The organism is Bradyrhizobium sp. AUGA SZCCT0222 (genome assembly GCF_018130205.1).
GTDB lineage: Bacteria > Pseudomonadota > Alphaproteobacteria > Rhizobiales > Xanthobacteraceae > Bradyrhizobium.
In genome coordinates this window covers 223,877-280,910 of sequence record NZ_JAFCLX010000003.1, presented here as the reverse complement: position 1 = coordinate 280,910, position 57,034 = coordinate 223,877, and the positions used below count along the sequence as shown (strand labels likewise).

Here is a 57,034-nt window from a genome sequence, read left to right as displayed (position 1 = left end):
AAAGGCTGCACCGCGCGCCAGCCGGCCTCGACGCTGTCGGCGCGCTGAAACAGGATGTTGTCGCCGATCATACAGTCGTAGATCAGGGTCTCATAGCCGGTCGATGGCTCGGCCTTGAAGTAATCCTTGTAGCGAAACTTCATCTCGACGCCGTCGATATTGATGGTCGGGCCCGGCACCTTGGTGTTGAACTGCAGCGCGATGCCTTCGGTCGGTTCGGTCGAGATGATCAGGTAATTCTGCGAGAGCCGGTCCACCGGCGTGTCGCGGAACATCGCGAACGGCGCCTGCTTGAACTTGATGGCGATCTCGGTGCGCTTGATGCCGAGCGCCTTGCCGGTGCGCAGATAAAAGGGAACGCCGGCCCAGCGCCAATTGTCGATGGTCAGCTTCAGCGCGGCATAGGTTTCCGTGGTGCTGGCGGGCTTGACGTCTTTCGTCCTGCGATAGTCCTCGATCTCGGTGTCGCCGACCATGCCGGCGCGATATTGCCCGCGAACCGAATTTTGCAGCGCCTCCTGCTCGCTCTGGGTCTGGATCGCGGCCAGCACGTCGGCCTTCTCCGAACGCACCGAATGGGCGTCGAATTTCGATGGCGGCTCCATCGCGACCAGCGACAGCAGTTGAAACAGATGGTTCGGCACCATGTCGCGCAACGCGCCGGTGGCGTCATAGAAGCTGCCACGATGACCGACGCCGAGCCTTTCATCGACCGTGATCTGGATGTGGTCGATGTGATTGCGGTTCCAGATCGGCTCGAACATGCCGTTGGCGAAGCGCAGCACCAGGATGTTCTGGACGGTTTCCTTGCCGAGATAATGATCGATCCGGTAGATCTGATGCTCTTCGACCAGCTTCAGGAGTTCGCTGTTGAGCTCTCTTGCCGATGCCAGATCGGTCCCGAACGGCTTTTCGACCACCAGCCGCCGCCATGTGCCGTTCTCGACCAGCATGCCGGTGCGGCCGAGTTCGCGGCTGATCGGCAGGAAGGCGCTCGGCGGCGTTGCGAGATAGAACAGGCGATTGCCTTGGGTGTTTCGCGCGGCTTCCAATTTGTCGAGCTGCTCGCTCATGGCGTCGAACGAGGCGGGATCCTTCGGGTCAGCCTCGATGCAGGTGACGCATGCGAGTAGGCGCATCGCGATCGCCTCGTCCACCTGGCGCGTGGCGTATTGATGCAGCCCTTTCATCAGGCTGTCGCGCAAGCCGTCGCTCGTCATGCCCTTGCGGGCAATGCCGACGACGCAGAATTTTTCCGGCAGCAGATCGGCTGCCGCCAGATTGTAGAGGGCGGGGATCACCAGCCGATGCGCGAGATCGCCGGTGACGCCAAAGATGACGAAGGAGCAGGGATCGGGTTTCGTCTGTGCCAGTTTGCCGACCGCCATGGGCGTTAAGCCTTCGAGCCCGGCTTCTTCGGCGGCTCCTTGTGGCCGCCGAAGCCTGCACGCATCGCGGAAAGAATCTTCTCCGCGAATGTGTGATCCTTGCGCGAACGAAAACGTGCATAGAGCGCTGCCGTCAGCACCTCGGCCGGCACGGCCTCGTCGATCGCGGCATTGACGGTCCAGCGGCCTTCGCCGGAATCTTCGACATGGCCGGAATAATTATCCAGCGTCTGGTTCTCGGCGAGCGCTGACGAGGTGAGATCGAGCAGCCAGGAGGGGATCACGCTGCCGCGCCGCCACACCTCGGCGATATCGGCGATGTCGAGATCAAACCGATGCTCCGCCGGCAGCGCCTCGATATTGGCGTTCTTCAGGATATCAAAACCCTCGGCATAGGCCTGCATCAGCCCATATTCGATGCCGTTATGGATCATCTTGACGAAATGCCCGGCGCCGCTGGGGCCGGCATGGATATAGCCCTGCTCGATGCGGGGGTCGCGGCCGTCGCGGCCGCCGGTGCGCGGAATGTCGCCGATCCCCGGCGCCAGCGTCGCGAAAATCGGATCGAGCCGCTCGACCACGGCCTTGTCGCCGCCGATCATCATGCAATAGCCGCGCTCGATGCCCCAGACGCCGCCGCTGGTGCCGACGTCGACATAATGCAGCCCGCGCTCCCTGAGCGCCTTGCCGCGGCGGACGTCGTCCTGCCAGAACGTGTTGCCGCCGTCGATGATGACGTCACCGGGCTCCATCAGTTTGGCGAGTGCTTCGATGGTGGCCTCGGTGATCTTGCCGGCCGGCAGCATCACCCAGGCAGTGCGCGGCTTCTCCAGTTTCGCCACGAAAGCTTCGAGCGTGTCGGCGCCGGCAGCGCCTTCGGCCGCCAGCGCGGCAACGGCCTTGGCGTCCTTGTCGTAGACCACCGACGTGTGGCCGTTCCTCATCAGCCGCCGCACGATGTTGCCGCCCATCCGGCCGAGGCCGATCATGCCAAGCTGCATGCCAATACTTCCCTAATTGAGCGCTTCGGATATCGCGGCGTCCAGCGCGGCGAGCGCCGGCTTGAGGTCGCCTTTGAGATGAACCCGCAATGCGCGCCGGCCGCGTTCGGTCAGCACGTCGAAATCGCCGCGCGCCTGGGCTGCCTTGACGACTCCAAAACTCGCCTTCTGGCCGGGCACGGCCAGGTCCTTGGCGTCGTCGGCGGTGATCTGCAGGAATACGCCGCTGTCGGGCCCGCCCTTGTAGGCCTGGCCGGTCGAATGCAGGAAGCGCGGTCCGAATTCGGCGCAGGTCGCCACATGCCTGACGTCGCGCACCGCCAGCCGCATCTTCTGCAGCGTGTCGATCGAGCCGGCGTCGCGCGCGATATAGGCCAGCAGCGCAAAATAGTCGCCGCTGCCCGGACGCGTCAGATGTGCCTTGATCCAGGATTCCAAAGTGCCATTGGCGCCGGCCTTGCGCAGCGCGGCGGCATTGGCTTCGTCGGTGTAGATGTCGGCTTCGGCGGTGGCGACCACCGGCTGTTCCGCCGGCAGTGCGCCGGTCTTCTCGAACGCCGCCGTCAGTTCGCGCGTCTTGATCTTGGCCGCCTCGACGTCAGGCTGGTTGAACGGATTGATGCCGAGGATGGCGCCGGCGACGGCCGTGGCCATCTCGAAGCGGAAGAATTCCTGGCCGATATGGTCGATCGATTTCAGCACGATGCGGACCACCGGATGCCCGGCGGCCTCGAGGGCGGCAAGTTTGTCGTCGTGCGCCGGATCGGCTTCGCCCTCGGTCCGGATATCGATGAAGAAGCGGTCGTCGCCGTAGACGGCGGGATCGGCGAGCGGTTCGCCGTCGATCGGGATCAGCCCCTTGCCGTCCTTGCCGGTGGACTCTGCGATCAATTGCTCGGCCCAGGCGCCGAAATCGGCGATCTTCTTCGACGAGGATATCGTCACCTTGTCGCGGCCTTCGAGCCCGGCGAGCCCGAGCGCAAGCCCAAGCTGCACGCCGGGGTTTTCGTGCGGCGGCACGTCGGCGCCGCAGGAGCGCACCATCGCCAGCGTGTGCTTGATCAGGCTTTTGACATCGATGCCGGCGGCAGCCGCCGGCACCAGCCCGAACGGCGACAGCACCGAGTAACGTCCGCCGATCGATGGATCGCCGTAGAAAATGCGCGCGAAACCCTGCTTGGTCGCGACCTTCTCCAGCGACGAGCCGGGATCGGTCACCGCGATGAAGCGATGGCCCGCCTTGTCAGCGCCGATGGTCTTGGCGACGCGATCGAAGAAATAATCCTTCATCGCATTCGGCTCGGTGGTGCCGCCGGATTTGCTGGAGACGATGAACAGGGTTTTTGCCAGGTCGACCTTCTTCTCCATCGCGCGCACCTGCGCGGGGTCGGTGGAGTCGAGTACGTGCAGTTTCGGGAAGCCGGATTTCTTCGGGAAGGTTTCCGCCAGCACTTCCGGACCGAGGCTCGATCCGCCCATGCCGAGCACGACGGCGTCCGAAAAGTTCTGTCCCTTCACGCGCCGGGCAAAATCCTCGTAATCGGCGACATCTGCGGCAGCCGGGCTGTTCAGCCAGCCCAGCCACTTATTCTCGTCGTCATTGCTCCAGACCGATTTGTCCTTGTGCCAGAGCCGGCGGATTTTGGCTGACGCCCGCCAGTCCTCGGTGCCCTTCTCCACGGCTTTCTTGATGCCGTCGCCGAGCACGAGGTGCTGCTTGTCGATCCCGCCGCCAAGCGAAGCCGCGCGCTTGTGCGCGACGGCGCCGTAGAGCTTGTCGGCGGCGTCGGCGAATTGCTTGACGCCGTCCTTGACCAGCTCGGTGGTGATCGCATCGAGCGAGATGCCGGATTTTTCCAGCTCTTCCAGCACGCGGCGCGCGTCCTCGATATTTTCCTCGAGGCTGTCGCGCGGCGTGCCGTGATCGCGGAACGCGTCGAGCGTCGCCGGCGGCACCGTGTTGATGGTGTTGGGGCCGATCAGTTCCTCGACATAGAGCACGTCGCTATAGTCTTTGTTCTTGGTACCGGTCGAAGCCCACAACAGCCGCTGCGGCTTTGCGCCCTTGGCCTTGAGCTTGTCCCAGCGTGCGCCCGAAAACAGCCCCTTGTAGTCCTGATAGGCCATCTTGGCGTTCGCGATCGCGACCTTGCCCTTGAGCGCGCTCAGGCGCTCCTTTTCGCTGGGATCGTTGGCCTTTGCGATCTTGTCGTCGAGCTGCTTGTCGACGGCGCTGTCGATCCGGCTGACGAAGAAGCTGGCGACACTGGCCACACGCGAGGGATCGCCACCGCCGGCGACGAGTTTCTCCAGCCCATCGAGATAGGCTTCCGCCACCTGGCGATAGACCTTTTGCGAGAACAACAGCGTGATGTTGATGCTGATGCCTTCGCCGATCAGATGTTCGATCGCAGGCAGGCCTTCCGGCGTCGCCGGGACCTTCACCATCAAATTCTTGCGCTTGACGTCCTTCCACAGCCGCTCGGCCTCGGCGATGGTGCCTTTGGTGTCCATCGCCAGATAGGGCGAGACCTCGAGGCTGACGAAACCGTCCTCACCCTTCAACTGGTCGTAGACCGGCCGCAACACGTCAGCGGCGTTCTGGATGTCCTCAATGGCGACATGTTCGAACAGGTCGGCGACCGGGCGGTCGCCCTTTTTCAGCGCCTGGCCGATCGCGCCGTCATATTCGTCCGAACTGCCGATGGCTTTCTCGAAGATCGCGGGGTTCGATGTCACGCCTTTGACGCCGTCGGTGTCGATCAAATTCTTCAGATCGCCCTTGGCAACGAAGCCGCGGGCGAGGAAATCCAGCCAGACGGCCTGACCGTGGTTTTCGAGTGCTTTGACGGGATTCATGATGCCTGTTCTGTCCGGTCGTCGGTTTTCGGGTTCCCCGGCAGCTTTCGGGTGCGAGGCGGGAATGTCAACACGTGGATGGAATGGCTGCCGGTCGGAATGGGTGTATCCGGTGGGATAACGCCGCCTGCATCCGTTCGATCCCCGGGATGAGCGCCCGGGGAGTTGGCGAAATCCAGCACAATTTTGTGACGGGAAAGCGGACGCCGCGATCACGATCGCAGATTGCGATCAGGGTCGCAAATAGAGATAGCCCTGCGATTGCAACTCGGCGATGCGCACCACGCCGCCCTGGTCGGCGGAAATGAAGCCCGGCAAGAGATCGGCGAAGCCGACCTTCTGGGATTTCATGGTGTTGCCGCAGACGGAGAGTTCAATTCCGGCCTTGGCGAACTGGCCGATATGCCGTGTCAGATCGGGATTGGCCGCGGACGCGTGGAACGCGCGCAGCGCCTGGCCGTGAACGACCAGAGCGATGGTGACGTTGTCAGGCCCGCCGACGCCGTCGAGGTGGTTCTGGATGTTGCCGACGACAGAGCTGACCTTGTCGAGGTCGTTGAGGTGATAGACCACTTTCAGTTTTTTCGTCGGCGGCGCCTCGGTGGCCGCGCCGGCGCGCGAGGCGGCAAAGGCGGCGCCGAAAGCGGACGCCGCGGCCCACAAGATGCTGCGTCGATGCATGGCGTCCTCCAACTCGATTGCCTCTGAGCTGTCACTTATGCCTGAGCGCCGCGAGTTCCTTGCGGTCGGTCACCAGCTCGGCACATTCATGCAGATCGGCGCGATCGACCCGGAAAACCTTGTCGTCTGCGCCGGCTACCAGATCATTGCTGGCATCGTCGTCGGGCTTGCTGCGCTCCCAGATCCTGATCCGCTCCAGCCGGATGATGGCGGATTTGTCGTCCTTCATCGCGACATCGATGCCGCCGCCGTCGCAATCGATGCCGCACCCGAAGCGGATCTCGTTGCCTTTGTCCTCGGCGACGACATGGTTGCAATAGCCGCTGGAGTCGAAATTGCCCGGCCGATGCCGATATTTGACGCCGATGCGGAAGGAGTAATTGGTGATCTTCTCTTCCGGCGGATTTTCGGCGGTGACCAGCAGCTTCATCGCGCTGACTTTTTGCTTGGGATGCTGCGCCAGGTGGTTGGCGTCATAGCGGCGGACGAAGCAGGCATAGGTCTTTTGACCGAGGGGGCCGGCGAACATCCTGTTGTCGAAGGCGGCAGCTCTTGCCTTGTCGACGCCGTCCTGGGCATGGCCGGGGCCGGCAAGCGAGGCCATCGCGGCCAGCGTGAGGGTACACAGGAAGATGCGCTTCATGATCGTCCCTAAATGCGTGACACACCGACCGTCCGCGCGAAGCGGTGCGGCGCCAGGCGCCGCCAAGGATCGGCTTCGATCTGGTGATTGGTCGCAGGCGGCCGTGGCTGCGTTCAATTTCAGGCAGTTGGCGGGAAAACCTTGCTGGTGGCAGTCGATTGCCTAAATATTGGGCGACGCGCCCATTCGCGCCCCATGATTTGCTCGCATTGTGCCTTGCACAATAAATCCCGACCGGTGTCCAATTCGGACCATGGCCTGGAGCACACCTGTGCCGATTGGCGGCAGCGCGGGTTTCGTTTTTGCGCCGCACTCAGGAGGATCCGCGAATTGGTTGCGCCGGACTAATCCAAAAGTACTAGCGCGCGAGCCTCTTGTATCGGTTCGCCATGCTCGGGACTTGATTACAGTCGCAACGAGCGCCGCGTTGACGGCGTTCATGCCGACGAGAACGCGAGCGTCACCCGTCGTGGTGAGTGGCATAAGCCCGAGAAGCTGAATTCGCGCGTTTGAATTCGTCGAACGACACCGAACAGAGAGATGATCTGCCGAGGATGACGCAGCCTGGAGTGATCTGGATCTCAGATCGTCCGTTATGGTCCAACGCGCTGAACGGACGCCGCGCGCGGCGTGCATTAATGAATCGACAAGCATTGCTGCGGCGCGCCTTCAACCGCGCGAATTCTGCAGGTTCGTTCATCTACCTGAAAAACCAGTACTTCTCCGGATGCCGCATGTTGCACTCCGGTTACAGATTCAGTGGATTCCAGAACATTCTGGAGCTGCCGAGTCGTTTAGCACGACTATTGCATTGCGTGATCGAGTCACTCGCGTGTCAGATATCACATCTGCTGTTGGTGATTCGCGATTGGATACGCAGGAGGCTTGCCGGGGCTTGGAACTTGGCCAGCGCATCCTACGTTATAGCTGAACCATGAGGAGATGAATCTATGTACAACGATTCTCTGTTCAACGCGTTTGCTCGCTCCTTCGAAGCCAGAAGTCAGAGCGACATGTCGATGGCGGACTATCTGGAATCGTGTCGAAGCGATCCGCTTAAATATGCGAATGCGGCCGAACGGTTGCTAGCTGCAATTGGCGAACCTCAGATGATCGACACGGCCAGGGACCAACGCCTTGGCCGTATTTTTTTGAACCGCACCATGCGCACCTATCCGGCATTTGCCGGCTTCTATGGCATGGAGGAAACGATTGAGCGCATCGTCGGGTTCTTCCGGCACGCCGCTCAAGGCCTCGAAGAGCGCAAGCAGATCCTCTATTTGCTCGGGCCCGTCGGCGGCGGCAAGTCATCGCTCGCCGAACGCCTGAAGGCGTTGATGGAAGTTCACCCCATTTATGTCTTGAAGGCCGGCGACGAACTCAGTCCCGTCTTTGAAAGCCCGCTCAGCCTGTTTGACCCGGAAACACTCGGGCCGATGCTCGAGGAAAAATACGGCATTCCGCGCCGCCGCCTCAACGGCTTGATGAGCCCGTGGTGCTACAAGCGGCTCGAATCGTTCGGCGGCGACATCTCGCAATTCCGTGTCGCCAAGATCCAGCCGTCGCGGCTGCGGCAGATCGCGGTCGCCAAGACCGAGCCGGGTGATGAAAACAACCAGGACATCTCCTCGCTGGTCGGCAAGGTCGACATCCGCAAGCTGGAAACCTTTGCCCAGAACGACCCCGACGCCTACAGCTATTCCGGCGGCTTGAACCGCGCCAACCAGGGCATCCTCGAATTCGTCGAGATGTTCAAGGCGCCGATCAAGATGCTGCATCCGCTGCTGACGGCGACGCAGGAAGGCAACTATATCGGAACCGAGAATATCGGTGCGATCCCCTTTACCGGCGTCATTCTTGCGCACTCCAACGAATCCGAATGGCAGAGCTTCAAGACCAACAAGAACAACGAAGCCTTCATCGACCGCATCTGCGTCATCAAGGTGCCGTATTGCCTGCGCGTCACCGAAGAACAGAAGATCTACGAGAAGCTGATCCAGGGCTCTGAACTCGCCGCCGCGCCCTGCGCGCCGTCGACGCTGGAGACGCTGGCGCGCTTCTCGGTGATGTCGCGGCTGCGCCGTCACGAAAACTCCACCGTGTTTGCAAAGATGCGGGTCTATGACGGCGAAAGCCTGAAAGAGTCCGATCCCAAGGCCCGCAGCGTCCAGGAATACAAGGATGCCGCCGGCGTCGACGAAGGCATGGACGGCGTCTCGACCCGCTTCGCCTTCAAGGTGCTCGCGGCAACCTACAATCACGATACGTCGGAGGTCGGCGCGGATGCCGTTCACCTGATGTATGCGCTGGAACAGTCGATCCGTCGCGAGCAGCTCCCTGATGAGACCGAAAAGCGTTACCTCGAATTCATCAAGGCCGAACTGGTGCCGCGATATGCCGAGTTCATCGGAAACGAGATTCAGAAAGCCTATCTCGAATCCTATTCGGATTATGGCCAGAACCTGTTCGACCGTTACGTGGATTACGCCGACGCCTGGATCGAAGATCAGGACTTCAAGGATCCCGACACCGGACAATTGCTCGATCGTGAATTGCTCAATCAGGAGCTGACCAAGATCGAGAAACCTGCGGGCATCGCCAACCCGAAGGACTTCCGTAACGAGGTCGTGAAGTTCTCGCTGCGGTCGCGGGCCCAGAACGGCGGCAAGAATCCGGGCTGGACCAGCTATGAAAAGGTTCGCGAGGTGATCGAAAAGCGGATATTCTCGCAAGTGGAAGATCTGCTGCCCGTCATTTCGTTCGGCTCGAAAAAGGACGGCGAAACCGAGAAGAAGCACGACGATTTCGTCGCGCGGATGGTGGACCGCGGTTACACCGAACGGCAGGTCCGCCGGCTCGTCGAATGGTACATGCGCGTGAAGCAAGCCGGCTGAGGCGGATGCGAAGTGGTTGCTATTCACATCGTTGACCGACGGCTGAATCCGGGCAGCAAGAGTCTCGAGAACCGTCAGCGGTTCCTGCGCCGGGCGAAGGCGCTGGTTCAGCAGGCGGTCAAGAAGACCTCGCACGACCGGGACATCAAGGATGTCCTGGAGGGCGGCGAGGTCAGCATACCGCTCGACGGCATGGACGAGCCGCGGTTCCGCCGTGAAGGCGGCACCCGCGACATGGTGCTTCCCGGAAACAAGAAGTTCATCGAAGGCGACATGCTGCCGCGCTCGGGCGGCTCGGGCGGCAAGGCCGGCGGCGCGGGTGAGGGCGACAGCGAAGACGCGTTCCGCTTCGTTCTCAGCCGCGAGGAATTCGTCGACCTGTTCCTGGACGATCTCGAATTGCCTGATCTCGCCAAGCGCAAGCTTGCCGAGGTGGAGAGTGAAGGAATCCGCCGCGCCGGTTATGCGACGTCAGGTTCGCCGGCGAATATTTCCATTCCCCGTACCGTGAGCCGCGCGATTGCGCGGCGGGTGGCATTGCGGCGGCCGAAGCCGGAAGAGATTGCGGCCCTCGAAGCCGAGCTGCTGATTTGCGGCGACGAGGCGCGCCGCGCCGAACTGCTGGCCGAGATCGAAGCCCTGAAAGCCAAGGCCAAGCGGATCCCGTTCATCGATCCGATCGACATCCGATACCGGCGGTTCGAGACCACGCCGAAGCCGATTGCCCAGGCCGTGATGTTCTGCCTGATGGACGTGTCCGGTTCGATGACCGAGCACATGAAGGATCTCGCCAAGCGCTTCTACACGCTGCTCTATGTCTTCCTGAAGCGGCGCTATCGCCATGTCGAGATCGTCTTTATCCGCCATACCGACCGCGCCGAAGAGGTCGACGAGGATACATTCTTCCATGGCCCGGCATCGGGCGGCACGCTGGTGTCGAGTGCGTTGCAGGAAATGCACGAGATCGTGCGTTCGCGGTTCCGCCCGGCGGACTGGAATATCTACGCCGCGCAGGCTTCCGATGGCGACAATTCCACGTCCGACGGCGAGGTGGCGGGTCGGCTGCTGACCGAGAAGATTCTGCCGGTCAGCCAGTTTTTTGCCTATCTCGAGGTCGGCCAGGATGCCGGTCTGACCTTTGAGATGCCGGATTCGTCGCTATGGACGCTGTATGAGCGCCTGCGCCTCGCCGGCGCGCCGCTGTCGATGCGCAAGGTCTGCGAGCGCAGCGAAATCTTCCCGGTGTTTCACGATCTCTTCCAGCGCCGTGTAAGACAGGAAAGGGCACCATGACAGACAAGCGGCTGTTTCAGGGCGCCGATTGGGATTTCCCGACGCTGCAGCGGATCCACGACGCCTGCGAGGAGATCGCGGAGTCCGAACTCGGGCTCAACGTCTATCCGAACCAGATCGAGGTGATCACGGCCGAGCAGATGCTGGACGCCTATTGCTCGGTCGGCATGCCCTTGTTCTACAAGCACTGGTCGTTCGGCAAGCACTTCGCCTATCAGCAGGCGTCCTACCGCAAGGGCCTGATGGGCCTGGCCTATGAGATCGTCATCAACTCGTCGCCGTGCATCTCCTATTTGATGGAGGAGAACACCGCGACCATGCAGACGCTGGTGATCGCGCACGCCGCCTTCGGCCACAATCATTTCTTCAAGAACAATTATCTGTTCAAGCAGTGGACGGATGCCGACGGCATTCTCGATTATCTCGAGTTCGCCAAGACCTACGTCGCGCAGTGCGAGGATCGCCACGGCCGGTTGGCGGTCGAGCAGACGCTCGATGCAGCGCACGCGCTGATGTCGCATGGCATCAACCGCTATCCCGGCAAGAAGCTGCCCGATCTGCGCGTCGAGGAGAAACGGGCCCAGTACCGCCGCCAGCACGAAGAAAGCGTGTTCAATGATTTGTGGCGGACCATTCCGACCGGACCGGTCAAGAGCGTGGCAACGCTGAGCGCCGATCGCCGCCGCGCGCTGCTCGGCCTGCCGCAGGAAAACATCCTGTACTTCCTGGAAAAGACCGCGCCGCGCCTGGCGCCCTGGCAGCGCGAGCTGCTGCGGATCGTGCGGCACATCGCACAGTATTTTTACCCGCAGAGCCAGACCAAGGTCATGAACGAGGGCACCGCGACCTACGTTCATTACCGCATCATGAACCGGCTGCACCTGCAGGGGCGGCTCTCCGACGGCAATTTCCTCGAATTCCTGTCGTCGCATACCAACGTCGTATTCCAGCCCGACTTCGACAGTAAGTATTTCTCGGGCTTCAACCCCTACGCGCTCGGTTTTGCGATGATGCAGGACATCGAGCGCATTGTGACCAATCCCGAGGACGAGGATCGCGAATGGTTTCCGGATATCGCCGGCAAGGGCGATACGATGGGCGTGCTCCGCGATGTCTGGGCCAATTACCGCGACGAGAGCTTCATCAGCCAGTTCCTCTCACCGCGGCTGATGCGGCACTTCCGCATGTTCCATCTGCATGATGATCCGGCGGAGACCGCCGGCATCAAGGTCGATGCGATCCACGACGAGCGCGGCTATCGGCGCGTGCGCCGCGCGCTGTCGCGGACGTACGATGTCGGCTTCATCGATGCCAATATCGAAGTCGTCGATGTCGATCTCGCCGGCGACCGTCATTTGATGCTGCGCCATACCGTGTTGAACGGCGCGCAGCTCAATGACACCGACGCCAAGCGCGTGCTGCAGCACCTCGCCGACCTCTGGACCTACAACGTCTCGCTGGTCGAGGTCGACGCGACCGGCAAGGTGCTGAAGGAATACGTCGCCAACCCGCGCGGGCTGGCCGCGGTGGCGTAGCTACTCCGGCGTTCCCGCGATCCCGAGCGATCAGCGCCCGCGCGTCGGCAACTTCGGCAGTTTGTGCGGATCGAATGCTGGTATGGGCTCGCTCGCCTCCGGGGCGCGCGCCTGCTGGTTGTAAATGAGCGTTCCCTCCAGGAGCAGGCCTGGGAACTGTTCCGCCGTTCCGATGTAGGTCGCTATCTTGCCGGTGCACGTTCCCTGCAGCTTAAGCTCGAGTTCCTGATCATCGCCAAATACGGTTGGCAGCCCGTCGGTGTGTTTTCTTGTGATGACGACTGCGGTGAATCGGTCTCCGTCGACTTCGCATGACCCCTCGTAGGTCATGACGCCGTCGCGCCCCCAGATCCTGCCGTTTGCAACATGGACGATGCCAGTGCCTTGGCTTACCGGGGTCTTGAACCATGCCGCATAAGTACCGTCCTTGAGCACGGTGGAACCTCTTCCTTGAGCGTTCACAAGAGGTCGATCATCGGCACGACCAGCCTAAGACTCCATTAATCGCCGCTCTCTCAGAAGGGGCGGCTTTTCGTTTGCCGTAGTCTTACGGAGCAAAACTCCATTGTTCCGACTGGTTTCGTACACATCATATCGAGATGGGCCAGCCAGTACTGGAAATCCGAGTATGCGAAAAGTGCCACGCTGAAATGCGGCTGTTGGGCAAGCTGCCCGCTATCGGGGCCAAGCCGCTCATCAAGGTTTTCTGTTGCTACCGGTGCAACCGCATTGAAACGCGCACAATTAGGTCGGCTGCATTCGGCAAACCCATTCTTCATACCTCCCGCTCTGCCGCAGGCAGGCGTTGAACTTTTCCAGCGCTGACGAGCCGGGGCACAATTCCCTGGCTGGCCGCGGTGCTCAGACGTCGAAAATCCTACTGGCGCGCAAGGAATGCGCGACGGGTACTGACGGTTCGCGCCCAGACTTCGTGAAATCTCCCGGCCAGACGCTTGTCAATGTGCGGACCGATCAGCTTTGTCATGGCAAAGTTGAGATCATCATACTCCCGCGCGCAGACTTCGGCCCGGTCCTTGGGGAGGAATTCCTTTTCGACGATGTCAGCGAACAGTTTCTTGTCCGCACCATAGGCGACGCACAAGATGTTGAACGTTCGCTGCGCCGGCGTCGAATGCTCAGCTGAAAGCGCCCGGATCGGAACGGTGACCTGCGGTCCTGGCATCTGGATCGCATGGTGATAGGCGGAGCCCAGGATCATTCTGCGGGCCTCATCCTTGCCCAGTCTGAGCATCACGTAGGCGGCGAACTGATCGGCGGCGTCTTCCTCCCGGCCGAGCACCGGTATTTGCAGCATGTTGAAAACCGCATGCGCGGTCTCGTGCAAAAACACCGCCAGACTCGAGCCCAGCACCGTATCCGCCCGGGAAACCCCGATAGGAAGATCTTGCTTCGGCGCGCTCTTCAAAATTTCCGCCAGCATTTCGTAACACACGGTGATGACTTCATCGTTGTACCAGGCGTTTGGGACGCCGTCGCAACCCGCGACCTTGAGCGTCAGCGGGTAGGGAAGGCGGATCGGACTAAGCAATTCCTGCAGGTGCTCGAGTGCACGACCCTGCTTCATTTGGTCGAGGATCGGCTGGTGCGCCGGATCCTTTGGCGGCACGTACTCGTACTTGATTTGGTTGGACTTGCTCCTGGAGGCTGCGTTTGCGTTGCCGGAGGTCCAAAAGATCGTTGCCGCCAGAATTGCGACGATCGCAGCAGGTTTATGCCACATCATATTTCTCAACTATGAATGACAAGAATTTACGGAGGACAAGCATATCGATGCGTGGTCGAGCAATCATAGCACGCCCGTCGGATTGCGTGGATAGCGAATCCGGTCGGGCTTGTGGTCAGACGCGCGGTTGCGATGATTGCCTGTACGCAAGCAGGCACGCCAACCGATGCCTGCTTCCGAGGCTACAGCTCATATCGCAGGATGCATCGACGTTGCAGCCTGACGACTGCATGCCCTAACGCAGGCTGGCGTTGATCTTTTCCAGCGCTGACGAGCCCGGGCACAATTCCTTGGCTTCCAGCGTATTGAGCGGCGTCTCGACGGTGTCGAGATGGGTGTGCATGTCTTCGGCGTCGGGATCGACATAGAGCAAGCCGGTTACCACCTGGCCCTTGGCGGCGTGCTTCTGCAGGAAGGTCATCGCCGCCAGCCGGTCATTGGCGTCGTAATCGGCGTCGATCTTGCGCAGCGCCAGCCTGGTGCCGTCGTGCTGCTCCACCACCTGCACCGAGCCCGGGGCATAATCGACGGTGATGGGGTCACGGCTGGTGATGATGTCGAGGCGGTTGACCGCGTCGTTATGTTCGCGGACGTAGTCAAAACTTTTGGTCGAGCCGGCGTGGTTGTTGAAGGCGATGCAGGGGCTGATGACGTCGATGAATGACGCGCCCTTGTGGCGGATGGCGGCGGCGATCAGCGGCACCAGCTGGGTCTTGTCGCCGGAGAAGCTGCGCGCCACGAAGCTGGCGCCGAGCTGCAGTGCGATCGCCACCAGATCGATGGCGTTGTCGGTGTTCATCACGCCCTTCTTGGATTTCGAGCCGCGGTCGGCGGTGGCCGAGAACTGGCCCTTGGTCAGGCCGTAAACGCCGTTGTTCTCGACGATATAGGTCATGTTGACGCCGCGCCGGATCGAATGGGCGAACTGGCCGAAGCCGATCGAGGCGGAATCGCCGTCGCCGGAGACGCCGAGATAGATCAGGTCGCGGTTCGCGAGGTTGGCGCCGGTCAGGACCGACGGCATGCGGCCGTGCACCGAGTTGAAGCCGTGCGAATTGCCGAGGAAATAGTCCGGCGTTTTCGAGGAGCAGCCGATGCCGGAAATCTTGGCGACGCGATGCGGCTCGATCGACAGCTCGTAGCAGGCCTCGATGATCGAGGCGGTGATCGAGTCGTGACCGCAGCCGGCGCACAGCGTCGAAATCTTGCCCTCGTAGTCCCGGTGGGTGTAGCCGAGATCGTTCTTCGGCAGGCCGGGATGGTGGAATTTCGGTTTTGCAATGTAGGTCATGAGACGGCCTTGCGGAGAGGAGTCACTTTCAGATGGTCCTGGTGGTCGCCGATGGCGCTGGCGATGAAGCGCGCGGTGATCGGGGTGCCGTCATAGTGCAGGATCGGCACCAGCCGCACCGGATCGATGCCGTTCTCGTTGACGATCAACTGGCGCAGCTGGGCGTCGCGGTTCTGCTCGACCACGTACACGAAGTCATGGTCGGCAATGAAGCTGGCGACGCTGGAGTGGAACGGGAAGGCGCGAATCCGCATGCGGTCGAGGTGGTGCCCGCGCGCCTCGAGCAGGCCGATCGCCTCGTCCATCGCCGGTGCGGTCGAGCCGAAATAGATCACGCCGTATTTGGTCGGCTTGGCGGCGTTGGCCTGCAGCGGCCGCGGCACCATGTCCTGCGCGGTCTCGAACTTGCGCATCAGCCGCTGCATATTGTCGGCGTAGACGGCGCCTTCTTCCGAATAGCGCGCATAGCGGTCGCGCGAGGTCCCGCGGGTGAAGAACGAGCCTTTGGTCGGATGCGTGCCGGGATAGGTGCGGTAGGGAATGCCGTCGCCATCGACGTCGAGATAGCGGCCGAAATCGCGGCCGGGCTCGTCGAGCATCTCTGCGGTCATCACCTTGCCGCGGTCATATTGCCGGGCGTCGTCCCACTTCAGGGGACGGCAGAGCCGGTGGTTCATGCCGATGTCGAGGTCGAGCATCAGGAAGATCATGGTCTGCAACCGCTCGGCGAGATCGAACGATTGCGCCGCGAATTCGAACGCTTCCGCCGGGTCTTCCGGGAACACCAGGATATGCTTGGTGTCGCCGTGCGAAGCATAGGCGCAGGCGATGATGTCGCATTGCTGGGTGCGCGTCGGCATGCCGGTCGAGGGGCCGGCGCGCTGGATGTTCATGATCACGCCGGGAATTTCGGCGAAGTACGAGAGGCCGATGAATTCCGTCATCAGCGAGACGCCGGGCCCGGAAGTCGCGGTGAAGGCGCGCGCGCCGTTCCAGGAGGCGCCGATCACCATGCCGATCGATGCAAGCTCGTCCTCGCCCTGCACGATGGCGTATTTGGCCTTGCCGGTTTCGGGGTCGTGCCGCAGCTTCTTGCAGTGGCTGGTGAAAGCCTCCGCCACCGACGACGACGGCGTGATCGGATACCAGGCGCAGACGGTGGCGCCGCCATAGACGGCGCCGAGCGCGGCCGCGCTGTTGCCTTCCATGAAGATGCGGTCGCCGACCTTGTCGGCTTTCTTCACCTGCAGCCCGATCGGGCATTTCAGGTTCTGCAACGCCCAGTCGCGGCCCAGATGCAGCGCGTGGACGTTCGAGGACAACAGCTTTTCCTTGCCCTTGTACTGTTCTGATATCAATTGCTCGACGATCTTCGGGTCCATGTCGAGCAGGGCGCACATCGCGCCGAGATAGATGATGTTCTTGAACAGCTGGCGCTGGCGCGGATCGGTATAGGTCGAGTTGGTGATCGCGGTCAGCGGCACGCCGATGACGTTGATGTCGGCACGGAATTTCGACGTCGGCATCGGCTTGGTGGAATCGTAGAACAGATAGCCGCCGGGCTCGATCGAGCCGACGTCCTTGTCCCAGGTCTGCGGGTTCATCGCCACCATCATGTCGACGCCGCCGCGGGCGCCGAGATGGCCTTCCTCGGTCACCCGCACCTCGTACCAGGTCGGAAGTCCCTGGATGTTGGAGGGAAAGATGTTGCGCGGGCTCACCGGCACGCCGTGGCGCAGGATCGAGCGCGCGAACAGCTCGTTGGCGCTGGCCGAACCCGAGCCGTTGACGTTGGCGAAACGGACGACGAAGTCGTTTACGCTGCTGATCGGGCTTTGGTCTGACATGTTGATCCCGCGTGAGTCATATCGATGAGGTACTTCTGCATGTCCCAGGCTCCGGTGGGACACCGTTCGGCGCAGAGCCCGCAATGCAGGCAGACGTCTTCGTCCTTCACCATGACGCGTCCGGTCTTGAGCCCGTCGGCGACATAGAGGGCCTGGTCGTGATGCGGCGAGGGCGCTTTCAGCCGGTCTCGCAGATCCTCTTCCTCGCCGTTCTCCGTGAAGGTGATGCAGTCCATCGGGCAGATGTCGACGCAGGCGTCGCATTCGATGCAGGCGGGGGCGCTGAAAATCGTCTGAATGTCGCAGTTCAGGCAACGCTGGGCTTCACCGAGCGCGAGCTTGACGTCGTAGCCGAGCTCGACCTCGGTGCGGATGTCCTTGAGGGCGATCACCTTGTCGCGGTGCGGCACCTTGTAGCGCTTGTCGGCGGAGATGTCGTTGTCGTAGCTCCACTCGTGGATGCCCATCTTCTGCGACGAGACATTCACTTCGGGAAGCGGGCGCTCGGTGATGTCCTCGCCGGAGAGCATCTTGTGGATCGACAGCGCGGCATCATGGCCGTGCGCCACCGCCCAGATGATGTTCTTGGGGCCGAACGCCGCGTCGCCGCCGAAGAACACCTTCGGGTTGGTCGAAGCGAAGGTCTTGGCATCGACCTGCGGCATGTTCCACTTGTCGAACTCGATGCCGCAGTCGCGCTCGATCCAGGGGAAGGCGTTTTCCTGTCCGACTGCCACCAGCACGTCGTCGCAGGGAATGGTCTGGTCCGGCTCGCCCGCGGGCACCAGGTTGCGCCGGCCCTTGGCGTCATATTCCGCTTTCACCTTCTGGAAGGTGACGCCGATGAGCTTGCCGGCTACATGCTTGAATCCCACCGGCACCATGAAATTGAGGATCGGAATGTCCTCGTGAATGGCGTCTTCCTTTTCCCAGGGGCTCGCCTTCATTTCCTCGAAGCCGGAACGCACGATCACCTTGACGTCTTCGCCGCCGAGGCGGCGCGCGGTGCGGCAGCAATCCATCGCGGTGTTGCCGCCGCCGAGCACGATCACGCGGCGGCCGATCTTCTCGACATGGCCGAACGAAACCGAAGCCAGCCATTCGATGCCGATATGGATATTGGCGGCGGCCTCCTTGCGGCCGGGGATCTCGAGCTCGCGGCCGCGCGGCGCGCCGGAGCCGACGAAGATCGCGTCATAATTTTCAGCCATCAGCTTCTTCAGGCTGTCGACGCGATGACCGCCCTTGAACTCGATGCCGAGGCCCAGGATGTAATCGGTTTCCTCGTCGATCACCGAATCCGGCAGCCGGAACTTTGGAATCTGGCTGCGCATCATGCCGCCCGCCTTGGGATCGGCATCGAACACCGTGCAGTGATAGCCGAGCGGCGCAAGATCGCGCGCCACCGCTAGCGAAGCGGGACCGCCGCCGACCAGCGCGATGCGCTTGCCGTTCTTCGCCGATACCTTCGGCATGCGGTGCTTGACGTCGTCCTTGAAATCGGCGGCGACGCGCTTCAGCCGGCAGATCGCAACGGGTGTTTCCTCGACGCGGCCGCGGCGGCAGGCCGGCTCGCATGGGCGATCGCAGGTGCGTCCCAGAATTCCGGGAAACACGTTCGATTTCCAGTTGATCATGTAGGCGTCGCTATAACGCCCCTCGGCAATCAAACGGATGTATTCGGGAACTGGCGTGTGAGCGGGACAGGCCCATTGGCAATCAACCACTTTGTGAAAGTAGTCCGGCGCCGAGATGTCAGTCGGTTTCATTCCTGCCTTTTCCGCGTAGCAATCCGAACGCGGCCTTGTTGCCTGAACGCTCAGTAGGCGTTCTTGTGGTTTTTGAATTGGATCATAGGCTTATCTTATCGGAGCTTAGAGCCATTCCAGACGAGTCACAAAGGCAATTTTGCGCGATCGCCAGCTTTCAATGCAGGCACGCGTGAACGTTAATACTCGCTGATATTATGCGGCGGTGCAGCATCAGCGCACCGCGTTGTTGCCAATGTTACGCGCTGGGCAGATCGCTCTTCGCGAGGTCCCACATCAGCCGGTAAGTACCGCTTGTAACCACCAGCGGCTTGATCGCGGCGTTGTCTTTGAAGCGCGCTGCGGCCGCCGGGACCGCGCTGACATCGGTGGCGTCGATCAGCACGAACCAGTCGCCGGCGCCGGGATTGGGCGCTGCGGGGTCATCGGTGATCGGTTTCGACAGCGCCGGATTGTTCTCCAGCAGGTGCATCGAGATGATGCCGTCGAGTTTTGCGGGATCGAGTTGATCCCGCAGTGCGGCACGCAATTTTTCCTCGCCGCCGGCCGAAGGACGCAGCCGGATGATGCCGAGCGCGGCGCCGCGGCCTGTGCCGCGGCTGATGGTGATACGCGAAACGCCCCGGATCATGTTCTTGAAGCGGGCAATGTTGGCCTTTGACCAGGCGGTCTGGTTGGCGAGCGCGGTGCGGTAGAACGGGCTGTCCAGCACCTCGATGGTTTCGGTGGAATAAAGGCTGAGATATTTCGGGTCGCCGTCGTGCGCGACATAGCGCCGCGCTTCGAGGAACCCGGGCATCGCGACGCGCTCTTCGAGATGTTCGCGGTCGTACCAGCGATTGAATTCGGCCTCGTCGGCGGCATCGATATTCATCGACGTCAGCAGCATGCCTTTTCCGGCTATCGGCATTTCGAAAATCCCTATCTGGTAATCTTGGAAGCCATGTCCGCGACTGCTTTCATCACGGCGTCGCGGACGCCGGGATCGTACAGCGTGTGGCCGGCGCCTTCGACCAGGCGAATTTCGGCTTCGCGCCACACCGCGGCAAGCGCATGCGAGGTCGCCGGCGGGCACAGCAAATCATAACGGCCCTGCACGATGATGCCGGGAATGTGAGCGAGCCTGCCGGCCTCTTCGATCAGCTGGCTCGGCCTCATGAAGCAGTCATTGGCGAAATAATGCGCTTCCATGAATGGCGTGGCGGGCAGGGCGCGCGACGAGTTGACCGGATCGAGCCGGGCGCGGCCCGGCGTGTGCTCGGAAAGGATACGTTCGGTCTCGCCCCATGCCCGTGCGGCCGGGCCATGCACGGCGGTATCGGGATCGAGGATACGGCGGAAATAAGCGTCGATCGGGTTCGTGCGTTCCGCTGGCGGCAACACGTCGAGGAACTCCCCATGCAGCGCCGGATAGAAGCGCGGAAGCACCTCGAGGAATCCATCCTCGATCTCCTTGCGGGTGCCGAGGAAGGTGGCGCGCAGCACGATGCCGGCGACGCGATCGGGATGCGCTTGCGCATACGCCAGCGCCAACGTCGCGCCCCAGGAGCCGCCGACGATCATCCAGCGCTCGAAGCCGAATTTCTCGCGGATCCTCTCCATGTCCGCAATCAGATGCGGCAGGGTATTGTCTTCACGCCGGCCCTTGGGACGGCTGCGGCCGGCGCCGCGCTGGTCGAACAGCACCGCGTGGAAACGCTCGGGGTCGAACAGCCGGCGGTGATCGGGCTGGCAACCGCTGCCGGGCCCGCCATGCAGATAGACCGCCGCAATGCCGCCGATGCGGCCGACGCTCTCGACATAGATGTCGTGGCCATCGCCGACATCGAGCTGCTCCGAGGTCAGCGGTGCAAACGGATCGGCGCGTTTGGCGGATTTTCCGGCGTCGGCGTCAGGCGCCATGCTCGCCTTCCGTCTCCAGCGTGCCGCCGGCGAAATTGCGATAGAGGAAACGGTTATTGTCGGAGGCCGCTTCCTGCTCGGCCTGCTTGAAGATCTGCTCATGCATCGGCGACAGCGTGCAGGCCGGATCGGTATTGCCGGCATCGCCGGTCAGCGCAAAGGCCTGGCAGCGGCAACCGCCGAAATCGATCTCCTTGAACTCACAGCTCTGGCACGGTTCGGGCATCCAGCCGGTGCCGCGATAGCGGTTGAAGGCTTCGGAATTCTGCCAGATCCAGGCGATCGAGTGATTGGATCGCACCGAAAGGAATTCGAGCCCGGTGATGCTCTCGGCGGCGTGACACGGCAGGATCTTGCCGGCAGGTGAAATGTTGAAGAATTGCCGGCCCCAGCCGCCCATGCATTTCTTCGGCCGCAGCGCGTAATAATCCGGCACGACGTAGTCAATCGCGAGAATGCCCTTCAGCCGCACTTCGGCTTCCTCGACGATGCGGCTGGTCTCCTCGATCTGCGCCATCGTCGGCATCAAGGCGGCGCGGTTCTTCAGTGCCCAGCCGTAATACTGCACGTTGGCGACCTCGAGCCGGTCGGCGTCGAGATCGACCGCCATCTGGATGATGTCGGAAAGCTGGTGCAGGTTCTGCCGGTGCATGACGGCATTGACCGTCAGCGGCAGGTCGAGTTCGCGCGTCCACTTCGCGACCTCCAGCTTCTTCTCATGCGCCTTCTTCAGGCCCGCGACGCGGTCGGCCACATCAGGCTCGTTGCCCTGAAAACTGATCTGCACGTGGCACAGCCCGGCATCGGCCAGATCAGACAGCTTTTGCCTTGTCAGCAACACAGCGGAAGTAATGAGATTGCTGTAGAGCCCGACGTCGCTGGCGTGCTGGACCAGTTCGACCAGATCCTTGCGCGCGGTCGGCTCGCCGCCGGAGAAATGGATCTGCAGCACGCCGATTTCGGCGAGCTCGGTCAAAACCTTCTTCCATTCCTCGGTGGTCAGCTCAGTGCCGCCGCGGTCGAGCTCAAGCGGGTTGGAGCAATAGGGGCATTGCAGCGGGCAGCGGTGCGTCAGCTCGGCCAGCACCGCGAGCGGAATGCCGAACGTCTCCGCCGTCGAGCGTCGCTGTTCCAGCACCGAGAGCCCGTCATGGGGCGCGGTTGCCGCTTTGCCGTCGGTGAGAATGTCGCTCATGACGTCTTCTCGCGCGCTTCGGTCAGAAAACCCTTGTCGGCGAGGTCCTGCAGCATCGCGATGACGTCGGTTGCAATTGCCTCGCGCGGCGCGGCGTATTTCGCGGTCAGCTGATCGATCATATCAGAGACGCTGCGAACACCGTCGCAAAGCTGCAGCACTTCGACCGCGATTTCGTCTGGCGCCAGCACGCGCTCCGGCGCCAGGATCACCCAGACCTGCCGCGTCTCATCGAATTTCAGCTTGGCGTGCCGCGGCAATTTCGGCCGGCTCGCCTCGCTGACACTGATGTTGCGGCCCAAAGCCATCGATCGCTAAATCCCGGTTCTTGGTTTCGGTTCTTAGTTCGGCTTCAGTCCCCTTGGGGCACGAACGCGCCGGGCGGTATGTGGCCGTCGACATAAGCATGATACAGCGCATCGAGCTGAACCCATAGCACATTGGTCTTGAAGATCAGGGCGTTGCAGACCACCTCGCGTTCCGCCGGCGTCCTGGCGTGCGCCTTGACGTAGTCGAGCGCGAAACCGGCGTCGCGCGGTGCTTGCTGCAGGCGACGGCTGAAATAGCTCATGATGTCGGGATTGACGAAATCATAGTGCTGCAGCATGCCCGAGATGCGCTCTTCATGCAGGTTCGGCGCGAACAGTTCCGTCAGCGAGGAGGCGATCGCCTCGAGCGGCGTCTTGTCGCGGCAGAAATGCACATAGGCCTCCACCGCAAAGCGCGTCGCGGGCAGGATGCCTTCGGTCGATTCCACGTAGGCGCTGTCGAGCCCGAGGCCCTCGGTCAGCTTGAGCCAGCGCTCGATGCCGCCTTCGGAGCCGAGATCGCCGTCGTGGTCCTCGATCCGGTGCCGCCATTCGACGCGGGTCGCGCGGTCGCGGAACCGCGTGATCACCATCGCATCCTTGAGCGGGATCGTGCTCTGGTAAAAATAGCGGTTCAGCGCCCAAGCCTGCACCTGGCCTTTGTTGAGCTTGCCGCCATGCAGCAGCCGGTGGAACGGATGCAGATTGTGATAGCGCGTCGCGCCGATGTGGCGCAGCGTTGCCTCCAGTTCCTCGGCGTTATTGAGCGAAATGCCTTTGCCGATCGATAGCGCGGTCATTCTGGTGATGGGCACGACGCTCACAGTGTGATCTCCATTCCATCGGCGGGGATGTGCCAGCCGGCCTGCTCGGCGGTTTTGCGCTCGTCCGAGCCGTGCAGCAAGGCGGGGTTGGAGTTGTTGATATGCAAAAACATCTTGCGCCCGATGTCGAGTCCTTCAAGGCTTGCGATCGCGCCGTCCTCGCCTGACATCGAGATGTGTCCCATGCTTTGTCCGGTCTTGTTGCCGAGGCCCGCGGCAACCAGTTCGTCGTCGCGCCACACCGTGCCGTCAAAGAACACCAGTGCGGCGCCTTTCAGCCGCGCCTTCAGATCGTCGGTCACCCGCGCGCAGGCGGCAAGGAAATAGAGATATTTGCCGCTTGTCTTGTCCAGGATGCGAAGCCCGAGCGTATCGCCCACACCACCGCCGCCGGCTGGATGCGCCTTGCCTTCGAGATACCACGCGCCCTTGCCGGGAACCTGGAAGGGGAGGATTTCGATGCCGGATGGCGAACCATCGGGCAAGTCAGGTTCGAACGCCTGGTCGACGGCGATCGGCTGGCGTTTCACGTTCTTTTCGCTCAGCACATTAAAGATGCTGTTGGATTTGAGGATCGCAAGCACCCGCTCATGCGCATAGAGGGTGAAGGGCGATCCCTCGCGCATCGACAACAGGCCTGCGACCGCGTCGATCTCGCCATTGGTCAGGATGACGCCCGCGATCGGACTGTGACGGAGCTGGCCTGCCCTGGGATGAAGCTGCGGCGTCGCGGTCAATTGCTGGCGCAGATCCGGCGAGGCGTTGATCAGGAACCAGTGCTCGCCATCGGCGCTGACCGCGATCGAGGCCTGCGTGCTCTGGAGTTCGGGATGTTCGTTGCGGGCCGTCCGGCACACCGGACATCCGCAGTTCCACTGCGGAACGCCGCCACCCGCCGCGGCGCCCAGGACGACGACGCGAAGCATGATCCGTCTCCTGGCAAATTCAAAACTTGGGCACAAACGGTAAGGTCAAAACGCTACGAGGTGGATCCGGGCCAAAGACACAGTTCCGCGTTCGGGAACGTGTCAGGCCCAAAGATCCACCTCGCTAAAGCCTTGGCGATCGCTGCCGGTTACTTCCGGGCGGCGCACGCATACATGTTGATTTCCATGCCGACCGGCACTTCGACGATTTTCGGTGCTTTCCAGGCCATTAAGCGCTCCTTTTGATACCGGACGAACTCCGCCCTCGGAGATAAGGTACTGCGGATCAGAAAGTTCGCCAGTGAAATCTTTTTGCCGCATGCCTTCCGTGTTTCATGTTGCATCGCGAGATAATTCACGTTTTTGTGCGAAGGCCCGCGGTCAAAACGGCGTGGGATCAAGCGTTTCCGGGTTGATCGCAACGCCACGAATGCTGATTTTCCGTTCGATGGAGCGCTGCCGGCTTCAGATAAAGAACTTGTGAAAATGGGCTGGCCCCCGGCTGCGGGGCATCCATGGAGTAGGTTACCGCCGATGCCACGCTATTTTTTCAACACCCGTATCGGCGATGAGCTGATTTCCGATCCCGATGGCGAAGTGCTGCGGGATCCCGACCGCGCCTGGGAAATGGCGCGCGCCATGATCCGGGAACTGCTCAAGACCGAAGGGACTGACGGCGCGCTGCTGAACGCGACCATCGAGGTCACCGACGACGAGGGCGAGATCGTGCTCGAGTTTCCGTTCACGGAGGCCATTCTCGACACGCCGGATCGCTCCATCACCCGGCATTGAAACGGACGATGTCATTCCGGGGCGATGCGCGGCATCGAACCTCAGGTGCGCAATTGCGCACCGGGGAATCTCGAGATTCCGGGTCTGGTCCGGACCATCCCGGAATGACGGTGGATCATTGGTCAGCGATGTTTTCCGATTGCAAATGTACGGACAAATATTAGAGAGTGCCGCCCGGGGGGCCACCGGCGGATCATGTTGCCGCGCGAGGATAAGGCTCCCGTCAGGGAGAATGCCATGATGAGCTATTCGTCGGCGCCGCGCAGCCTGTTGCTGGCCGGTGCTTTTTTCGGTGCATTGACATTGAACGCTGCAGCGCAGCAGCCCGCCACGCCGCCTGCGGCAGGTGCGGCGCCGGCAGCCGCAGCCCCGCTTCCGCCGGGCTCGCCCTTGATCGGCCGGCCTACCGATAACGAAGCCGCCGCCAAGCTCGCACCGATCGCACCGCCGCCGATCCCCGCCGCGCCCGACAAATTGCCGACCGCCAAGCTGAAGGTGCCGGCCGGCTTCAACATCGAAGTCTACGCCGCCGGGATGGCCAACGCGCGCTCGCTGATCGAAGGCGACAAGGGCACGGTGTTTGCCGGCACCCGCCTGATCGACAAGGTCTATGCCGTCGTCAACAAGGACGGCAAGCGCTCGGTGAAGGTGATCGCCTCCGGCCTCTATCGTCCGAACGGCCTCGCGTTCAAGAACGGCACGCTCTACATCGCCGAACTGTCGAAGATCTCCAGGATCGACAAGATCGAGGACAATCTCGACAATGCGCCGAAGCCGACCGTGATCTATTCCGATCTGCCCAAGGATGAAGCCCACGGCTGGAAGTTCATCGGCATCGGCCCCGACAACAAGCTATACATTCCGGTCGGGCAACCCGGCAACAACGTGCTGCACAGCGACGCCCACGGCCTGATCAAGCGCATCAATCTCGACGGCTCCGGCGCCGAAGTGATCGCCAGGGGCGTGCGTAACACCGTCGGCTTCGACTGGAATCCGGAGAACAAGCAGCTCTATTTCACCGACAACGGCCGCGACTGGATGTCGGAGGACCTGCCGGAGGATGAGCTCAACCGCATCACCAAGGTCGGCGAACATTTCGGCGCGCCCTACTGCCTGCAGGGCAACATCGTCGATCCCGAATTCGGCTGGGGAAAATCCTGCAGCGACTACATCGCGCCGGTCGGCCTGCTCGGCCCGCATTCCGCGGCGCTAGGCATGCGGTTCTACACCGGCAACATGTTCCCGAAGTCCTACAAGAACGCGATCTTCATCGCCCGCCATGGTTCGTGGAACCGGACCAAGAAGGTTGGCGGTGACGTCCTCATCGCCAGGCTGAACAAGGACGGGTCAGTCAAGTCCGTCGAGCCGTTCCTCACCGGGTTCGTCGAGGACAACAAGTACATCGGCCGCCCGGTCGATGTGCTGCAGCTGAAGGACGGCTCGCTGCTGGTCTCCGACGACTACAACGGCGCCGTCTATCGCATCACCTATGGCAAGCAGAAGGTTGCTGGCGCTAAGTGATTGAAGTTCGTCATTGCGAGGAGCAACGCGACGAACAAGCTACGTGGTCATTCCGGGATGGTGCGTTAGCACCAGACCCGGAATCTCGAGATTCCGGGTTCGATGCTTGCGCATCGCCCCGGAATGACAGGCATTCCTGGAAGCCCGATGCATAGAACAATAACGGCGCTGGCGTTCAGCCTGATCGCCTCAGTGGCAAGCGCGGAAACCTTCGAGGATCGCATCGCGCCGTGTCTGGCCTGTCACGGCGAGCGCGGACAATCCCTGACCGAAAACACGCCCTCGCTCGGCGCGCAGCAGGCGCCTTACACGCTGATCCAGCTGTTCATGTTTCGCGAGAAGCTGCGCAGCTTCGAGCCGATGAACGAGATGGCGAAAGCGCTGACCGACGACGATCTGCGCACCTTCTCCGATTTCATCGCCACGATACCCAAACCCACACCACCAGCTGAGGCCGGCGATCCCGCGCGGATGCAGCGCGGCCAGGCGCTGGGGCAGCAGCATCGCTGCAACAGCTGTCACAACCCGGATTATTCCGGCAAGGAAAACGTGCCGCGGATCGCCAACCAGCGCGAGGATTATCTCGCCAAGACGCTCAGTGAATACAAGGACAATAGCCGCCACGGCTATGACGGCAGCATGGCCGACGTGATGGGCCCGATCACATCAGAGCAGATCGCCGATCTCGCTCATTTCATAGCCCATTTGCGCTAAACCTTCGTGCACGGCCCCGGCTGGCGTTGCCGTTCGCGCGGCGCTACAAGGCGGTCAAACGGAGTTTCCCATGCAAGAAATCTGGCGCCTGTCGGCCGCGGAGCTGGCCTCGCTGATCAAGACAAAAAAGGTCTCGGCAACGGAGGCGGCCACATCCGCATTGGCGCGGCTGGACGCGGTCAATCCCAAGATTAATGCCGTGGTCGACCACAAGCCGGCCGAGGTGCTGGCGCAGGCCTCGGCGATCGATGCCGCGATCGGGCGGGGCGAAGATGTCGGCCCCCTGGGCGGCGTACCCATTACCGTGAAGGTCAATATCGACCAGACGGGCTTTGCCACCACCAACGGCCTGAAGCTGCAGCGCGACGCGATTGCTACGACCAACAGCCCCGTGATCGATAATCTCTACAAGGCCGGCGCCGTCATTTTGGGGCGGACCAATTGCCCGGCCTTTTCCTATCGCTGGTTCACTACCAATCTCGTGCATGGCGATACCAAAAATCCCCGCGATCCCGGCATCACGCCGGGCGGCTCCTCCGGCGGCGCGGGTGCCGCGGTCGCGGCCGGCATCGGGCATATCGCGCACGGCACCGATATCGCGGGTTCGATCCGCTACCCGGCCTATGCCTGCGGCGTCCATGGCCTGCGGCCGACGATGGGCCGGATTCCGGCGTTCAACGCCGCGCTCCCCGAGCGCACCATCGGTCCCCAGATCAGCGCGGTTTCCGGACCCTTGGCCCGGACCATCGGCGATATCAGGATTGCCCTGGCGGCGATGTCGGCCCGGGATTATCGCGATCCCTGGTGGGTGCCGGCGCCGCTGGAAGGCCCGCCGGTGCAAAAGCACGTCGCGATGTGCCTCAATCCTGATGGCCTCGATCCCGTACCGGAAGTGAAAGCCGCCGTTGCCGACGCCGGCAAGCGGCTGGAGCGCGCGGGCTGGATCGTCGAGGAAATCACCAATACACCGCCGCTGCGCGAGCCCGCCGATCTGCAGACCAAGCTCTGGCTCGGTGACAGCTATGAGGCGCAGCTGGCGGCCGCCGAGCGTGAGGGCGATCCCGGTGCGCTGGTCTGTCTGCGCGGCAGCCGGACAAAAGTGTTTCCGTTCGATGCTGCTGATTTCTCGAAGGCGCTGACCCGGCGCGCGACTCTGACCCGTGAATGGCTGGAATTCTTCGAACAATACCCGGTGCTGCTGATGCCGGTATCCGGCGAATTGCCGTTCCCCGATCACCTCGACCGCAAGGACGAGGCGTCTTTTGCGAGGGTGTGGCACGCCCAATTGCCGCAGATTGCCATTCCCTTCATGGGCCTGCCCGGGCTAACGGTCTCGACGGGGCTGGTGGGACGGATTCCGGTCGGCGTTCAGCTGGTCTCCGGCCGTTACCGGGAGGATCTCTGCCTTGCCGCCGGCGAGGCGATCGAGGCCGGCGGAACGCCGTCGGCGGCGATCGATCCGGCAAGCTAACAGAGCGTTTTCAAGCGAAGTGGACACCGGTTCGCGTAAAGAAAACGCGTCAAACAAGAGACCGAAGGAATTCGATGTCAGCTATCTATGATTTCACGGCGCAGTCGCTGGCCGGCGAAGAGGTTCCGCTCAGGCGGTTCGAGGGTCAGGTGCTGCTGATCGTCAACACCGCCAGCGCCTGCGGGTTCACGCCGCAATACAAGGGCCTGGAAGCCCTGCACCGCGAACTTTCGCCGCGCGGCTTTGCTGTGCTCGGTTTTCCCTGCAATCAGTTCGGCGCGCAGGAGCCGGGCGACGCCAAACAAATCGAGGCGTTCTGCGAAACCAGATTTCACGTGACGTTTCCGATGTTCGCCAAGATCGACGTCAACGGCAGCAAGGCGCACCCGCTGTATGAATACCTGAAGCACGAACGATCGGGCCTGCTGGGCTCGTCGATCAAATGGAATTTCACCAAATTCGTGGTCGACCGTTCGGGCAAGGTGGTGGGACGCCATGCCCCGACCGTGACACCTGAAGCACTGAGAAGAGAAATCGAGGCACTGCTATGAACGAGAAAACCGAAACCGACGCGTTCCCCGACCGCCTGTCGACCAATCCGAGCAGCCCCTACTACAACGAAGAACTGCTGTCGCGTGACGTCGGCATCCGCTTCAAGGGCGCCGAGAAGACCAATGTCGAGGAATACTGCATCAGCGAGGGCTGGATCCGCGTCACTGCGGGGAATGCCAAGGACCGCTTCGGCAATCCCTTGACGATCAAGGTTCATGGCCCGGTCGAGCCGTACTTCCGGGACAAGGCGTCGTCCTGAGGCGGTCCTGTCGCATTCGTCATTGCGAGCGAAGCGAAGCAATCCATCTCGCCACAAAAAGAAAGAATGGATTGCTTCGCTTCGCTCGCAATGACGGCATAGATCAATCATCCATTTCTATCGCTGAAGGACGCCGCGATCTTGACCAGTAAGCTCCCCCAACTCTCGCTCGCAAAGGACAAGATCCGGGTCCTGCTGCTCGAAGGCGTCAACGACAGCGCCGTGCAGCTGATCGAGTCTGCCGGTTATTCCAGCATGACGCGCCTGTCCAAGGCGCTGGAAGGCGATGCGCTCAAGGAAGCCATCAAGGGCGTGCATCTGCTCGGCATCCGCTCCCGCACGCAGATCACCCCGGATGTACTGGAAGCCGCGGACCGGCTGATCGCGATCGGGTGCTTCAGCGTCGGCACCAACCAGGTCGATGTCGACGCCGCGCGCCGCAGCGGGATTCCGGTGTTCAACGCCCCGTTTTCCAATACGCGCAGCGTAGCCGAACTGGTGATAGGCGAGATCGTCATCCTGCTGCGCCGGATCGTGGCGCGTTCCAACGCCGCCCATCAGGGGCGCTGGGACAAGTCCGCCAACGACAGCTATGAGGTGAGGGGCAAGACGCTCGGCATCATCGGCTACGGCAATATCGGCTCGCAGCTCTCCAATCTTGCCGAAGCGCTGGGCATGAAGGTCATCTTCTACGATCACACGGACCGGCTTCGCCACGGCAATACCGAGCCGGTCGCGAGTTTGCATGAGCTATTGGCGCAAAGCGACGTCGTGTCGTTGCACGTGCCGGAAACGCCGGCCACGGCCGGGATGATCGGGCGCGAGGAGATCGCGGCGATCAAGCCGGGCGCGTATTTCATCAACAACAGCCGCGGCACCGTCGTCGACCTCGAGGCGCTCGCCGACGCGCTGCGCGAAGGCAGGCTTCGTGGCGCCGCGGTGGACGTTTTCCCGGTCGAGCCGCGCTCGAATGCGGATCGCTTCGTCTCGCCGCTGCAGGGCCTGGAAAATGTCATTCTGACGCCGCACATCGGCGGTTCGACCGAAGAGGCGCAGGAGCGCATCGGCGCCGAGGTGGCGCGCAAGCTGGTCGATTACAGCGATTCCGGCTCCACCATGGGCGCCGTCAATTTCCCGCAGGTCCAGCTGCCGCCGCGGCCGTCGGGCACGCGGTTCATCCAGGTGCAGCGCAATCTGCCGGGCATGCTGGGCCGTTTGAACGAAGTGCTGGCGCGCCACTCGGTCAACATCGCCGCGCAATATTACGAGACCGATCACGACGTCGGCTATGTCGTGCTCGACGCCGACGCCTCCGCCGCCGACGGCCAGCGCGTGCTCGCGGACATCCGGGCGCTGGAGGGAACCATCCGCGCCCGGTTGCTCTACGAATACAAGATCTGAGGCTGGTTGAAGCTACTTGTTGCGTGAGCGGTGCTCTTCGCCCCAGCGTCATTGCGAGCGAAGCGAAGCAATCCATCTGCCCGCGAGGAAGCATGGATTGCTTCGTCGCATTCGCTCCTCGCAATGACGGTGATGGAACGGCCCGTCTGCGCTACGACAGCCGCATGTCCAGCAGCCGCCGGCCCTCGGTCTTGAGCAGCTTCTTCACCGCGCTGGAGGCGGCGATCTCGCCCTGGTTGGCGTAGGCTTCGTGGTTCTTTTCGATGTCGTCGAGCCGGTAGAGGTAATTGACCATGATGCCGGCGGACTCGCGAACGCCCTTCGGCGAGAGGTCGCCGAGCCAGTCGATCCGCTCCAGCCGCGCGCCGTTGCCGATATGGAAGCGCGCCACCGAATCGATCAGCCGGCCTTTTGAGGTGCGGGCCTTGAGAAAATAATGCGCGGCCAAGGGCTCGATCACCGCGCGCAGTTGCGTGGTGGTCTCCGCGTTCTCGAACCAGCCGGGCTGGTTGAGCTTTTCCAGCAGCGTTCGTTCCTCGTCGGACAAGGGAACGTCGTCGGCTTCCTTCAGCCACTGCATGAAGCCCGGCACCGGCGACAGCGTCACGAAGGTGTCGAGCTTCGGCAATTCGCGCCGCAATTCCTCGACCACCTGCTTGATCAGGAAGCTGCCGAACGAGATGCCGCCAAGTCCCTTCTGGGTGTTCGAGATCGAATAGAACACGGCGGTGCGGGCACGCTCGATCGCCACCGGCTGGCGTTCGGCGGCGAGCAGCGGCGCAATCGCGGTCGGGATCGTTTCGGTCAGCGCGACCTCGACGAAGATCAGCGGCTCGTCGGTCAGCTGCGGATGGAAGAAGGCGTAGCAGCGGCGGTCGATCGGGTCGATGCGGCGGCGCAGATCGTTCCAGTCGTGGATTTCATGCACTGCTTCATAACGGATGATCTGTTCCAGAATGTTCGCTGGCGTCGACCAGTCAATCCTGCGCAGCACGAGAAATCCCCTGTTGAACCAAGAAGACAGCAAATGCACCACGTCGCGGTCCAGCGCTGCCAGATCCTTGTTGCCCTTCATGAGCGAAAGCAGGTCGGCGCGCATCGCCACCAGGTCGCTGGTGCCGCCCGGCGCGCGGTTGAGCCGGCGCACCAGTTCCTGGCGCCGTGGCTCGGAAGCAAAATGAAGATCGCTGGCGTCGGCGTCGCTCGGCTGCGCGCGCCAGCTCTCGATCGCCCGCGAAAGCCGTTCGCGGTCGGGACCGTAGTCGCGGGCGAGGGCGGCAAAGAACGAAAGCCGGCCGGCTGTGTCGAGGTCATGGTAGCGATCGAGCACTTCGCGGGCCATCGCGGTGCCCGTAGCCTCGCCGCGGCCCGACAGCAGCGCCTCGCACAGTTCAAGCAGTTCGGAGGCGTCTTCCTTGGTATCCGAAGATCCGCCGCGCCGAAGCAGCGTACGGCCGCGTTCGGAAATCGTCGAAAGCAGGTCGGAGAAGAAGGCGTTGGCCATGGGCTAAGTCGATTCCGGAGGTGATGCCGAACCTTACATCGAATCTAGGGCGCGGCCGATCTTATTCAAGCGCATGGGTCGTACGGAAATATGTCAGGCTTCGACGAAGGTATAATTCACGCCTTTTCCGCAAATTCGGTCGGCGTCTTGCCGGTGACCTGCCGGAAGGCGTGCGAAAACGCCGGTACGCTGGCATAGCCGAGGTCGGAAGCCAGCTGCTTGACCGAGACGTTGGCGTCGGTGGAGAGTTTTTCGATCGCGGCCGCGACACGGGCGCGCTGACACCAGCTCTTGAAGCTGAGTTGCGTCTCGGCCGAAAACAGCCGCGACAGCGTCCGCGCCGAGGTGCCGACCTCGCGCGCCAGCGTTTCGATCTCATGGGCGCCGGTCGGATCCGACAGCACGATGTCGGCGGCGCGCCGGCAGCGCGGCTCGTGCGGCAGCGGGATGAAGGTCGCGGAATCTTCGGCCTGGTGCAGCTCCAGCATTGCGAGTTTGACCAGCAGGCCAGTGCGCTCGGCCGTAGTGTGCTCGTCGAACAGCGCCAGAATTGCCTGATGCAACAGCGGCGACACCCGCACCACGAACTCTGAGCCGAGGCTCTCGCTGCGGTCCTCGCGGGCCAGCCAGTCGAGGTCGAAATATAGGGTACGCATTTCGATGTCGGCGAGCACGTCGATGGCATGCGCCAGCCGCGCCGGCACCCAGACCGCGCGGTCGGGCGGCACCAGCCAGCGGCCCTTCGGGGTGGTGACCTGCATGGTGCCCCGGGCGGCGTAAACCAGCTGCGCCTCGCGGTGCATGTGGGTGTCGATCCGGAAGCCCTTTTTGTAGTTGTTGGCGATCAAGTGGACGCCGTCGCCGGTCGAGATGCGGCGCCCGATAATGGCGGCGATTGGCTTTTCGGCGATATTCATTGGCGACATCCCGTCAGGACAACCCCCTATAACCTATTTTGGAAAGTTGCGGGATTCGGGCCCAGGCCTCTGACCGGGACCCGCCTGCCAAGAAACGCCCAACAAGCGCCAAGGACTGGACCAGACCATGAACAGCCCCAGCCGGGTGATCAGCTTCGTCAACGCCGCCCATTTCATCGATCATTACGCGATGCTGATCTTTGCCGCCGCGGTCATCATCATGGGGCCGGCATTCGGCATGGCCTATTCGGAGCTATTGCCTTACGCCACCCCGGGCTTCGTCGCCTTCGGCGCGGGCTCGCTGATAACAGGCTGGCTCGGCGACCGCTGGAGCCGCCGCCACATGATGGTGATCTTCTTTGCCGGCATCGGCACCTCGATGATCGCGGTCGGCTTCGTGCGGACCCCGCTGGAGCTCGGCGCGGTGCTGCTCTCGATCGGCCTGTTCGCCTCGATCTATCACCCCGTCGGCACCGCCATGATCGTGTCCTATGCCGACAAGCTCGGCCGCGAGATGGGCCTGAACGGCGTCTGGGGCAATCTCGGCGTGGCGTCGTCGGCGCTGGTCACGGGCGTGATCGGGCAATATCTCGGCTGGCGCTGGGCCTTCATCGTGCCGGGTGTCGTCACCATGCTGATCGGCGTGGCCTTCGCCATGCTTGTCGTGCACGAGGACCGGACCGGCTCCAGGCAGGCGGCGGCGCAGGCGCGCATCGCCAAAGAGGACATGTGGCGGGTGATCCTGGCGCTGCTGATCGTCGTGATCGCGATCTCGACCACCTTCAACGCCGTCACCGTGGCACTGCCAAAGCTGTTCGCGGAGCGGCTGGCCGACCTGACCGCGAGCCCGGCGCTGCTCGGCGTCATCGCGGCCGGCGTCTATGTGTTCGGCGCGATGACGCAGTACACCATCGGCAAGCTGATCGATCACTACTCACTCAAGACCGTGATGCTGCCGTTGTCGTTCCTGCTTGCGCCATTCCTGTATTTCGCGGCGACGCTGTCGAACCTGCCGCTGATCATCGCCTCGATCGGCATCGTGATGGGCGCGTTCGGTCAGGTCACGGTGAACGACGCCATGGTCGGCAAGTACACCACCGATGAATGGCGCTCGCGCGCCTATTCGGTGCGATACTTCATCGGCTTTACGGCGGCGGGCGCCTCTGTTGGCCTCGTGGCGTGGCTGTACGAGAAGGGCGGCTTTGTCACCATGCTGCAGGCGTTTGGCGCGCTGTGCCTCCTGGTGATCGTCGCCGCCATCATCCTGCCGCAGGAAATCAAGGTGCCGGCGGCGCAGACGAATTGATCGCAGTCGAGTTTTCGCGTCAGCTCGCCAGCGTCAGTTCGCCAGCGCGCTGGCGATGATATCGGAGCTCTTCTCTGCGACCATGATCGTCGCCGGGTGAATGTTCGGCGAGGGCATCGCCGGCATGACGGACGCATCGACGACCCGCAGACCGTCGATGCCGCGAACGCGGAGCTGGCTATCGACGACGGCCCCGTCATCCTCGCCCATCCGGCAGGTGCCGCAGGGATGATAGACGGTCGAGCCGATATTCCTGATATAATCGGTGGCCTGTTCGTCGCTGGTGACCTCGGGACCGGGCCTGATCTGTTCGACCACCAGCGATCGGAAAGGCTCAGTCGCGACGATTTGCCGGGCAATGCGAAAGCCTGCCAGCATGATCCGCATATCATCGGGGTCGGTCATATAGTTGGCGCGGATGCGCGGCGGCGCCCGGCCCTCCGCGTCGCGCAGCGTAATTTCACCGCGGCTCTTCGGCCGGCAGACGCTGAAGATGAAGGTAAAGCCCGGCCACCGATGCAGCCCGTTCTTGAACCCGTCAGTCGAAAAATTGAGGCACTGATACTGGATGTCAGGCACCGGTTCGGAAGGGTCCGATTTCGCAAACAGCGTCGCTTCGGTCGCGCCGACCGAGAGTTGTCCGGACCCCCTGAGCAGCCATTCGAGCGCGAGCTTGACCGACTTGGCCGGGCTCATCACGGCTTCATTCAAGGTATCGGTCGCGTTGGTCTTGAATGTGAAGCTCGACTGATAATGGTCCTGCAGATTCTTGCCGACGCCGGGCAGGTCGCATTTCACGTCGATGCCGAGCTTTGCCAGTTCTGCGGCCGGGCCAATGCCGGAGGAGAGCAACAGCACCGGAGAATTGATCGCGCCGCTTGAGACGATGAGCTCGCGTCGCGCGCCGATGCGCTGGATCTGGCCGTCGCGTTCGACCTCCACGCCGATGGCGCGGTTTCCGTCGAACAGGATGCGGCGGACGCGGGTCTTCGTCATCAGTTCGAGATTTTTGCGGCTGAGGTTCGGCTTGAGATAGCCGACCGCCGTCGAGCGGCGCCAGCCATTGTGGACGTTGAGCGGCGCGAAGCCGACTCCGTCAATACGCTCGCCGTTGAAATCAGGGTTGCGCTGATATTGCAGGCGCTCGCAGGCCTCGACGAATGCCTTCGCCGCCGTCGAAGGGCGTTTGATGTTCGACACCGTCATCGGACCGCCGGTGCCGCGCCATTCGTTGGCGCCATCAACGCTGTGCTCCATCCGTTTGAAATAGGGCAGTACGTCATTGTAGCCCCAGCCACGCGCACCTAAGCGCTGCCATTCGTCGTAGTCGCTGGGCGCGCCTCGCAGGAAGACGAGGCCGTTGATGGAGCCGGAGCCGCCCAAAACCTTGCCGCGCGGCCAGATCACGGTTCGGCCGCCCAGACCCGGTTCGGGTTCGGTTTCGTAACCCCAGTTCATCTTCGGGTTCGGGACCAGTTTTCCAAAGCCCATCGGAATGTGAATCCAGGGATTGCGATCGCGTCCGCCGGCCTCGATGACGCACAGCGACACTTTTGGATTTTCCGTCAGCCGCGCCGACAGCACGCAGCCGGCCGAGCCGCCGCCGACCACGACGACATCGAATTCCGCATCGAAACCGGATTTGCCCTTCAAGACGTTTCGCTCCCGATCTGCTTCTTGCGGCTGAGCATAGTAGGCCACGCATGGTCTGGATAGGCTCGCGTTCGCGCTACTCGACCTTCGGCAGCACCGCGTGCAGATGATGGTTGGAGATCTGCATCAGGCCGCTGAAGGGCTGGCTGAGATCGACGATCAGGAACAGCGCGCTCGACACCGAGAGCGCGAACACCAGAATGGCCGCGATGACGATTCTGCCAGGATCGGCGAACAGGCTGAAGCTGGCGAAGATCACCACCAGCCAGAACGTCAGCACGATGAAGAACGGCACCGGTATCGCATTGTCGCTTTGCGTGAAAACCAGCAGCCGCGTCCGGCCCATGTCGGTGGTGATCTCGATGATGCGGGATTTGAGCGAGGTCTGCTCGGCATTGGCCGGCTTCAGGCCCTCGACCGCGTCGTAAAATCGCTCGGCATTCCTGCCGATCGCGAGCGTCGATCCGCCGTCTTCGCCGATGCTCTGCTGCCAGATCCGCAGCGCAGCCGACGGGATGATTTCCCGCAGCAGAGTCCGCGCGGCCTTTGCTTCCGGGCCGTATTTGGCGAGCAGTTGATCGACCAGAACGGCGTTGGTGCCGAGCTGACGTATATTGCTGCTCTGGGCGTCAAAGGTGTTCTTGGCGGATGCGATCATCAGGCCGATCACGAGGGCGGCCAGCGTCGCGAGAAATCCCGCACCGAGGCGGATGGTTTCCCTGGATCCGCCGTCGAGCCGGTCCGCCAGCAAGGACCTTTTCAGAATCATGCCGATGGCCGTACCGATCAGGATCGATACGAAGGAGGCCAGGAACGCGGTCGTCGAACTCATGGCATCGTCACCTGTGTAGTCGCCGGGCAGGGGTATTTCATTTTCTGCGCTTCGCCAATCCGCATATGCATGGCGGATAGCTGTACCCGCCATCGTCCCTGCGCTAGAAGCAGGCCTCCAGAACTGACCGGGCGCGAGACCCGGCGTGGAGGAAACGATGTCCCATCAATTGCCGCGACTTGCCGGCCTCGTCCTTGGAGCCATGATGATAGCGATGCCGGCAAATGCCGATGCCCTGAAAGATGAAATCGCGCCGACCGGCAAGCTGCGGGTGGCGATTGCGATCAGCCCGGCGGGCGGCGCGTTCTGGTCGACCAAAACCGAATCCGGCTATGCCGGCGTCCCGGTCGATCTCGGCAAGGCGATGGCGGGGCAGCTCGGCGTTCCCGTCGAATATGTCGTGCACCAGAATTCCGGCCAGATCGTTGACGCCGCGTCGAAGGGCACCTGGGACGTCACCTTCCTGCCGAAGGATCCGGAGCGTGAGGGCAAGATGTCGTTCGGGCCGATCTATGAGGTCGCGGACGCCACCTACATCGTCAAGCCAGGCTCGACGGTGACTGACTTTGCGACCCTCGATCAACCCGGCGTCAAGATCGCCGCCGTCAACAACACCACGACCATGCGCGGCGCGATTGTGCATCTGAAGAATGCCAAGGTCACCGGCTATCAGACCTTTGACGAAATCGCCGGCCTGCTTGCGAAGGGAGAAATCGATGCCTTCGCGTTGTCGCGCGAAACGCTCAATGCCATGGCCAGGAAGATTCCAGGCACGCGCGTGCTTGACGAAACCTTCAAGCAGACGGTGACCGCGGTCGCGGTGCCGCTCAATCATCCTTTGTCGCACGCGTTTGCGGTCAAGTTCCTGACCGAGTCGATCTCGAACGGCACGCTGCGCAAGGCCTATGACAATAACGGCCTGAAGGACTCGCCGATCCGGACCCAGACGAAGTGAGCCGAGTGCGATGAGTCTTCCCGTCATCCTGAGGTGCGCGCTCTTGCGCGCCTCGAAGGATGAGCAGGGCCCGTGGCCATCCTTCGAGGCTCGCTGCGCTCGCACCTCAGGATGACGGACGCGCCAAATCGAACTAGCTTCGCCTGCTTCGGCGACCTGCGCTACATCTGTGCAACTGCACAATTACAAGGCATGAGACCCATGCCCCTGGACGCGATCCGGGGCGATTAATCCTGTAAAATCACGGGGTTTTTGCCACTTCGGCGCCCGCGCCGTGTTGGCACATCGATTGCTTAATTAAATCTCAGTCAATGACGACTGCCGTCCTACGGATTGCCAAAGCCAGTGTTGGCCAAGGCGCAGGGATCAGGCGACCTCCATGAGGCGCCTGGAGCAGTCATCGGGACCACTCCACAAACATCTCTGTCTCAGATCAAGCGTGAGCGTGTGACCCGCGGCGCCGAGCAGAAGCGTTTTGCTTCTGCTTCTGCGGCCGGTTGCGGCATGCGCGCGCGAGGACGGCTCGCCACACCTCACATCGGCGCGGGCCATATGGCTGCCGGCGCCAGTTAGATTTTTGCGCAACAGGGGGAACTGCAATGGCCTATCTCGTGCCTTCGGAATTCGTGACCAAGATGGTCGATGCCGGAGAATCCAAGATCTTCATGTCGACGCGCGACACCGTGATTCGCGCCTATATGGCCGGCGCCATCCTGACGCTGGCGGCGTGGTTCGCCGTCACGATGGGCGTCCAAACCGGCCAGCCGATCATCGGGGCGATCCTGTTTCCGGTCGGCTTCTGCATGCTCTATCTGTTCGGCTTCGACCTGCTGACCGGCGTGTTCGTGCTGTGTCCGCTGGCGCTGATCGACAAGCGTCCGGGCGTCACGCTGGGTGGCGTGTTGCGTAACTGGGGTCTGGTGTTCATCGGCAATTTCGGCGGCGCTTTCACCGTCGCGGTGATGGCGGCGATCGTCTGCACCTTCGGATTCTCCACGCCGCCCGACAAGGTCGGCATCGCGCTCGGCCATATCGGCGAGGGCCGCACCGTGGGCTACGCGGCGCATGGCATCAACGGCATGCTGACGCTGTTTGTTCGCGGCATGCTCTGCAACTGGATGGTCTCGGCCGGCGTCGTCGGCGCGATGATCTCGACCACGGTCAGCGGCAAGGTGATCGCGATGTGGATGCCGATCATGCTGTTCTTTGCCATGACCTTCGAGCATTCGATCGTGAACATGTTCCTGTTTCCCGCCGGCCTGCTGCTCGGCGGCAAGTTCACGATCGTGGACTACCTGGTCTGGAACGAGATCCCGACCGTGGTCGGAAATTTGGTCGGCGGTCTCGCCTTCACCGGCCTGACGCTCTACACCACCCACGTCAAGACCGCGCCGAAGCGCGCGGTGGGGTTGACCGAGCAGGCTTCATCAGCGCGTTCACGCGCGTCCTAGACACGCAATGGGTCTCAACCCTCAGGGGTTGAGGCCCCCATTCCTTTGACGGGACAGATGCCGCGTGAACTGAAAATATCGGTCGGGCAATATTCTGACAAAGGTCGCAAGGAGACCAATCAGGATTTTCACGGCGTCCTGATTCCGGCCGAGCCGCTATTGAGCCTCAAGGGCATCGCCATCGTGCTGGCGGACGGCATCTCGAGCAGCAATGTCAGCCGGATTGCAGCCGAGTCCGCCGTCAAGGGTTTTCTGACCGACTATTACTGCACCTCGGAATCCTGGTCGGTGCGAACTTCTGCCCAGCGCGTGCTGGAAGCGACCAATTCCTGGCTGCACTCGCAAACGCGAAGAAGCCAGTATTCCTACGACCGGGACCGCGGCTACGTCTGCACGCTGAGCGCCATCGTCCTCAAGTCGACCACGGCGCATCTGTTTCACGTCGGCGATTCCAGGATCTATCGCGTGTCCGGCAACTCGCTGGAGCAGCTGACCAACGACCATCGCGTCATCATTTCGTCGGAACAGTCCTATCTCGGCCGCGCGCTCGGGGTGAATCCGCAGATCGAAATCGACTATCTGATGTCCCGGGTCGAGAAGGGCGACACCTTCGTGCTGGTGACCGACGGCATCTACGAACATGTCAGCGATCGCCATATCGCCAGAACGGTGCGGGATAACGCCGCCGATCTCGACCAGGCGGCAAAAGCTGTCGCCGAGCTCGCCTTTGAACTCGGCAGCAAGGACAATCTCACCATTCAGATCGTGCGCGTCGATGAACTGCCCGAAAGCGCCGCCAGCGAGGTGTTCGGGCAGCCGAGAGAACTGCCGCTGCCGCCGCTATTGGAAGCGCGGCAGGTTTTCGATGGATACCGCATCGTCAGGGAATTGCACGGCAGCAGCCGCAGCCACATTTACCTTGCGGTCGACATCGAGAGCGAGGACGTCGTCACTCTCAAGATTCCGTCGATCGACCTGCGCGACGACCCGGAATATCTGAAGCGGTTCATGATGGAAGAATGGGTGGCGCGGCGGATCGACAGCCCGCACGTGCTGAAGCCGTGCCTGCCGTCACGCAAGCGCAACTTCCTCTATGTCGCGACCGAATACATCGACGGCCAGACGTTGACGCAATGGATGATCGACAATCCCAGGCCGACGCTGGAGACGGTGCGCGGCATCGTCGAGCAGATCGCCAAGGGCCTGCGCGCGTTCCACCGCAAGGAGATGCTGCATCAGGACCTGCGGCCCGACAACATCATGATCGACAGGACCGGCACGGTGAAGATCATCGATTTCGGCTCGACCAAGATCACCGGCGTCATCGAGGCCGCTCCATCCGGCAACCGCAACGACATTCTCGGCACCGCGCAATACACCGCGCCGGAATATTTTCTGGGCGAGCCGGTCTCGTCGCGCTCCGACCTGTTCTCGCTCGGGGTCATCACCTATCACATGCTGACGGGAAAGCTGCCCTATGGCGCCGCAGCGGCGAAAGCCCGAACCCGCTCGCAGTTCAGCAGGCTGATCTACAGCCCGGCCTCGCACCGCGACCGCGAAGTGCCGGTATGGGTCGACGGCACGCTGGAGCGCGCGGTGCATCCGAACCCTTACAAGCGATACGACAGCCTGTCGGAATTCCTGCACGATTTGCGTCATCCCAACGCCAATTATCTCGGCACCTCGTCGACACCGCTGATCGAGCGCAACCCGCTGCTGTTCTGGAAGACCACGACCATCGTGCTGGCGCTGGTGGTGATCGTGCTGCTGGCGATGCAGCACGGGATGCATCGGTGAGAGGGCTGCTACATCTGGCGCAGACGTCATCCTGAGGTGCGAGCGGAGCGAGCCTCGAAGGATGGGCCACGGGCGTACTCATCCTTCGAGGCGCGCAAGAGCGCGCACCTCAGGATGACGGGAAACAGCTTGAGCGTCCCTGCCCCTAATTCCCCGCCGCCACGATCGGGTCCATCCCGCTCTTGACGATCTCCGGCCGCGCCGCGGGCGAGGCGAGGAATTTGATCAGCGCCTTGGCGGCGTCGGGCTCCTTGGAGACGCTGGCAATCGCGGCGGAGAACACCGTGATCTTCTGTAGTTCGTCGGGCAGGGGACCGACGATGTCGATGCCTTCGACCGGCCGGAGCTCGCTGATCTGCTGGAAGCCGATCTCGGCGTTGCCGTGCGCGACGATTTCGCCGACCGGGGTCGCAGGAATTTTTCGCGCCTTGTCCTTCATGGCGTCCTTGATGCCGAGCTTGTCGAACATCTCGGTCGAGACATAGACGCCGCTGGCGCTGTCGGAATAGGCGATGGTCTTCGCGGCCAGCAGCGCGCGCTTGACCGCGTCCGCGTCGCTGATGTCCGGCTTCGGGGCGCCTGCCTTCACCGCAACCCCGATCGGCGATTTGACCAGGTCGATCTTGCTGTCCGCAATCACCTTGCCCTGCCTGGCGAGATCGTCGATCGCATAGCCGACCATGATCAGGACGTCGGCGGCCTCGCCGCGCTCCAGCCGCACCGGGATCGCATTCGCCGTCGTGCCCATCGACGGACCGTAGGCGGTCAGCACCTTGTGGCCGGTGGCACGCTCGAACTCAGGGACCAGCGCCTTATAGGCGGCGGACAATCCGCCGGAGATCATGACGCGCACCTCGGCGGCGGAGGCCGCACCTGAAAGTGCGACGGCGGTAACGAAGCCGAGTGCGAGTGCGCGGAAGTTAGTTGAATTCAGCCGCATGGTTATTCCTCCCGGGGCGCTTCTTGGCGGACGTCCTTGCGAGGGATGTTACTGCGCAAAGGGCGTAGCGGCTACCTCAAATGGCCGCCCCGTCATTGCGAGCGAAGCGAAGCAATCCATGCTGCGTCTTGCCGAGCCATGGATTGCTTCGCTGCGCTCGCAATGACGCCGGAGGGCGCAGACCACGCACCCTCACTGGTTGCACGTTACGCCTAAGGTCTAGTTCCACGAGCCTGCTTGCTTCGGCACAAATAGTCCTGACGACAACGAAAACGAAAACAGGCGGAGGATGCAGATGAGCAGGCTCTCGTGGCGCTGGTGGACACGAAACAACGACAAATCCGTAAGCGAGAGGACGCCCCCGTCCGAAGAAGTTGCAGGCGGGGATCGGCGCCAGTTGCTCCAGGCGCTTTCCGCGATCGCCGGCAGCGGCGCGCTGGCCGTGATCTCGCAACCTGCCGAAGCCAAGGATTCCAGCGACCTGCCACCGCCCAAGCGGGCGCTGACCGGCCGCGATGAGGCCGGCAAGTCGGTGTTCAAGTCCTTTGACGTCACGTCCAAGGTCGTGGAGATCGATAGCAATCCGGGGCTGACATTCTACGAGCTCTACATGACCGAAGGCGTGCCGCAGCTCACGGGCCTCGAGCCGGACCCGATGCTCAAGGGCACGATAGGCTTTCCCGGCCCGGGCGGCACGATGTTCCGCCTGATCTCGTATCCGCCCAAGCGGCCCGAAGGCTACAAGCCGCCGGCCGGCGTCACGTTCGAAAGCGGGCTGAAGGAATTGTCCGACAAGCTCCCCGGCATGGGTGACGTTTTCGACCGCAGCGCGCCCGGCATGCACACGTCCGATACCATTGATTACGGCGTCGTGGTTCGCGGCGAGATGACGCTTGAACTGGACGACGGCCAGAAGGTCCATCTGCGCCAGGGCGATTGCATCGTGCAGAACGGCACAAGGCATCGCTGGCGCAACCCGTTGCCGGAGCCCTGTCTGATGGCCTTTATCTCGATCGGCGGCAAGCGCGGTTAGGACTTGCGCTGTCGGCGACGCGACAGCCTTCGCAGCTCAGGACACCGTATTTGCCCGGAATCCACAATAGAACGGTTCTGCGCTATCAAAGTGCCAGGCAGGATTTCATACTTAAAAATTTTAACGAAGGCCGCTGACATCACTCAGCGGCCTTTTAATTTTGGAACTCGTGACAACGAGGCCGGTTCAAGCGGCGCAGCCACCGCTGCACCGCCTCATTTCACCTTGTCCTGCGACACATCCATGATCATGCGCGCCGACAGATAAAGCCGCGGTACGATGGTCTCCAGCTTGACGTATTCGGCGTCGTTGGAGTGGGCGCCAAAGCTGCTGAGACCAAAACCCTCGATGACGGGGGCCTTGGTCTTCAGCGCGGCGAACGCGGCGTCGGTGCCGCCGCCAGAGGCGACGTCGATCACCTTCAAGGGCAGCCCGAGCTCCTCGTAGATGGCGGTGCCGTGGGCGGCCAGGCGGCGCGAGGCGGGCGTGGCTTCCAGCGGCGGCCGGCGCATCTCGAACCGGAGCTGCACCTTGGCGTCGGGGATCCGCTGGGTCTTGATGCGTTGCTGCAGCGCGGCCTCCAGCTCGGCGAAATCGGACACCTTCAGCGCCCTTGCGTCGCCTTGCGCGGTGGCCTGAGCCGGGATCACGTTGCGGTTGGTGCCGGACTGCGAGACGGTCCAGTTCAGGGACAGGCCCTGTTCGCGCCGCGACAGGTCGCTCAATTGCAGCATCTGGTGCGACAGCTCGTACAGCGCGTTGACGCCCTTTTCCGGCGCCGCACCGGCGTGCGAGGCCTTGCCGTCCACCGTCAGGTACGCCGCGCCGATGCCGCTGGTGGCCAGGCGCAAATTGCCATCCATTCCGCCGCCCTCATAGGAGAACACCGCGTCGTGCTCGCCCGCCATGCGGGTGATGGTGCTGCGCGAGCCCGGTGAGCTGATCTCCTCGTCGCCATTGATCAGCACGGTCAGCATGCCGTAATCCGTAAACTTCAGTTTTTGCAGGATCGCCACCGCGTGCAGGATCAGCGCGATGCCCTGCTTGTCGTCGCCGACGGCGAGGCCATAGGCGCGGTCGCCGTCGATGCGGAAGGGTTGGTCCTTCAGCATGCCTTTCAGATAGACGGTGTCCATGTGGGCAATCAGCATGATCTTCCTGGTTCCCGTCCCCTTGAACACCGCATGCACCATGGAACCCGGCTTCGGCGGCGTGTCGTCCATCCGGTAGATGTCGGTCGGCTCGATGATCTCGACCTTGCCGCCGAGCCTGGTCAGGCGTTCGGCGATCAACGCTGCCAGCTGCGCCAGGCCCTCGGCATCCTTGCTGCCGGATTCGATGTTGACGAGGTCGCGCAGCGTGTCGAGCAGCGGGGTTTTTTCCTGCTGCGCCAGCTCGTGAATGCTGGTCACCGGCGCGGCCGGTGCGGGCAGGGGCGACAAGGCCAGGGCGCAGGCGGCGATACAGGCCAGCGGGAAACGCAGAGGGAACCGGGCGGGACGCGACATGGCGAGCCTTTCAAGGGGCGATTTGATGATCGATGAAGCTCGACGAAAATCGAGACCGCACCTGACCCTATCCATAGTAACCTGAAGCACGCCGGCTTCAAACGTTCGAGCGGGACGTCCTGGATTTTCGCTGCGGAGCAGAATGTCCATATTCCGGTATCGCTATCGAGGACGAGGCGTATGCGTCCAGTTCTTCAGCCTCCTGTTAATCGACGGCACCTGCTCAATTTGGGTGCCGGGCTATCGTTAGCGACTTTCGCGTCGACGGCGATTTGGCCGCACTCGGGTGCAAGCCAATCCGGTCTGGTGGAAGACTACGCCGACGGCGACGGAGTGAGGCTGCACCTGGTCAGGGGTGGCGAAGGCGAGTTCATGTTGTTCCTTCATGGCGCCCCGGACACCGGGATGCTGTACATGAACCAGCTCGCGGAATTCAGCCGAGACTACATGGTGGTGGCTCCCACCTTGCGGGGCTTTCCGCCATCAGATCGACCGCAAGCCGTCGATGCTTATGCCATGCCGAGATTATTGGGCGACATACATGCCCTGCTACGGCATTTCGGCCGTGAGCGGTGCATCCTGGTGGGCAATGATTGGGGTGGCTACATTGCCTGGGTGTTTGCTTCAGCCTATCCAGGCCGTGTCGAACGCCTGGTCATTCTCAATGCACCGCACCCGGCCATACTTCTCCGTGAGGTGCGCAACAGCGCGGCGCAAATCCAGGCATCGCAGTATGAGCGCGAATATTACAACGCGGTTGCCCCTTATCCGTCCTGGTACAATTACTACCGCGCGGACCCGATCAAGGTGCCTGCTTCCATTGCTGATGCTGCGCGTATGGAAACGCCGGACCTCGCTGCCCGATTCTTTGCCGATGTAGCGGAGGCTCCCGCCACGACGTCACTCCGGGTGGATGTTCCGACGCTGGTCCTTTGGGGAATGCAGGACACTGTCTGCCTGCCCGGTCAACTGGATCACCTCCACGACTATGCGCCGAATGCAATCGTGGTTCGAATCGAGGATGGCGGCCACCGCCCCATGCAATCCCATCCCATGTTGGTAAATCGTGCGATCCGGGACTTCCTGCGGCGTACGCATTCACCAAAATAGCCGCTAGGGCTGCAAATAGGAGATTGCGATGGACGATCGAACCGTGCGGGCTGCGCTGCAGCGCCATTGGGATGCTTCGGATGCGAGCGATTTCGAGGCCGAACATGAAATCTACCGCGAGGATGCTGTGCTTGATTATCCGCAATCGGGCGAGCGGATCCGCGGCCGGCGCAACATTCAGGAGAGCCGAACCGTCCAGCCAAACAAGAAACATTTTGCGGTGCGGCGAATGATCGGCAGCAGCGATCTCTGGATCACTGAATTCGTGCTTACCTATGACGGCATACCATCTTACGCCGTGAGCATCATGGAGTTCCGCGAAGGGCTGGTGGCCCACGAAACGCAATATTTCGCCGATCGTTTTGACCCTGCAGCCTCGCGTGCGCATCTTGTTGAGCGAGTCTAGCGCGGCTGAGCCAACGGGTCGAATGCGCGCCCGATGACAGGCTCCACGATTTCAGGGTTTTCGCTATGACGTGATCCCGTATGGCACTTCGCTTGTCCGGGCTACTTGCTGAGGCGCTCACACCTGTGCGCTCCCATGCGCGTGCTTGGGGTCTCCGCAATCACACGGGCGAAAATCGCTGGCCGCGTCTCATTGCCATACATACTGTACGAGGGCTGCCAAACATGGCGGCGTGGAAGGGGTTCAAATGAACGCCATGACGCAAAAGATCAAAGAGCACACCTGTGCTGCCTGCAAGGGAACGGGATTCCCCGCGGTGAAGCAGCCCGTGCTGGTTACTCGCAAGATCTATCCGGCGAAGTGCGAGGCCTGTGCCGGCAAGGGAAGAATTACGGACGCCGACTGAATTCAGCGAGCGTATCCCGGATGAGCCAACGGGTCGTGCAAATGCGCGCCCGATGACAGGCTTCGCGACATCCGGGTTTACGCGGTGACGTGATCCCGTATGGCGCGTCGTTTATACAGGCTACTTGCTGAGACCGAGGCCCCCGCGGGGCGGGTTGAGCCGCGCCGCTGATCGGACATCGAGAGGCATCAAATCGGCGCGAATGACCCTGAGCCCCCTGCGCCCAGCGTGCCTTGCCCTACCACCAGTTCGTGCCCGGCTGCCAGTACTGTTGGCCGCCGCGCCGGCGCGTATTGGCGGGTTGGGGCGGCTGGGGTTCCCAGCTGCGCTGGAAAAACGGGTTGAAGCCGTCGCCCTGGACCGGGTCGCTCGAAGCGTAGACGTCGACCGGGGGCGTCGGCTTGCGCGTGATGAAGCCGCCTTGCGGCTGGGTGCTCAGCACCGCGACGAACTCGGTGCGATAGTTGGTCTCGACGCTCAGCGGCTCGTCCGAGATCACGATCGAGGATCGTGGCATGGCGGTCGGCGCGATGCGATCGAGCACCTCCTGCGGGATGGTGATGCGGTCGAGCGCGGCCTTGGCGTCGTCGGCGCTGTCGATGGTGACCGCGGTCCAGCGCAGGCCGGAATCCTTTTGCGCCACCGCCGTGAAGATGTGCGTGCCGATCGGCCTGTCGGAATTGCGGATCGTGACCGGAACTTCGATCGTGGCATCGAACACAATGCCGCCGCCGTCCGGGGCCGGCTTATGTGTCGGGCGGCGCACATACAGCTTTTGCGTCGCGCGGCTGATGTAGATCGAGACCGGCTCGAGCGCGAGCTTGGCCTCGCTCGCCGCCTTGGCGGTGTCGGCCTTCCTGGTCTGGGCCGCCTTGGCCGCTTCCTTGGCGGCGGTGGCTCCGTCGAGCTTCGATTTCGAGTCGGCCTTGGCGGTGTCGAGCTGGGTCCCGAGGTCCGCGGCCTTGGCGGCGGCCTTTTGCTTGAGGTCCTCGGCCTTCGCCTTGGCCTCGTCCGTCTTGGCACCGGCGACCGCCTTCTCGGCGGAGGCAAGCTCGCCGTCGGCGCGGGTCTTCAGGCCCTGCAGCTTGCGCAGCGACGCTGTCAGCGACGCGGTCTCGCGCGTCGCCGTCGCGATGGCTTTCTTCGCCTCGTCGGCTGCCTTGGCAGCCTCGGCCGCCTCGCGGGGCAGCGCTTCGGCCTTGGCCGGCGCGGCCGCGATGGCTTCACGGTTCGGCGAGAACAGCGCCGGATGGGAGAATTCCATTGGCTCAGCGTCGTTGGGCGAGATGATCACCCGCATCCCGATCCGCGTCTTGTCGAACATCTTGTCGGCAAAGCCGAACGGCATCCGCACGCAGCCGTGCGAGGCCGCATAGCCGGGCAGCGGCCCACCATGAAGCGCGATGCCGTTCCAGGTGATGCGCTGCATGTTCGGCATCTCGGCATCGTCATACATGTTCGAGCGGTGTTCCCTGTTCTTCTCGAGGATGGCGAAGACGCCGGCGGGCGTCTCGCGTCCCTTGGTGCCGGTCGACACCGGCGCGCGCAGAATCCAGCCGTCGGCGTCGTAGAAAGTGACCTGCTGGCTCTTGATCGACACGATCGCCATGAGCGGCTCGCCGGCATCGCGCGGCGCCGTCGCCTCGGTGGCGGGCTTCGGGCGCGCCTGTTTCGGCGCGGCGTCGGCGGCCAGTCCCGTCAAGGCCGTCAATGCGGCCACCGCCGCGAATGTCACAATGGCAGGAACACCCCGACGCCGCATCGCCACGGAGGATCGCGCCGTCGTAAATCGAATTACCATTCCATGCCCCGGTTCAAATGCCTGTCCGCGCGTGCGTCGATCAGATGTCAGATTCATGAATTTTGGATCAACCAGTCGCCACCACTATCCACGCCGCGAATTCGGCCCGTCCCGGGGGCGATTCACTTTTATACGACAGCCTGCGCAGGAGAAAGAGCGGCCCGCGCCTCGGATTGTAACGATCTGGATACATCGGTGCGACAAAACAACCCGGACGGGCGGATCATCAACAGTCTCTCGCTGGAAATTCGGCCTGACCACGTCCGGTCCCGAGGTGGATAAGCATCCCGTCAGGGAGTCCAGGTTCCGAAATTCGCTCGAAGCGAACCGTGGAATCCACGGTACCTTGAAATCGCAGCGTAAACGGTCCTGTCATCGGCCGCGCTGGACGGCCCCTCGCTGATCTACGATAATGCGGGACGGCGCAGCAATGATGCTGATCCGCCGGTCCGCGTTGGTAGACGCATATGACACAGAGCGGTTTTCACGGTCAGGCGTTCAAGGACCTGCTGCACCTTCAGGATACACCGTCATCGCTGATCACGCGGTCCATGCGCGGTGTCGAGGTCACAGCCACCGAAACGCGGGATGACAATCCCGTCCCGGGCCTTTGCGGCGCCATCGCACCCGAGGACGCCTATCTCGTTAGCCTGAAACTTCGCGATTATCCCGACTGCGAATACTGGGAGCACGGCAAGTGCGTGGCCAAGCCCAATATCCGGGCAGGCACGACATATCTGTACGACATGAAGTGCGATCCGCGCTTTGTGATCGAAAAGCCGTTCCACTCCGTTCATTTCTATGTTCCGGCCTTGGCGCTCAACGGCGTCGCGGAGCGGTTCGGCGCGCGGCGTGTCGGTCAGCTCGACTGTCAGTTCGGTACCGGCTTTGACGACAACGCTGTGCATCACATCGGCGCGGCGCTCCTGCAGGGATTGCGCCGGCCATCCGAAGCGAACCAGCTTTTCGTCGATCACATGATGCTGGCGCTCACAGCCCATGTCGTTCGGGCGTATGGCGGACTGCACAATGCCGAACCGGTGAGCAGCGGCCTTGCGCCGTGGCAAGTGAAGCGGGCCTGCGAAAGGCTTGCATCGGACCTCAGCGGAAAACTTACGCTGCAGGAAATCGCGGCTGAGTTGGATCTCTCGGTCAGCCATTTTTCTCGAGCGTTTCGGACGTCCGTCGGCCTGCCGCCACACCAGTGGCTCCTTCGCCAGCGCATAAACGCCGCCAAGCAGTTGATGACCGTCCGTGGCCTGTCGCTTGCGGAGATCGCAACATCCGCCGGGTTTGCCAATCAAAGCCACTTTACGCGGGTATTTTCGGCCCTGGTCGGCGTCAGCCCGGCCGTGTGGCGCCGCGAAGCACAAGGTGCGGCGGAAAGCGAGACGTGAACCGGGAGGATGGCTGTCGCACTTGAATGTTGCCGCCCACCGATGCCCTGCGAACTGCGTCGCCTCGTACGCAAGAGCATTGTGAGCGCGGCGGGTGCGGCAAACAACCCGTCGGGCAAATCAGTTCTGATTCACGGAAATCGTGTCAAGTGAAAAATTTCTGTAAATCAAAAATATTTCTGTTGTCGTCCGACCCAAATCAGTGCGCATCTATCGCCATCCCGTCCTACTCAGAAGGGCGTCGGCCGTCGTCACGGACGTTGGACGGGTTGCGGTGGACGCTGGTTTGCGCTGAGACGACGGCGCGGATGAGCGTACGGCAAAACCGTGTGGTCCTGGCGCCCGTTGCAGGTGTCAAGCTGTCGGGTAGGCGAGAGCCGAACGGCAGCGACGGAGTCAACCAAGAACTCGTCTCCGGGGAGAGCACGGCATAAGCCGTAAAGCCATTGCGCAGGGAAGGCCGGGTGTTCACCGCTGCCCTGTATGCTCGTGTGCACATTTTTTTGTGCAAACCGCACGCGAGACCGCGGGTGCAGCGCGCACCCGGTCTTCCCTGCGCCCTCTCGATTAGAGGGCAAGGAATTTCTGGCAAAGCTCGGGCGCAGTGCGTCGCGAGAAGGCGATGGTGCGCTTGGATGATGGTGCCAACAACAAACACCGCCGTCGTCCCGGCCTTGAGCTCAGATGCGCAATTGCGCATCGGGGGACCCATAACCACAGGGAGAAGTTTTGCGAAAGGTCTCTGTCACCGAGCCTCTATCGAAAGATCACGCGGTATGGGTCCCGGCCTTCGCCGGGACGACAAACAACCTCACGAATTCACATGAACAAAATCCCGCAGCAGCGGATAGATCTCGTTGTTCCAGCGTTTGCCGGAGAACACGCCGTAATGGCCGACGCCGGCCTGCATGTGATGGACGCGGCGATAGGCGCGCACGCCGGTGCAGAGGTCTTGGGCGGCCAGTGTCTGGCCGATCGAACAGATGTCGTCCTTTTCGCCTTCGACCGTCATCAGGCCCATGCGCTTGATCGCGGCCGGGTTCACCGGCTTGCCACGATGCATCAGCTTGCCCAGCGGGAGCAGATGCTCCTGAAACACGTCGCGCACGGTCTCGATGTAAAATTCCGCCGGCAGGTCCATCACGGCGAAATATTCGTCGTAGAAAGTCTTGATGACTTCCGCCTTCTCCTTCTCGCCCTTGGCCAGATGCTGGGCAAGATCGATGTGCTGCTTGATGTGACGCTCGAGGTTCATCGAGACGAACGCCGTGAGCTGCACGAAGCCCGGATAGACCTGGCGGAACGCGCCCTTGCATTGAACGGGCACGTAATTGATCAAATTTTCCTCGAACCATTTGATCGGTTTGCTCTTGGCGAAATCATTGACCTTGGTCGGCTGGATGCGGGTGTCGATCGGCCCCGCCATCAGCGTCAGCGTCGCAGGCCGCGCCGGGTGATTTTGCTCCGACATCACGGCCGCCGCCGCCAGCGCCGAAACCGAGGGCTGGCAGATCGCCACCATGTGCGAGCGCGGGCCCATCTTGTCGAGGAAGGTGATGAGGTGGTCGGTATAATCCTCGAGGCCGAAGCGGCCGGCATTGAGCGGGATCTCGCGCGGATTATGCCAGTCGGTGATGTAGACGTCGTGGTCCTGCAGCAAGGTCTTCACGGTGCCGCGCAGCAGCGTCGCAAAATGGCCGGACATCGGCGCCACCAAAAGCAGTTTGGGTTGCTCCGGCGCATGCTCCTTCTTGAACCGCAGCAGCGATCCGAACGGCGTGGCAAAGGTGACTTCCTCGGTCACCTCCAATTCCTGATTGCCGACCATGACCTTGTCGATGCCGTAGGCCGGGCGGGTGTAGGTCAGCGAGGTGCGCGAGATCAGTTCGAGCGCCGCGGCCAGCCGCCCGAACGCCTTGTCGGACACGCCTTGCGGCACGAGGTTGAGATATTTCAGCGCCGCTCCGGCCCCGGTCCGCCACGGCGCCGTGAGGTCCATATGGTTCTGATAAGCCTGGTACATCAATGACATCATACGCATCCGCCCTTGCCCGATGATGCCATGCAATATCGAAGCCAAAGCAGAGCGAACCGCCCGAAAAACTGGCACGTGGCTTGCTGCGGAACGTGACCGGCGTAAGCTATCGGCGGCGGCGGCGCGCTGGCGCGGCCGTCCACTTAGCCTTGCGGTAGACGTTCAGGCGTGAGGGAAGGCCCTATGGCGAATACGACACTAACCATCAGCAGCAAGAACTATTCGTCCTGGTCGCTGCGCGGCTGGCTGCTCGCGAAGTTCTCAGGGCTCCCCTTCGAAGAGGTCGTGACCGCACCTGATGACGCGTCGGCGCGGGCCGAAATCCTGCTGCTGTCGTCGTCGATCCTGGTGCCGTGCCTGCGGCACGAGGGCGCCACCGTCTGGGACACGCTGGCGATCGGGGAATACCTCAACGAGGTGATGCCGGACGCCGGCCTGTTGCCGGCGGACCGCGTGCAGCGGGCGCACTGCCGATCGATCTGCGGTGAGATCCATTCCGGCTTCACCACGCTGCGGGCCTCACTGCCGGTCAATCTCAAGGGCCATTTCCCGAACTTCAAGATCTGGTCGCGCGCACAGTCCGATATCGACCGGGTCTGCACCATCTGGCGTGAGTGCCTGGCCCAGTCCGGCGGGCCGTTCCTGTTCGGCGAGCGCACCATGGCGGACGCGATGTACGCGCCGGTCGTGACCCGCTTCATGACCTATGACGTCAAGCTCGACCCGAAGCTTGCAGCCTACGCAAAAACCATCATGGCGATGCCCGAGATGGTCGAGTGGATCGAAGCCGCCAAGGCCGAGCCCGCCGACATCGAGGAGCTCGAGGTCGAATATTAGGCAGTGCACCCGGCGCTGTGCCCGTTTGACGGGCTTTCAGCGGTGACCGTCCGTGATCGCTGCAGTGCAACGCGATTGGCGTGGATTTCGCATGACAGCATGCAGCTGTGAACGCGACGATGCGGCGCTGCCGAAAATCTGGACGCCTTGCGTGGTCGCGATCTCGCGAAGAACCGTGGAGGCTTCGATGAATCACACCGCAATCGCGCGCAACTACTTCCTCTATCGCGACCTCGGAATTTCGCCGCCGACACCTTGGAAGTGACCGCGATGTCATCCCCCGAGGAATTAACCTTTGTCGTCGGCCGCTGGTTGCGGCCAATCGTGGCGGTGCTGCATGTGGTGCGGCGCCTGACGTTCCAGCCGATATCTAGCCGTGAACAGGGGAGTACAGCCGCCAAGCAGTGATTCGGGCGCGATTCGTTCCGTCCGCGTTCCGAAACTTAAAGACCGCTCCGGATGACGCGCGATATCGTCGCATTCTGGAACAATGCGCCGCGCGTCCGGCTGACCTGCAGCCGCCCAGAGCGTTTTCCAGCGAAGTGGACACCGGTTCGCGTGAAGAAAACGCGTCAAAACAAGAATCCAGAGCCCCGTTCCGATCCCATCGGAACGGAAAAGGCTCTAGCCCCGGAAAATGCCCGTCAAACCTGACTGCTCACCCGTGGCAGCCGCCAGCCGACCACGGTCGCCTCGACCGCACCGCCGGTCCGCTCATTGCGCCATTGACCTTCAATCCAGCGGCAGGCGAATGGCAATTGATACGTGCCGCTGTGATCCTCGCACAGCACCTCCACCGGCCGGTCCGGCGGCGGTTCCCCGTTGCCATCGAACTGTGCCAGCCGCTTCTCGCGCGTTGCCATAGGTTAAATCTCCACTGCCGGGGCGTGCAAACCTCTCGTTTGGGTTCCCCGGCGAAAGTCCATCCACACCAATAAAGAGAGCTCACCGCCTGAATGCGGTATCAGTGTGGTATCGCTGCAGCCAGCGGCCTGATACGAGCAAATTGATGTGATTGACCGAATGAAGTTTGAGTGAGGGTTGGAATGATTGCCCGGATTGCAAGAACCGCTGTCGCCGTTGCAGCACTGCTGATGCCTTGCGCAAGCTACGCGCAGGATGTTCCCGGCATCGAAATCTGCACGGTCGAAAAAACCATGGAGCGGCGCACCTCTTGCCTGCAGAGCAATGTCGACTTCCTGCAAAAGACCATCAACAAGATCACGCAGGACAATCAGCAGAAGCTCGATGCCGCCAACCGGCAGATTGAGGCGCTGAAGGGAACGGTGATCGCACTGCAGAAGTTCGTGGACGATCTGCAGAAGAAGACGGCGGAGGAACTGAAAAAGAAAGCCGACGTGCCGGCGGCCAAGGATGCGGCGCCTGCGGCGAAATAATTGCCGCCGTTGCGGGATAATGCCCGGCCTCGGTAATCAGCGGCGCAATTGCAGCTGCGAGAGCAACGCCGGTCAAATGCGGCGCGCGGTAAGCGTTCATGATGCGGCCGCTTCGAAGGAAAGCCGTCACCGATGAATCCGGCCCAGAAGGCGCTCTGGTATATCGAAAGCCATCTCGCCGCACCGTTGACCCTCGACGAGATATCGGCGGTCGCCGGGGTCTCGCGCTTCCATCTGGTGCGGGCGTTCGCGGCCGCGACCGGATATTCGGTCATGCGCTATGTGCGCGCGCGTCGCCTCAGCAACGCGGCGCGTGCGCTTAGCGCCGGCGCGCCTGACATTCTCAGCCTCGCGCTGGAGGCGGATTACAGTTCTCACGAAGCTTTCACCCGCGCGTTCCGCGACCATTTCGGCATCACGCCTGAGATGGTTCGATCAGGAACGTGCCTCGATCGTCTCAAGCTTCAGGAGCCCATCGTCATGATTTCAACCGCACTCGATCATCTCAAGCCCCCGCGTTTCGAGACCGGCAAAGCCTTGCTCGTTGCCGGCATCGGCGAACGCTGCACCCACGAAAACGAAGGCGCGTTCATCCCAAGTCTGTGGCAGTGCTTCCATCAGACCATCGACAATGTCCCGGGCCGGATCGGCAAAGTGGCCTACGGCGTCTGCTGCAACGCTGACGATGCCGGCAATTTCGACTATGTCGCCGCCGTCGAAGTGACCGATTTCTCCGACCTGCCGCGCGAATTCCAGCGGGTGCGGATTCCCGAACAGAAATACGCCGTGTTTACCCACGCCGAGCACATCTCGACCATCCGCCGTACCGTCAACACGATCTGGAATCACTGGCTGCCGGCGTCCGGCATGAAGGCCGCCGACGCGCCGAACTTCGAGCGCTATGACGAGAAGTTCGATCCCGCGACCGGCAATGGCGGGCTCGAGATATGGATAGCGGTGAGGGAGTAGGACGGCTCGTGGAATGAGTTGGCGGAAGCGAAATCCATCACCTTCGGGGCGAGCGCCGGATCGCGGGGCCGACGCGCCGGGCATGAGCTCTCTCCGGGATGAATAGACCGCATGACCAACCAAAGCAGTGCGTCGCGGCAGATCAGTCTCGCGGCATCCAGCTGCGCGTTTCCTGGCAAGGCTTGCTGACAATTTACGCAAGGCAACTCTCGCTAATTCTCCCTGGAGTTGCGAAGTTGGCGATGAGGGGCAAGGCAGCGTCAAGCGGCGGGCTGTCTAACGTCCTGTGCGCCTTGTATTTTCTTCAACCGCCCCGCCCCGAAGCGTGCCTTGGGAATCGGCGCCATGCCCCGTGCGCGAACTGGCCCGGAATTCGCATTGCAGCATGAGCCCGTCAGCGTCGACCGGTGCCTCCAAGCGCTCTGCCAAAGCTGAGCAGCGCATTTGAACAGGCCAAATTTGAAGAGGGCTGGGTCGCGCTGAAGTTCAGGGATTGGAGGGTGCCATGAATATACATGCCGCGGTTGATCTCAAATGGCCTGGCCTTACTCGCCCGGACGGCGATGCCCTCCGCCTCAATAAAACGAACTTCGTGGCTATCGATCGCGATCGGGATGCCTTGCACGAGCCGACCTATCGCCCGCAAGCCCTCTACAACCGCGCGAACGAAGGCTTTCACGCGAACAACGAAACCTTCCTCCTCCACGAAGTCTCTACAAATCTGCCGATTTACCGCGCCGATACAGGCCCCACCAATTTCCATCTCCACCTGCCACCCGGCGGTTACCAGCTCGTGCTGGTCACGTCCGGCGTGTTCACCTTCGATTACGATGGCCGGTTTTACTACGTCGGTCCCGGTGCGGTGATGCTGCAGAGCGCGATCGTGCATCGCCAGCTCTTTTACACGTGGTCGGGATTGTCCACCGAAGAAAACCTGAAAACGCCGCAGACGGTGGTGCCGGATCCGATGTCGATGGGCTATTCCGGCAAATTTCTTGAAGCCTTCATCACCGATCCCACGACCTTCCCCAACCCGACGGTGGTGGATCATGATCACATCAACGAAGAGGAAACGCCGCGTGTAGCCTGGAGCCATCCGCTGCATGACCGTCCTGCCGATGCCTGTTTCTGGCTGCAGGATCCGCTGGAGCTGGAAGCACTCTACAAGCCGCTGCCGGCAGGCTCGCCGATCAAATCCGCCGGGCCTGTTTACGTGCGCGATATCGGGATCGAGATTCCGAGCGGTCGCCTTACAACTGGACATATCATCGCGACCGACCCGCGTGGCCAGTCGCTGTTGCCGAAGAGCACCTCCGCAGCAGCGGAAAACGCCTTTCTTGGGAAAGGTGAAGTTGTCATCTATCGCGTCATTCGCGGCACAGCCCAATTCACGAATAGCGCGGGGGAGAATTTTGAACTTGCGACCGGCGATACGGTCACGGCGGGCAAGAACACGATCGATCTGGTGGGGCTGGGCGAAAATACCCAGATCCTCCGACTGGGCTTGCTGAAAGGCATGGAAAATCTTCGCAGCTGGACGCCGACGCAGCGCGACGAAATTGACGGCCTGGCTGGTCAAATCATTACGCGGAAGGACGTTCGTCCGCTGCGTAACGAAGGCAAGCCGGTCGGATATTTGTACGAGTGAACTGAAAAGGCGCCCCCACCGGCGACGGAGGCAGGAGGTATTCGTCTCCGGAAAGCGCGGCATACCTGTTGCGCAGGTCGTCGGGTTGGCAAGCGTGATCTGCTTTGCCATAACATCACGCAACGAAATGTTGCGCGTGCGGGGTCGAGCCAAAAATCCGCCTGCAGCCAAAAGCAAGCCGGGAGGATTTCATGGCCAATATCCGCGTTCTCGCCACCGATCTGGAGTTTCCGGAAGGCCCGGTGGTCATGCCGGACGGATCGGTCGTGCTGGTCGAAATCCGCGGCCGGCGGCTGACACGGATCTGGCCGGACGGGCGCAA

Annotated in this window: 51 protein-coding genes (2 of these 51 cut by a window edge); 25 read left to right on the top strand and 26 right to left on the bottom strand. The window is 62.2% G+C overall.

What is annotated here, in order from left to right; genetic code table 11:
- The 5 genes from zwf to JQ629_RS04150 all read right to left on the bottom strand — a co-directional run.
- On the bottom strand, positions 1-1,388 hold the 5' portion of the coding sequence (gene zwf / locus JQ629_RS04170; RefSeq protein WP_212411375.1) for a glucose-6-phosphate dehydrogenase. It extends 124 nt beyond the left edge of the window; only the first 1,388 of its 1,512 coding nucleotides appear in the window; the start codon lies at positions 1,386-1,388; its stop codon lies off the left edge, out of view.
- Positions 1,389-1,393: 5 nt separating this feature from the next.
- A complete protein-coding gene (gnd, locus tag JQ629_RS04165) occupies positions 1,394-2,389 on the bottom strand; it encodes a phosphogluconate dehydrogenase (NAD(+)-dependent, decarboxylating) (RefSeq protein ID WP_212411373.1) in 996 nt (331 codons plus the stop codon).
- A gap of 12 nt (positions 2,390-2,401) precedes the next feature.
- A complete protein-coding gene (locus JQ629_RS04160) occupies positions 2,402-5,248 on the bottom strand; it encodes a bifunctional transaldolase/phosoglucose isomerase (protein ID WP_212411371.1) in 2,847 nt (948 codons plus the stop codon).
- Between the two features lie 231 nt (positions 5,249-5,479).
- Entirely contained in the window at positions 5,480-5,929 is a 450-nt protein-coding gene (locus JQ629_RS04155) for a DsrE family protein (protein ID WP_212411369.1), read from the bottom strand.
- Positions 5,930-5,960: 31 nt separating this feature from the next.
- On the bottom strand, positions 5,961-6,572 hold the full coding sequence (locus tag JQ629_RS04150; RefSeq protein WP_212411368.1) for a hypothetical protein: 612 nt from the start codon (positions 6,570-6,572) through the stop codon (positions 5,961-5,963).
- A 950-nt stretch (positions 6,573-7,522) separates the two neighbouring features.
- Between JQ629_RS04150 and JQ629_RS04145 the strand changes: the two genes are divergently transcribed.
- From JQ629_RS04145 to JQ629_RS04135, 3 genes are read left to right on the top strand one after another with little or no spacing between them, the layout of a single operon-like run.
- On the top strand, positions 7,523-9,466 hold the full coding sequence (locus tag JQ629_RS04145) for a PrkA family serine protein kinase (protein WP_212266931.1): 1,944 nt from the start codon (positions 7,523-7,525) through the stop codon (positions 9,464-9,466).
- 21 nt (positions 9,467-9,487) lie between these two features.
- Entirely contained in the window at positions 9,488-10,759 is a 1,272-nt protein-coding gene (locus JQ629_RS04140) for a YeaH/YhbH family protein (protein WP_212411428.1), read from the top strand.
- Complete coding sequence (locus JQ629_RS04135; RefSeq protein ID WP_212389850.1) at positions 10,756-12,294, top strand: SpoVR family protein; 1,539 nt, start codon at positions 10,756-10,758, stop codon at positions 12,292-12,294. The genes JQ629_RS04140 and JQ629_RS04135 overlap by 4 nt, the downstream gene beginning before the upstream one ends.
- Before the next feature lie 30 nt (positions 12,295-12,324).
- Here the strand turns inward: JQ629_RS04135 and JQ629_RS04130 are convergent, their stop codons facing one another.
- From JQ629_RS04130 to pqqA, 12 genes are all read right to left on the bottom strand, one after another.
- The gene (locus JQ629_RS04130) at positions 12,325-12,729 is read right to left on the bottom strand and encodes a hypothetical protein (RefSeq protein ID WP_212266996.1); all 405 of its coding nucleotides are present in this window, start codon (positions 12,727-12,729) and stop codon (positions 12,325-12,327) included.
- A gap of 442 nt (positions 12,730-13,171) precedes the next feature.
- Complete coding sequence (locus JQ629_RS04125; RefSeq protein ID WP_249134802.1) at positions 13,172-14,035, bottom strand: DUF4344 domain-containing metallopeptidase; 864 nt, start codon at positions 14,033-14,035, stop codon at positions 13,172-13,174.
- Between the two features lie 238 nt (positions 14,036-14,273).
- Positions 14,274-15,329, bottom strand: coding sequence for a 2-oxoacid:ferredoxin oxidoreductase subunit beta (locus JQ629_RS04120; protein WP_212411366.1), 1,056 nt, complete (start codon positions 15,327-15,329; stop codon positions 14,274-14,276).
- Entirely contained in the window at positions 15,326-17,176 is a 1,851-nt protein-coding gene (locus JQ629_RS04115) for a 2-oxoacid:acceptor oxidoreductase subunit alpha (RefSeq protein WP_212411365.1), read from the bottom strand. The genes JQ629_RS04120 and JQ629_RS04115 overlap by 4 nt, the downstream gene beginning before the upstream one ends.
- Positions 17,146-18,945 (bottom strand): FAD-dependent oxidoreductase, encoded by a 1,800-nt coding sequence (locus JQ629_RS04110; protein WP_212411364.1) that lies wholly within the window; start codon positions 18,943-18,945, stop codon positions 17,146-17,148. Before JQ629_RS04110 ends, JQ629_RS04115 begins: the two co-directional genes overlap by 31 nt.
- A 238-nt stretch (positions 18,946-19,183) precedes the next feature.
- Positions 19,184-19,855 carry a DUF4286 family protein gene (locus JQ629_RS04105; protein ID WP_212411363.1) on the bottom strand — a complete coding sequence of 224 codons (672 nt, stop codon included), beginning with the start codon at positions 19,853-19,855 and terminating at the stop codon, positions 19,184-19,186.
- Positions 19,856-19,866: 11 nt separating this feature from the next.
- On the bottom strand, positions 19,867-20,847 hold the full coding sequence (gene pip, locus JQ629_RS04100) for a prolyl aminopeptidase (protein ID WP_212411362.1): 981 nt from the start codon (positions 20,845-20,847) through the stop codon (positions 19,867-19,869).
- Entirely contained in the window at positions 20,837-22,042 is a 1,206-nt protein-coding gene (pqqE, locus tag JQ629_RS04095; protein WP_212411361.1) for a pyrroloquinoline quinone biosynthesis protein PqqE, read from the bottom strand. Before pqqE ends, pip begins: the two co-directional genes overlap by 11 nt.
- Positions 22,039-22,350 (bottom strand): pyrroloquinoline quinone biosynthesis peptide chaperone PqqD, encoded by a 312-nt coding sequence (gene pqqD / locus JQ629_RS04090; RefSeq protein ID WP_212411360.1) that lies wholly within the window; start codon positions 22,348-22,350, stop codon positions 22,039-22,041. Before pqqD ends, pqqE begins: the two co-directional genes overlap by 4 nt.
- Before the next feature lie 44 nt (positions 22,351-22,394).
- Positions 22,395-23,150: a pyrroloquinoline-quinone synthase PqqC gene (gene pqqC, locus JQ629_RS04085; RefSeq protein ID WP_249134813.1), complete on the bottom strand. Its 756-nt coding sequence runs from the start codon at positions 23,148-23,150 to the stop codon at positions 22,395-22,397.
- A gap of 20 nt (positions 23,151-23,170) precedes the next feature.
- The gene (gene pqqB, locus JQ629_RS04080) at positions 23,171-24,100 is read right to left on the bottom strand and encodes a pyrroloquinoline quinone biosynthesis protein PqqB (protein ID WP_212411358.1); all 930 of its coding nucleotides are present in this window, start codon (positions 24,098-24,100) and stop codon (positions 23,171-23,173) included.
- A 149-nt stretch (positions 24,101-24,249) separates the two neighbouring features.
- The gene (gene pqqA / locus JQ629_RS04075) at positions 24,250-24,330 is read right to left on the bottom strand and encodes a pyrroloquinoline quinone precursor peptide PqqA (RefSeq protein ID WP_012029362.1); all 81 of its coding nucleotides are present in this window, start codon (positions 24,328-24,330) and stop codon (positions 24,250-24,252) included.
- Positions 24,331-24,634: 304 nt separating this feature from the next.
- Here pqqA and JQ629_RS04070 point away from each other — a divergent pair, with 304 nt between their 5' ends.
- The 7 genes from JQ629_RS04070 to serA all read left to right on the top strand — a co-directional run bounded on the left by JQ629_RS04070 (position 24,635) and on the right by serA (position 30,810).
- Entirely contained in the window at positions 24,635-24,892 is a 258-nt protein-coding gene (locus JQ629_RS04070) for a DUF6894 family protein (protein ID WP_192740088.1), read from the top strand.
- Between the two features lie 237 nt (positions 24,893-25,129).
- On the top strand, positions 25,130-26,413 hold the full coding sequence (locus JQ629_RS04065) for a PQQ-dependent sugar dehydrogenase (protein ID WP_212411357.1): 1,284 nt from the start codon (positions 25,130-25,132) through the stop codon (positions 26,411-26,413).
- Positions 26,414-26,560: 147 nt separating this feature from the next.
- Complete coding sequence (locus tag JQ629_RS04060; RefSeq protein WP_212411356.1) at positions 26,561-27,127, top strand: c-type cytochrome; 567 nt, start codon at positions 26,561-26,563, stop codon at positions 27,125-27,127.
- 70 nt (positions 27,128-27,197) lie between these two features.
- A complete protein-coding gene (locus tag JQ629_RS04055) occupies positions 27,198-28,598 on the top strand; it encodes an amidase family protein (protein WP_212411355.1) in 1,401 nt (466 codons plus the stop codon).
- Between the two features lie 74 nt (positions 28,599-28,672).
- Positions 28,673-29,149, top strand: coding sequence for a glutathione peroxidase (locus JQ629_RS04050; protein ID WP_212411354.1), 477 nt, complete (start codon positions 28,673-28,675; stop codon positions 29,147-29,149).
- The gene (locus tag JQ629_RS04045; protein ID WP_212411352.1) at positions 29,146-29,409 is read left to right on the top strand and encodes a DUF3297 family protein; all 264 of its coding nucleotides are present in this window, start codon (positions 29,146-29,148) and stop codon (positions 29,407-29,409) included. Before JQ629_RS04050 ends, JQ629_RS04045 begins: the two co-directional genes overlap by 4 nt.
- A gap of 141 nt (positions 29,410-29,550) precedes the next feature.
- Positions 29,551-30,810, top strand: coding sequence for a phosphoglycerate dehydrogenase (gene serA, locus JQ629_RS04040; protein ID WP_212411351.1), 1,260 nt, complete (start codon positions 29,551-29,553; stop codon positions 30,808-30,810).
- Between the two features lie 151 nt (positions 30,811-30,961).
- Here serA and JQ629_RS04035 read toward each other — a convergent pair whose 3' ends face one another.
- Positions 30,962-32,314 carry a malonyl-CoA decarboxylase gene (locus JQ629_RS04035; protein ID WP_212411348.1) on the bottom strand — a complete coding sequence of 451 codons (1,353 nt, stop codon included), beginning with the start codon at positions 32,312-32,314 and terminating at the stop codon, positions 30,962-30,964.
- 116 nt (positions 32,315-32,430) lie between these two features.
- A complete protein-coding gene (locus tag JQ629_RS04030) occupies positions 32,431-33,231 on the bottom strand; it encodes an AraC family transcriptional regulator (RefSeq protein WP_249134801.1) in 801 nt (266 codons plus the stop codon).
- A 127-nt stretch (positions 33,232-33,358) separates the two neighbouring features.
- Between JQ629_RS04030 and JQ629_RS04025 the strand changes: the two genes are divergently transcribed.
- On the top strand, positions 33,359-34,537 hold the full coding sequence (locus tag JQ629_RS04025) for an MFS transporter (RefSeq protein WP_212411345.1): 1,179 nt from the start codon (positions 33,359-33,361) through the stop codon (positions 34,535-34,537).
- Positions 34,538-34,570: 33 nt separating this feature from the next.
- On the opposite strand, the gene JQ629_RS04020 is transcribed toward JQ629_RS04025, so the two are convergent.
- Complete coding sequence (locus JQ629_RS04020) at positions 34,571-36,190, bottom strand: GMC family oxidoreductase (protein ID WP_212411343.1); 1,620 nt, start codon at positions 36,188-36,190, stop codon at positions 34,571-34,573.
- A gap of 76 nt (positions 36,191-36,266) precedes the next feature.
- Positions 36,267-37,022: a bestrophin-like domain gene (locus JQ629_RS04015; protein WP_212411341.1), complete on the bottom strand. Its 756-nt coding sequence runs from the start codon at positions 37,020-37,022 to the stop codon at positions 36,267-36,269.
- 157 nt (positions 37,023-37,179) lie between these two features.
- Between JQ629_RS04015 and JQ629_RS04010 the strand changes: the two genes are divergently transcribed.
- The 3 genes from JQ629_RS04010 to JQ629_RS04000 all read left to right on the top strand — a co-directional run bounded on the left by JQ629_RS04010 (position 37,180) and on the right by JQ629_RS04000 (position 41,225).
- The gene (locus tag JQ629_RS04010; protein WP_212411338.1) at positions 37,180-37,977 is read left to right on the top strand and encodes a transporter substrate-binding domain-containing protein; all 798 of its coding nucleotides are present in this window, start codon (positions 37,180-37,182) and stop codon (positions 37,975-37,977) included.
- 599 nt (positions 37,978-38,576) lie between these two features.
- Positions 38,577-39,428, top strand: coding sequence for a formate/nitrite transporter family protein (locus JQ629_RS04005; RefSeq protein WP_212411336.1), 852 nt, complete (start codon positions 38,577-38,579; stop codon positions 39,426-39,428).
- Between the two features lie 57 nt (positions 39,429-39,485).
- Positions 39,486-41,225, top strand: coding sequence for a bifunctional protein-serine/threonine kinase/phosphatase (locus tag JQ629_RS04000; protein ID WP_212411334.1), 1,740 nt, complete (start codon positions 39,486-39,488; stop codon positions 41,223-41,225).
- Between the two features lie 145 nt (positions 41,226-41,370).
- Here JQ629_RS04000 and JQ629_RS03995 read toward each other — a convergent pair whose 3' ends face one another.
- Complete coding sequence (locus JQ629_RS03995) at positions 41,371-42,165, bottom strand: substrate-binding domain-containing protein (RefSeq protein WP_212411333.1); 795 nt, start codon at positions 42,163-42,165, stop codon at positions 41,371-41,373.
- Positions 42,166-42,460: 295 nt separating this feature from the next.
- Between JQ629_RS03995 and JQ629_RS03990 the strand changes: the two genes are divergently transcribed.
- On the top strand, positions 42,461-43,198 hold the full coding sequence (locus JQ629_RS03990) for a cupin domain-containing protein (protein ID WP_212411331.1): 738 nt from the start codon (positions 42,461-42,463) through the stop codon (positions 43,196-43,198).
- A 215-nt stretch (positions 43,199-43,413) separates the two neighbouring features.
- On the opposite strand, the gene JQ629_RS03985 is transcribed toward JQ629_RS03990, so the two are convergent.
- Positions 43,414-44,706, bottom strand: coding sequence for a M20/M25/M40 family metallo-hydrolase (locus JQ629_RS03985; protein WP_212411330.1), 1,293 nt, complete (start codon positions 44,704-44,706; stop codon positions 43,414-43,416).
- A gap of 180 nt (positions 44,707-44,886) precedes the next feature.
- On the opposite strand from JQ629_RS03985, the gene JQ629_RS03980 reads away from it, so the two are divergent.
- The 3 genes from JQ629_RS03980 to JQ629_RS03970 all read left to right on the top strand — a co-directional run bounded on the left by JQ629_RS03980 (position 44,887) and on the right by JQ629_RS03970 (position 46,628).
- Complete coding sequence (locus tag JQ629_RS03980) at positions 44,887-45,816, top strand: alpha/beta fold hydrolase (RefSeq protein ID WP_212411329.1); 930 nt, start codon at positions 44,887-44,889, stop codon at positions 45,814-45,816.
- A gap of 28 nt (positions 45,817-45,844) precedes the next feature.
- On the top strand, positions 45,845-46,222 hold the full coding sequence (locus tag JQ629_RS03975; protein ID WP_212411328.1) for a nuclear transport factor 2 family protein: 378 nt from the start codon (positions 45,845-45,847) through the stop codon (positions 46,220-46,222).
- Between the two features lie 247 nt (positions 46,223-46,469).
- Positions 46,470-46,628, top strand: coding sequence for a hypothetical protein (locus JQ629_RS03970; protein WP_212411327.1), 159 nt, complete (start codon positions 46,470-46,472; stop codon positions 46,626-46,628).
- Between the two features lie 238 nt (positions 46,629-46,866).
- Here the strand turns inward: JQ629_RS03970 and JQ629_RS03965 are convergent, their stop codons facing one another.
- Entirely contained in the window at positions 46,867-48,429 is a 1,563-nt protein-coding gene (locus JQ629_RS03965) for a L,D-transpeptidase (protein ID WP_212411326.1), read from the bottom strand.
- A 467-nt stretch (positions 48,430-48,896) separates the two neighbouring features.
- Between JQ629_RS03965 and JQ629_RS03960 the strand changes: the two genes are divergently transcribed.
- Complete coding sequence (locus JQ629_RS03960; protein ID WP_212411325.1) at positions 48,897-49,826, top strand: helix-turn-helix domain-containing protein; 930 nt, start codon at positions 48,897-48,899, stop codon at positions 49,824-49,826.
- Positions 49,827-50,637: 811 nt separating this feature from the next.
- On the opposite strand, the gene JQ629_RS03955 is transcribed toward JQ629_RS03960, so the two are convergent.
- Positions 50,638-51,861: a polyhydroxyalkanoate depolymerase gene (locus JQ629_RS03955; RefSeq protein WP_212266986.1), complete on the bottom strand. Its 1,224-nt coding sequence runs from the start codon at positions 51,859-51,861 to the stop codon at positions 50,638-50,640.
- 183 nt (positions 51,862-52,044) lie between these two features.
- On the opposite strand from JQ629_RS03955, the gene JQ629_RS03950 reads away from it, so the two are divergent.
- Together JQ629_RS03950 and JQ629_RS03945 are read left to right on the top strand one after the other, a co-directional pair.
- Entirely contained in the window at positions 52,045-52,698 is a 654-nt protein-coding gene (locus tag JQ629_RS03950; protein ID WP_212411324.1) for a glutathione S-transferase family protein, read from the top strand.
- A 91-nt stretch (positions 52,699-52,789) separates the two neighbouring features.
- Positions 52,790-52,963, top strand: coding sequence for a hypothetical protein (locus JQ629_RS03945; protein WP_212266860.1), 174 nt, complete (start codon positions 52,790-52,792; stop codon positions 52,961-52,963).
- Positions 52,964-53,342: 379 nt separating this feature from the next.
- Here JQ629_RS03945 and JQ629_RS03940 read toward each other — a convergent pair whose 3' ends face one another.
- Positions 53,343-53,561, bottom strand: coding sequence for a hypothetical protein (locus JQ629_RS03940; RefSeq protein ID WP_212266854.1), 219 nt, complete (start codon positions 53,559-53,561; stop codon positions 53,343-53,345).
- Positions 53,562-53,744: 183 nt separating this feature from the next.
- Here JQ629_RS03940 and JQ629_RS03935 point away from each other — a divergent pair, with 183 nt between their 5' ends.
- From JQ629_RS03935 to JQ629_RS03920, 4 genes are all read left to right on the top strand, one after another.
- Positions 53,745-54,095: a hypothetical protein gene (locus tag JQ629_RS03935; RefSeq protein ID WP_502752315.1), complete on the top strand. Its 351-nt coding sequence runs from the start codon at positions 53,745-53,747 to the stop codon at positions 54,093-54,095.
- 132 nt (positions 54,096-54,227) lie between these two features.
- The gene (locus JQ629_RS03930) at positions 54,228-55,064 is read left to right on the top strand and encodes an AraC family transcriptional regulator (protein WP_212411322.1); all 837 of its coding nucleotides are present in this window, start codon (positions 54,228-54,230) and stop codon (positions 55,062-55,064) included.
- A 505-nt stretch (positions 55,065-55,569) separates the two neighbouring features.
- Positions 55,570-56,712 (top strand): hypothetical protein, encoded by a 1,143-nt coding sequence (locus JQ629_RS03925; protein ID WP_212411320.1) that lies wholly within the window; start codon positions 55,570-55,572, stop codon positions 56,710-56,712.
- 191 nt (positions 56,713-56,903) lie between these two features.
- Positions 56,904-57,034, top strand: partial view of an SMP-30/gluconolactonase/LRE family protein gene (locus tag JQ629_RS03920; RefSeq protein ID WP_212411319.1) — the 5' portion only. 796 nt of this gene lie beyond the right edge of the window; the window shows 131 of its 927 coding nt (coding positions 1-131); it begins with the start codon at positions 56,904-56,906; its stop codon lies off the right edge, out of view.

Coding starts and splice junctions, on each gene's coding strand:
- JQ629_RS04000 (WP_212411334.1), top strand. CDS start 39,486: ATGCCGCGTGAACTGAAAATATCGGTCGGGCAATATTCTGACAAAGGT.
- pip (WP_212411362.1), bottom strand. CDS start 20,847: ATGGCGCCTGACGCCGACGCCGGAAAATCCGCCAAACGCGCCGATCCG.
- JQ629_RS04045 (WP_212411352.1), top strand. CDS start 29,146: ATGAACGAGAAAACCGAAACCGACGCGTTCCCCGACCGCCTGTCGACC.
- JQ629_RS04120 (WP_212411366.1), bottom strand. CDS start 15,329: ATGACCTACATTGCAAAACCGAAATTCCACCATCCCGGCCTGCCGAAG.
- JQ629_RS03925 (WP_212411320.1), top strand. CDS start 55,570: ATGAATATACATGCCGCGGTTGATCTCAAATGGCCTGGCCTTACTCGC.
- JQ629_RS03985 (WP_212411330.1), bottom strand. CDS start 44,706: ATGTCGCGTCCCGCCCGGTTCCCTCTGCGTTTCCCGCTGGCCTGTATC.
- JQ629_RS04135 (WP_212389850.1), top strand. CDS start 10,756: ATGACAGACAAGCGGCTGTTTCAGGGCGCCGATTGGGATTTCCCGACG.
- JQ629_RS04105 (WP_212411363.1), bottom strand. CDS start 19,855: ATGCCGATAGCCGGAAAAGGCATGCTGCTGACGTCGATGAATATCGAT.
- JQ629_RS03990 (WP_212411331.1), top strand. CDS start 42,461: ATGAGCAGGCTCTCGTGGCGCTGGTGGACACGAAACAACGACAAATCC.
- JQ629_RS03940 (WP_212266854.1), bottom strand. CDS start 53,561: ATGGCAACGCGCGAGAAGCGGCTGGCACAGTTCGATGGCAACGGGGAA.
- JQ629_RS04050 (WP_212411354.1), top strand. CDS start 28,673: ATGTCAGCTATCTATGATTTCACGGCGCAGTCGCTGGCCGGCGAAGAG.
- JQ629_RS04025 (WP_212411345.1), top strand. CDS start 33,359: ATGAACAGCCCCAGCCGGGTGATCAGCTTCGTCAACGCCGCCCATTTC.
- JQ629_RS04010 (WP_212411338.1), top strand. CDS start 37,180: ATGTCCCATCAATTGCCGCGACTTGCCGGCCTCGTCCTTGGAGCCATG.
- JQ629_RS04005 (WP_212411336.1), top strand. CDS start 38,577: ATGGCCTATCTCGTGCCTTCGGAATTCGTGACCAAGATGGTCGATGCC.
- JQ629_RS04065 (WP_212411357.1), top strand. CDS start 25,130: ATGATGAGCTATTCGTCGGCGCCGCGCAGCCTGTTGCTGGCCGGTGCT.
- pqqC (WP_249134813.1), bottom strand. CDS start 23,150: ATGACCGCGCTATCGATCGGCAAAGGCATTTCGCTCAATAACGCCGAG.
- JQ629_RS03970 (WP_212411327.1), top strand. CDS start 46,470: ATGAACGCCATGACGCAAAAGATCAAAGAGCACACCTGTGCTGCCTGC.
- pqqA (WP_012029362.1), bottom strand. CDS start 24,330: ATGGCCTGGAAAGCACCGAAAATCGTCGAAGTGCCGGTCGGCATGGAA.
- JQ629_RS04125 (WP_249134802.1), bottom strand. CDS start 14,035: ATGTGGCATAAACCTGCTGCGATCGTCGCAATTCTGGCGGCAACGATC.
- pqqE (WP_212411361.1), bottom strand. CDS start 22,042: ATGAGCGACATTCTCACCGACGGCAAAGCGGCAACCGCGCCCCATGAC.
- JQ629_RS03945 (WP_212266860.1), top strand. CDS start 52,790: ATGACAGCATGCAGCTGTGAACGCGACGATGCGGCGCTGCCGAAAATC.
- pqqD (WP_212411360.1), bottom strand. CDS start 22,350: ATGGCTTTGGGCCGCAACATCAGTGTCAGCGAGGCGAGCCGGCCGAAA.
- JQ629_RS03935 (WP_502752315.1), top strand. CDS start 53,745: ATGATTGCCCGGATTGCAAGAACCGCTGTCGCCGTTGCAGCACTGCTG.
- JQ629_RS03995 (WP_212411333.1), bottom strand. CDS start 42,165: ATGCGGCTGAATTCAACTAACTTCCGCGCACTCGCACTCGGCTTCGTT.
- JQ629_RS04150 (WP_212411368.1), bottom strand. CDS start 6,572: ATGAAGCGCATCTTCCTGTGTACCCTCACGCTGGCCGCGATGGCCTCG.
- JQ629_RS04110 (WP_212411364.1), bottom strand. CDS start 18,945: ATGAAACCGACTGACATCTCGGCGCCGGACTACTTTCACAAAGTGGTT.
- JQ629_RS04145 (WP_212266931.1), top strand. CDS start 7,523: ATGTACAACGATTCTCTGTTCAACGCGTTTGCTCGCTCCTTCGAAGCC.
- JQ629_RS03980 (WP_212411329.1), top strand. CDS start 44,887: ATGCGTCCAGTTCTTCAGCCTCCTGTTAATCGACGGCACCTGCTCAAT.
- pqqB (WP_212411358.1), bottom strand. CDS start 24,100: ATGCTTCGCGTCGTCGTCCTGGGCGCCGCGGCGGGTGGCGGCGTTCCG.
- JQ629_RS03955 (WP_212266986.1), bottom strand. CDS start 51,861: ATGATGTCATTGATGTACCAGGCTTATCAGAACCATATGGACCTCACG.
- JQ629_RS04070 (WP_192740088.1), top strand. CDS start 24,635: ATGCCACGCTATTTTTTCAACACCCGTATCGGCGATGAGCTGATTTCC.
- JQ629_RS04115 (WP_212411365.1), bottom strand. CDS start 17,176: ATGTCAGACCAAAGCCCGATCAGCAGCGTAAACGACTTCGTCGTCCGT.
- JQ629_RS04055 (WP_212411355.1), top strand. CDS start 27,198: ATGCAAGAAATCTGGCGCCTGTCGGCCGCGGAGCTGGCCTCGCTGATC.
- JQ629_RS03950 (WP_212411324.1), top strand. CDS start 52,045: ATGGCGAATACGACACTAACCATCAGCAGCAAGAACTATTCGTCCTGG.
- JQ629_RS03930 (WP_212411322.1), top strand. CDS start 54,228: ATGAATCCGGCCCAGAAGGCGCTCTGGTATATCGAAAGCCATCTCGCC.
- gnd (WP_212411373.1), bottom strand. CDS start 2,389: ATGCAGCTTGGCATGATCGGCCTCGGCCGGATGGGCGGCAACATCGTG.
- JQ629_RS04035 (WP_212411348.1), bottom strand. CDS start 32,314: ATGGCCAACGCCTTCTTCTCCGACCTGCTTTCGACGATTTCCGAACGC.
- JQ629_RS04015 (WP_212411341.1), bottom strand. CDS start 37,022: ATGAGTTCGACGACCGCGTTCCTGGCCTCCTTCGTATCGATCCTGATC.
- JQ629_RS04060 (WP_212411356.1), top strand. CDS start 26,561: ATGCATAGAACAATAACGGCGCTGGCGTTCAGCCTGATCGCCTCAGTG.
- JQ629_RS03965 (WP_212411326.1), bottom strand. CDS start 48,429: ATGGTAATTCGATTTACGACGGCGCGATCCTCCGTGGCGATGCGGCGT.
- JQ629_RS04160 (WP_212411371.1), bottom strand. CDS start 5,248: ATGAATCCCGTCAAAGCACTCGAAAACCACGGTCAGGCCGTCTGGCTG.
- JQ629_RS03975 (WP_212411328.1), top strand. CDS start 45,845: ATGGACGATCGAACCGTGCGGGCTGCGCTGCAGCGCCATTGGGATGCT.
- JQ629_RS04155 (WP_212411369.1), bottom strand. CDS start 5,929: ATGCATCGACGCAGCATCTTGTGGGCCGCGGCGTCCGCTTTCGGCGCC.
- JQ629_RS04030 (WP_249134801.1), bottom strand. CDS start 33,231: ATGAATATCGCCGAAAAGCCAATCGCCGCCATTATCGGGCGCCGCATC.
- JQ629_RS03960 (WP_212411325.1), top strand. CDS start 48,897: ATGACACAGAGCGGTTTTCACGGTCAGGCGTTCAAGGACCTGCTGCAC.